Source organism: Dyadobacter psychrophilus (assembly GCF_900167945.1).
GTDB lineage: Bacteria > Bacteroidota > Bacteroidia > Cytophagales > Spirosomataceae > Dyadobacter > Dyadobacter psychrophilus.
This window is the reverse complement of the sequence record NZ_FUZA01000001.1, coordinates 634,388-692,058: the sequence shown is the minus strand read 5'-3', so window position 1 is coordinate 692,058 and position 57,671 is coordinate 634,388. Positions and strand designations below refer to the sequence as shown.

Annotated in this window: 44 protein-coding genes (2 of these 44 running past the window's edge); 22 read left to right on the top strand and 22 right to left on the bottom strand. The window is 48.1% G+C overall.

Annotation, left to right across the window (positions count from 1 at the left end):
* The 13 genes from B5X68_RS03065 to B5X68_RS03005 form a co-directional block, all read right to left on the bottom strand.
* A protein-coding gene (locus tag B5X68_RS03065) for a glycosyltransferase family 4 protein (RefSeq protein ID WP_082213185.1) crosses the window boundary here: on the bottom strand, positions 1–684 show its 5' portion. 528 nt of this gene lie to the left of the window's left edge; only the first 684 of its 1,212 coding nucleotides appear in the window; it begins with the start codon at positions 682–684; its stop codon lies off the left edge, out of view.
* Positions 685–717: 33 nt separating this feature from the next.
* Positions 718–2,112: an O-antigen ligase family protein gene (locus B5X68_RS03060; RefSeq protein ID WP_212567973.1), complete on the bottom strand. Its 1,395-nt coding sequence runs from the start codon at positions 2,110–2,112 to the stop codon at positions 718–720.
* Entirely contained in the window at positions 2,087–3,367 is a 1,281-nt protein-coding gene (locus B5X68_RS03055) for a glycosyltransferase family 4 protein (RefSeq protein ID WP_082213184.1), read from the bottom strand. The genes B5X68_RS03060 and B5X68_RS03055 overlap by 26 nt, the downstream gene beginning before the upstream one ends.
* A complete protein-coding gene (locus tag B5X68_RS03050) occupies positions 3,364–4,359 on the bottom strand; it encodes a glycosyltransferase family 2 protein (RefSeq protein ID WP_170916561.1) in 996 nt (331 codons plus the stop codon). The genes B5X68_RS03055 and B5X68_RS03050 overlap by 4 nt, the downstream gene beginning before the upstream one ends.
* Before the next feature lie 11 nt (positions 4,360–4,370).
* Positions 4,371–5,402 carry a hypothetical protein gene (locus B5X68_RS28570; RefSeq protein ID WP_141110174.1) on the bottom strand — a complete coding sequence of 344 codons (1,032 nt, stop codon included), beginning with the start codon at positions 5,400–5,402 and terminating at the stop codon, positions 4,371–4,373.
* A 5-nt stretch (positions 5,403–5,407) separates the two neighbouring features.
* Positions 5,408–6,550 carry a glycosyltransferase gene (locus B5X68_RS03040; protein WP_082213181.1) on the bottom strand — a complete coding sequence of 381 codons (1,143 nt, stop codon included), beginning with the start codon at positions 6,548–6,550 and terminating at the stop codon, positions 5,408–5,410.
* 9 nt (positions 6,551–6,559) lie between these two features.
* Positions 6,560–7,483: a glycosyltransferase family 2 protein gene (locus B5X68_RS03035; protein WP_170916560.1), complete on the bottom strand. Its 924-nt coding sequence runs from the start codon at positions 7,481–7,483 to the stop codon at positions 6,560–6,562.
* A 23-nt stretch (positions 7,484–7,506) separates the two neighbouring features.
* Positions 7,507–8,046 (bottom strand): acyltransferase, encoded by a 540-nt coding sequence (locus tag B5X68_RS03030; protein ID WP_082213179.1) that lies wholly within the window; start codon positions 8,044–8,046, stop codon positions 7,507–7,509.
* A 10-nt stretch (positions 8,047–8,056) separates the two neighbouring features.
* Complete coding sequence (locus B5X68_RS03025; protein ID WP_141110173.1) at positions 8,057–9,004, bottom strand: hypothetical protein; 948 nt, start codon at positions 9,002–9,004, stop codon at positions 8,057–8,059.
* 10 nt (positions 9,005–9,014) lie between these two features.
* A complete protein-coding gene (locus tag B5X68_RS03020; RefSeq protein ID WP_141110172.1) occupies positions 9,015–9,782 on the bottom strand; it encodes a hypothetical protein in 768 nt (255 codons plus the stop codon).
* A 74-nt stretch (positions 9,783–9,856) separates the two neighbouring features.
* Positions 9,857–11,143, bottom strand: a complete 1,287-nt coding sequence (locus tag B5X68_RS03015) for a lipopolysaccharide biosynthesis protein (RefSeq protein WP_141110171.1) — start codon at positions 11,141–11,143, stop codon at positions 9,857–9,859.
* A 253-nt stretch (positions 11,144–11,396) separates the two neighbouring features.
* The gene (locus B5X68_RS03010; protein ID WP_082213175.1) at positions 11,397–13,766 is read right to left on the bottom strand and encodes a GumC family protein; all 2,370 of its coding nucleotides are present in this window, start codon (positions 13,764–13,766) and stop codon (positions 11,397–11,399) included.
* Positions 13,767–13,807: 41 nt separating this feature from the next.
* Complete coding sequence (locus B5X68_RS03005; RefSeq protein WP_082213174.1) at positions 13,808–14,614, bottom strand: polysaccharide biosynthesis/export family protein; 807 nt, start codon at positions 14,612–14,614, stop codon at positions 13,808–13,810.
* Between the two features lie 710 nt (positions 14,615–15,324).
* Here B5X68_RS03005 and B5X68_RS03000 point away from each other — a divergent pair.
* Positions 15,325–16,278 carry a hypothetical protein gene (locus B5X68_RS03000; protein WP_082213173.1) on the top strand — a complete coding sequence of 318 codons (954 nt, stop codon included), beginning with the start codon at positions 15,325–15,327 and terminating at the stop codon, positions 16,276–16,278.
* Between the two features lie 32 nt (positions 16,279–16,310).
* Here B5X68_RS03000 and B5X68_RS02995 read toward each other — a convergent pair whose 3' ends face one another.
* Positions 16,311–17,801, bottom strand: a complete 1,491-nt coding sequence (locus B5X68_RS02995; protein WP_141110170.1) for an MFS transporter — start codon at positions 17,799–17,801, stop codon at positions 16,311–16,313.
* A 173-nt stretch (positions 17,802–17,974) separates the two neighbouring features.
* Between B5X68_RS02995 and B5X68_RS02990 the strand changes: the two genes are divergently transcribed.
* Positions 17,975–19,072 carry a glycosyltransferase family 4 protein gene (locus B5X68_RS02990; protein ID WP_082213172.1) on the top strand — a complete coding sequence of 366 codons (1,098 nt, stop codon included), beginning with the start codon at positions 17,975–17,977 and terminating at the stop codon, positions 19,070–19,072.
* Positions 19,062–20,132 (top strand): glycosyltransferase, encoded by a 1,071-nt coding sequence (locus tag B5X68_RS02985; protein ID WP_082213171.1) that lies wholly within the window; start codon positions 19,062–19,064, stop codon positions 20,130–20,132. The genes B5X68_RS02990 and B5X68_RS02985 overlap by 11 nt, the downstream gene beginning before the upstream one ends.
* 14 nt (positions 20,133–20,146) lie before the next feature.
* Here the strand turns inward: B5X68_RS02985 and B5X68_RS02980 are convergent, their stop codons facing one another.
* Positions 20,147–20,974: a glycosyltransferase family 2 protein gene (locus B5X68_RS02980; protein WP_082213170.1), complete on the bottom strand. Its 828-nt coding sequence runs from the start codon at positions 20,972–20,974 to the stop codon at positions 20,147–20,149.
* An 85-nt stretch (positions 20,975–21,059) separates the two neighbouring features.
* On the opposite strand from B5X68_RS02980, the gene B5X68_RS02975 reads away from it, so the two are divergent.
* Positions 21,060–22,298, top strand: coding sequence for a sensor histidine kinase (locus tag B5X68_RS02975; RefSeq protein WP_082213169.1), 1,239 nt, complete (start codon positions 21,060–21,062; stop codon positions 22,296–22,298).
* Position 22,299: 1 nt separating this feature from the next.
* Here B5X68_RS02975 and B5X68_RS29415 read toward each other — a convergent pair whose 3' ends face one another.
* A complete protein-coding gene (locus B5X68_RS29415) occupies positions 22,300–22,407 on the bottom strand; it encodes a putative glycolipid-binding domain-containing protein (protein WP_141110216.1) in 108 nt (35 codons plus the stop codon).
* Between the two features lie 134 nt (positions 22,408–22,541).
* Between B5X68_RS29415 and B5X68_RS02970 the strand changes: the two genes are divergently transcribed.
* Positions 22,542–22,805 carry a hypothetical protein gene (locus tag B5X68_RS02970; protein WP_082213168.1) on the top strand — a complete coding sequence of 88 codons (264 nt, stop codon included), beginning with the start codon at positions 22,542–22,544 and terminating at the stop codon, positions 22,803–22,805.
* Between the two features lie 14 nt (positions 22,806–22,819).
* On the opposite strand, the gene B5X68_RS02965 is transcribed toward B5X68_RS02970, so the two are convergent.
* The 5 genes from B5X68_RS02965 to B5X68_RS02945 all read right to left on the bottom strand — a co-directional run bounded on the left by B5X68_RS02965 (position 22,820) and on the right by B5X68_RS02945 (position 29,015).
* Positions 22,820–23,497: a potassium channel family protein gene (locus B5X68_RS02965; protein WP_082213167.1), complete on the bottom strand. Its 678-nt coding sequence runs from the start codon at positions 23,495–23,497 to the stop codon at positions 22,820–22,822.
* An 11-nt stretch (positions 23,498–23,508) separates the two neighbouring features.
* Positions 23,509–25,278 carry a TrkH family potassium uptake protein gene (locus B5X68_RS02960; protein ID WP_082213166.1) on the bottom strand — a complete coding sequence of 590 codons (1,770 nt, stop codon included), beginning with the start codon at positions 25,276–25,278 and terminating at the stop codon, positions 23,509–23,511.
* Positions 25,279–25,398: 120 nt separating this feature from the next.
* A complete protein-coding gene (nhaA, locus tag B5X68_RS02955; protein WP_082213165.1) occupies positions 25,399–26,706 on the bottom strand; it encodes a Na+/H+ antiporter NhaA in 1,308 nt (435 codons plus the stop codon).
* Between the two features lie 112 nt (positions 26,707–26,818).
* Positions 26,819–28,309: a HAMP domain-containing sensor histidine kinase gene (locus tag B5X68_RS02950; protein ID WP_082213164.1), complete on the bottom strand. Its 1,491-nt coding sequence runs from the start codon at positions 28,307–28,309 to the stop codon at positions 26,819–26,821.
* Position 28,310: 1 nt separating this feature from the next.
* A complete protein-coding gene (locus B5X68_RS02945; protein WP_082213163.1) occupies positions 28,311–29,015 on the bottom strand; it encodes a response regulator transcription factor in 705 nt (234 codons plus the stop codon).
* A gap of 138 nt (positions 29,016–29,153) precedes the next feature.
* Here B5X68_RS02945 and B5X68_RS02940 point away from each other — a divergent pair, with 138 nt between their 5' ends.
* The 6 genes from B5X68_RS02940 (at position 29,154) to B5X68_RS02915 (ending at position 34,194) form a co-directional block, all read left to right on the top strand.
* Positions 29,154–30,440, top strand: coding sequence for a spondin domain-containing protein (locus tag B5X68_RS02940; RefSeq protein ID WP_082213162.1), 1,287 nt, complete (start codon positions 29,154–29,156; stop codon positions 30,438–30,440).
* Positions 30,441–30,490: 50 nt separating this feature from the next.
* The gene (locus tag B5X68_RS02935; RefSeq protein WP_082213959.1) at positions 30,491–30,958 is read left to right on the top strand and encodes a YHS domain-containing (seleno)protein; all 468 of its coding nucleotides are present in this window, start codon (positions 30,491–30,493) and stop codon (positions 30,956–30,958) included.
* 15 nt (positions 30,959–30,973) lie between these two features.
* Positions 30,974–31,417: a YHS domain-containing (seleno)protein gene (locus B5X68_RS02930; protein ID WP_082213161.1), complete on the top strand. Its 444-nt coding sequence runs from the start codon at positions 30,974–30,976 to the stop codon at positions 31,415–31,417.
* Positions 31,414–31,812, top strand: a complete 399-nt coding sequence (locus B5X68_RS02925; RefSeq protein WP_082213160.1) for a DoxX family protein — start codon at positions 31,414–31,416, stop codon at positions 31,810–31,812. Before B5X68_RS02930 ends, B5X68_RS02925 begins: the two co-directional genes overlap by 4 nt.
* A 112-nt stretch (positions 31,813–31,924) precedes the next feature.
* Positions 31,925–32,431, top strand: coding sequence for a hypothetical protein (locus B5X68_RS02920; protein ID WP_082213159.1), 507 nt, complete (start codon positions 31,925–31,927; stop codon positions 32,429–32,431).
* Entirely contained in the window at positions 32,419–34,194 is a 1,776-nt protein-coding gene (locus B5X68_RS02915) for an NRDE family protein (protein WP_082213158.1), read from the top strand. Before B5X68_RS02920 ends, B5X68_RS02915 begins: the two co-directional genes overlap by 13 nt.
* 8 nt (positions 34,195–34,202) lie before the next feature.
* Here the strand turns inward: B5X68_RS02915 and B5X68_RS02910 are convergent, their stop codons facing one another.
* Positions 34,203–38,321 carry a hybrid sensor histidine kinase/response regulator transcription factor gene (locus B5X68_RS02910; protein ID WP_082213157.1) on the bottom strand — a complete coding sequence of 1,373 codons (4,119 nt, stop codon included), beginning with the start codon at positions 38,319–38,321 and terminating at the stop codon, positions 34,203–34,205.
* Between the two features lie 317 nt (positions 38,322–38,638).
* On the opposite strand from B5X68_RS02910, the gene B5X68_RS02905 reads away from it, so the two are divergent.
* The 11 genes from B5X68_RS02905 to B5X68_RS02855 all read left to right on the top strand — a co-directional run.
* The gene (locus B5X68_RS02905; RefSeq protein ID WP_082213156.1) at positions 38,639–41,878 is read left to right on the top strand and encodes a SusC/RagA family TonB-linked outer membrane protein; all 3,240 of its coding nucleotides are present in this window, start codon (positions 38,639–38,641) and stop codon (positions 41,876–41,878) included.
* Between the two features lie 7 nt (positions 41,879–41,885).
* Entirely contained in the window at positions 41,886–43,700 is a 1,815-nt protein-coding gene (locus tag B5X68_RS02900) for a RagB/SusD family nutrient uptake outer membrane protein (protein WP_082213155.1), read from the top strand.
* A gap of 17 nt (positions 43,701–43,717) precedes the next feature.
* On the top strand, positions 43,718–44,773 hold the full coding sequence (locus B5X68_RS02895) for a glycoside hydrolase family 43 protein (protein ID WP_082213958.1): 1,056 nt from the start codon (positions 43,718–43,720) through the stop codon (positions 44,771–44,773).
* Positions 44,774–44,932: 159 nt separating this feature from the next.
* Positions 44,933–47,392 (top strand): glycoside hydrolase family 95 protein, encoded by a 2,460-nt coding sequence (locus B5X68_RS02890; RefSeq protein WP_082213154.1) that lies wholly within the window; start codon positions 44,933–44,935, stop codon positions 47,390–47,392.
* Between the two features lie 33 nt (positions 47,393–47,425).
* Positions 47,426–49,105, top strand: coding sequence for a glycoside hydrolase family 43 protein (locus B5X68_RS02885; RefSeq protein WP_082213153.1), 1,680 nt, complete (start codon positions 47,426–47,428; stop codon positions 49,103–49,105).
* A 9-nt stretch (positions 49,106–49,114) separates the two neighbouring features.
* Complete coding sequence (locus B5X68_RS02880) at positions 49,115–49,630, top strand: VOC family protein (RefSeq protein ID WP_082213957.1); 516 nt, start codon at positions 49,115–49,117, stop codon at positions 49,628–49,630.
* Between the two features lie 78 nt (positions 49,631–49,708).
* Positions 49,709–50,623: a ThuA domain-containing protein gene (locus B5X68_RS02875; RefSeq protein ID WP_141110169.1), complete on the top strand. Its 915-nt coding sequence runs from the start codon at positions 49,709–49,711 to the stop codon at positions 50,621–50,623.
* A gap of 49 nt (positions 50,624–50,672) precedes the next feature.
* Positions 50,673–52,607 (top strand): alpha/beta hydrolase-fold protein, encoded by a 1,935-nt coding sequence (locus B5X68_RS02870; protein ID WP_082213151.1) that lies wholly within the window; start codon positions 50,673–50,675, stop codon positions 52,605–52,607.
* Positions 52,608–52,626: 19 nt separating this feature from the next.
* Positions 52,627–53,715: an endo-1,4-beta-xylanase gene (locus B5X68_RS02865; RefSeq protein ID WP_082213150.1), complete on the top strand. Its 1,089-nt coding sequence runs from the start codon at positions 52,627–52,629 to the stop codon at positions 53,713–53,715.
* A 53-nt stretch (positions 53,716–53,768) separates the two neighbouring features.
* Positions 53,769–55,679 (top strand): sialate O-acetylesterase, encoded by a 1,911-nt coding sequence (locus B5X68_RS02860; RefSeq protein ID WP_310588588.1) that lies wholly within the window; start codon positions 53,769–53,771, stop codon positions 55,677–55,679.
* Between the two features lie 48 nt (positions 55,680–55,727).
* Positions 55,728–57,671, top strand: the 5' portion of a protein-coding gene (locus tag B5X68_RS02855) for an alpha-glucuronidase family glycosyl hydrolase (protein WP_082213148.1). 189 nt of this gene lie beyond the right edge of the window; the window shows 1,944 of its 2,133 coding nt (coding positions 1–1,944); it begins with the start codon at positions 55,728–55,730; its stop codon lies beyond the right edge, outside the window.

The window sequence follows — 57,671 nt, the reverse complement described above, 5'->3', positions numbered from 1 at the left end:
CACCCTCCATTTGGAATAAATCTCTATAACACCCTTACGGTTCTTGTTCCACTGATTGCCGCCCACATGAAGCAGGTAACCGTCTTTCAGCCCGATCCCCGTTTCAGTTTCCAGGGACAGCAATGCGCCTGCCGGATCGTCAGAAGGCGTATAAGACTGCACAAGGCCGTTGTAAACCATTTCCGAAACGGCCGGTCGGCCGCCAAGCAGATTATGAAGGTCGTTCCGCGTTTTTTCAGAAATTGAGATAAAATTCTTTGCCTTTAAAAAGCCTTTGCGGATTAATTCCTGATACTTTCTGCCACTCCATCCGATCTTATTTTCGGGAATCAGCCCCATGGCCGAAAACTGGGCCAGGAAATCATGGCAGTGCACAATGTGGTTATGGTTTCGGATCAGTGGTGCCCAAAGACCCAATGAATGGTCTGTAAGGACGTAAAGCGTATCTTTTGGCTGTCTTTTTATCAGCGTCTTTACCTGGTAAGGAAACAGGACGTATTGATCGATATAACCCAGCCACTTTTTGAAATTCGGTGAACCCGGAATGTTAAAGCACCTGGGTTCGGGAACCCATAGCTGCACCTGGTGGCCGCGCTGCCTCATTCCATCCACAAGCCACTTGGCATAGCGCTGCGTACTGATGGAGCCCAAAAAAACCGGGTGCGAAAAAAATACAATGTTCATAACAGCAACTAGGTGAACGATGAGTAGTGGGTTTCAAAAGGGAACTTCTTCGGTTTCTATATGCTCTGTTTCAAAGTCGTCATCGTATTCCGGGCCTTTCAAAGCGGCAAGTATCAGTCCGCCGGAAAGCACCGCAAAGCCCAGCGACGCGGGCTGCGCCCACTGCCCCTGCAGAATGTTGACGAGCGAAAAGCCGATCAGCATCCAGGGTAAAAAATTTTCTGAACGCAATGCGCGAATGGAGTTGATCGTCATGCTGGCAATTAAGTGGACGCGAAGCAGGATTGTTGCCAGACCCAGCACAAGGCCCATTTCACCGATGATGCGGCCCCATTCTCCTTCCGATATCAGAAAACGGTTGGTTCCTGTCATTAGCTTAGCGCCCGCATTTGTGCCCATACCAAGCCCTTTCCCTACGAAAAGCGACTGTTCAGTAGTTTCTGTTACGGCGGTAATCATTCCTCCCAAAAACCGGTCACCCAATGTTCCTTTAAGCCCGCCTTCGACGCGGTCTGCGGACTCGAAGCGCGAGATGAATGCTTCGGTGGCAGTCTGGAAAAAACCAAAGTTGGAAAGCAGAACAAACAGGATAATGCCGGCAACCAGCGTCCCCGCCATGCGCGGAATATAGCTAGGCTGACGGGATGCTGCCAGCAAACCAAACAAGAAAGCCAGAACGACCTCGAAAAGTAGCGTACGACTGATCGACATCGGGATAGCAGCAAGCATACAGCCAGTGGCAACAACCAGCAACCAGCGGTTGACCTGCCTGGATTTATCGAGCCAGAAGAACACCACATAAATGGCAACAAACCCATAAAAGGACGCCAGGCCTGTTATGAACGAAAATGTGCCAGGCGGCCGAAAAAAGCCCATCGCTCCGCTAAAACCTCCTCCCGCGACGTCACCGCCAATCCCCCGGTTAACCCAGGCGGACTGCGGACTATAAAATTGCATGGCCATGAGAATGGTCATAAAAGGGCTGATTATGAGCAGCACACGGCCTATTTTTATTGCATCTTCGTACGTAAAAACGGTCCCGATCACAAACAGGAGCGGAAATTGGATGAGCATGATCCTTGCACCGTAAACAGCCACAGTAACATCGCCATGGCCAACAAAGAGCGTGAGCAGAAACGATACGAAAGTTACCAGCAAGGCGATAATGGTGTACGCATTACTTGTGAAAATGCCTTCCCTGAATGCCAGGAACAGCACCCCGATCGCGACAGGATCGCGAACGATCAGAAGGGGTGTGGCCAGGCTCGGAAACACCCACTTGCGCAATGCTCCTTCCAGGATCAACAGCCAGAAATAGAGCCATATCCCTTTTTTAATGTTGGACAAAACCTTTTGCTGTCGAAGAATTTCCGGGTTCATTTCCTCTTCCATTTCAATATAGCTATCCCAGGTATTGGCTCGTATCATTTGCTACGCAGTTTTTTTTCAGATATTTTTCTATTTCAAGTATGATCTTGTTCGTGTAGCCGGCCCATGAATAACTGGCCGAATGCCGCTGTGCATTGGCACTCATTTGGTCAAGTTGATTAGGATTATCCAGGAACCATCTGAGCTTTTCAGCAATGGCATCCGGGCTTCGGATAGGGACTTCAAATCCGGTTTCACCTTCTATAACAAGATCTTTTCCGCCTGTATTGGATGTAATGATGACGGGTAAACCCTGACTCATGGCCTCCTGGATCACCAGCGCGCGTCCTTCGACAATGGACGGCAAACAAAAAACATCACAGCTGCGCATCAGGCTCAGCACTTCCGCATGAGGACGCGTGGGCTCGTAAGTGAAATTTGGGAGCTGCTTCCGGTAAAAGGGCAATTCGCGCAATAAGCTTCCTAATACGACCAGTTCTATTTCTTTGGTGTTCAGTATTTTAATTGCTTCAAAAAGGTCCGCTAACCCTTTTCGCTGTCCCATGCTCCCCGCGAACAGCACGCGTAGCGGGCGGTTGTTACGTGTTGTTTTTTTTGTTGATAAATTGTTTTCGGGCGAGCCAAAAGGCGATACGATTAGTTTTTTATCACTTATAAGTGACCCAAGCGAATCAGCGACAAAGCTTCCGGGCGTAACTATAATGTCGGCCAGTTCCAGCTCCATGCTTTTGCGGTGTAGCTTTTTTTCCGAATCGCTGATGCCCCCTGCGAGCGTTTCGGACCAGTCAGGAAGTCTCACGGCTTCTTCGAGCAGCAATTTTCGACTGGTTTCCCAGAAGGCGATCGGCAGTTCGTATACGCATGTGATCCCCAGCTTTTTGGCCTGCCTGAATGTTTCCAGCGCACCGTCCTCATAGGCATAAACCACAGTCAGGCCACTTTTTTGAAGGCCGGGCAATTGCGAAGCAACGTATTTATCCAGGCTGTGATATACTTTATCAACACAAAACACACCGGATTCGTGGGCCGTCAGTGATCTGATACCCGCTTTATTGCTGATCATCCGGCCCACTTCAAACCAGGGATAGGTGCGGGTACGGGCATGCAGCACGGCATCGAAATTTCTTCTTTTCAGCTCCGATAATCCCGGCAGACGCGCGAGCTTATCCAATGTCGTATCCGGAAATGTAGCAATGGTCGTGTAAAAGCTATGGAGGTTGCCAGCTTCGGCAAAACCCTTCGCAATTGCACGTACATTTGCATTACCGGTAGGATGTGAGACAAGCACTTTCATCGGGTCTGTGGCCTGGTTAAAATCAGTTTTTTAATGTGTCGTTTGATTGTCGCAGCGGAATTCTGGTACACTTCGAGCACTTTCCCAAAGCCGTTTTTGTGGCTCCAGATAAAAAATTTCGTGGCGGGTGCCGACGATAGTTTCAGAATCGCATTTTCCAGCTCTCGCTTTTCTTCTTTGTTATAAACTTTCCACGAAAGGCACCCCGAATGTGTGATAGCAAAATGCTGCTTTGCGCGCAGAACAGGATTTAAATCCCAGGCGCGCTGCTCGAAAGCGGGCGTAATCGCATTGCTCAAAACAGCATTCAGGCCATTGATCTCTGCCAGCTTACGTCGCTTACGTACATTGCCCTGATCCGTCCAGACCCGGTAGGCGGAAAGGATTTTGGGACTATAAACATTGCCATATCCGGCTTTTGCAATGCATACCGAAAGGAAATAATCCTCGGCAAAATCCTGTGTGCATTGAATGTAATCTACTTTTTCAAGCGCCTCTTTTCTAAACATCAGAATGTTTGCGGCAACCCGATATCCTTTCAATGCCGATCTCAACGCATCTTCGCTGGTGACGAATCCTGCGCCCCGCAGAAGCCTTCTGGGTTCACCGGCGTGGCCATTGTGATCTATCTCGCGAACGGCCGCATGTGCGTAACCTGCCTGCGGATGCTCCGTCAGCAATGCTGAAAGTGTTTTGATGTAGTCGGGCAAAAGTGCGTCGTCCGAATCAAGCTTTACAATGTAATCGCCCGTCGCGGCACGCAGGCAAGCATCGGTGTTGCCCGCGATGCCTTTGTTGCTTTGTTGGCGGATAATGGTCAGGATACTGATTTCAGCGGCTAGTTTTTCCAGTATTTCAAGGGTGTTGTCCGTGCTGCAATCGTCCGATACAATGATCTCATCGGGCAATAAAGTTTGCACCATTACGCTACGTATGGTAAGCCCGATGTAGGCCGCTTGGTTGTAGGTGGGAATGCAAACGGAAATTTTCATTTTCAAATTGGTTAGGAATGGCCAGCGAGCTCGTATACAGATTTCAGAATATTGGACGTGTAGGTGTGCATATGCCAGTTGATACATTCACTGTGACCGGCAGCACAAAGTGGATGCAGGTCTCTGGCCAGGTGCAGACAAGGATGGCAGGTTGCATCCGCGTCAACCACTTTCCCTTTGAATGCGGGCGATACGATCCTGCCTTTCAAAGTTCCGGTAACCAGAATAGTGCATTTGTCCATAGCCGTTTGCAGCAAGTGCGAAGGAAAGCTGTCCGTGCTGATCGTCCATCTTGCTTCCTGGGCTAGCCTGACAATGTCTTCGGATCGGAAAAACCGTATGGTTTTTAAGCCTGCGTTCTTGAATGTTTCAGCATAATTATCATTTGCAAAAAAGGCGTAGTAAGCGTCCGGCATATGTTTCTTGGCCCACCAGAGCGGGACGAACTGTCTGCCTGTTCCATTTGGGAAAATGACAATGTGCTCACTCAAGTCCTCAGGAATGTTGAGATCGTTGGAAGCCGGAACCGGCGTCAGGAATTTCTCTACCAGCCGCGGATGGTTCTTTTCCACCTGATTGGTAAAATCATCATATGAAATATGTCTCAGCTTTTTGATCCCTATAATGTCTAAATAACCCTGATAGCCGGAAATCCACTTTGCGGCCGGAATTTGAACAATCCCCAGCTGGTCGGCTGCATTGAAGATCCAGGTGTTGACATAATCTTTAAATGCTTTCTTTTTCTTATCATGGATAACAGACCGCTGATAAGGTGAAATAAACCGTTTTCCTTTTAGTAAATCTTTGTATAAATGCCTGATTCCCAGGTTGGTGTATTCGAGGTCTGACTTGCAGGAATTGTCCGTTACAATGGTGAGCTTGTCGCCGAAAGCAAATTCGGCCAGTGTTCCAAAATAGGAGGGGATGCATATCCGGAGTTTGAAACCGGGCAGCAGATCGGCGACGGCGTAAAAGCCTACCAGCCGCATCCAAATATCCCCGTTACCGCCCTTCTTTGAGTCAATTGTAAGAAAACGATCCATATCAATTACGTTAATTTTGGCACTGTTGCTTTTGAGTTGCTATTGACTAACATGTTCAGGAATTCATTTGAAACGTACTGTGTGCTCCATTCTTCGGGGTCTCTTTCTTCCAGAAAATCGTTGTAATCGCTGATCTGACTGTCATATTCGGGAATAGAGCTCCATGAAGAGGTCAGCACTTCGAGCCTGTGCAATTTCATGGCTGCATATACTCCGCTTTTGCCATAATGCTGGCGCGGTGTGCCGGATATGGCTTTGTCGAGTAACTGCATCACGGTGGAAACCCGGGCTTCCGGCAACTCGCCCAGGTTGGCAAATGTTACCTGGTTCTCAAATTCAGCTTTCAGCTTTTCGTATGTTTCCTTCGCTCCAATGCGTCCGAATGCAATAAAAGCGAGCTTCTTGCCCACAGCCAATGCGGCTAAATATTGATCCCGGATCGTGCTCTCCAGATCACAGCCCGGATAAAGGCTTCCAAACAGTCCGATGACCACATAATGTTGGCGCTCGTGCGGTAATATGCCAAGCTGCTTATAAACCGAATCCGCGAACTGTGCATCTTTTGGCATGAATGAAATGTTGCTGAAAAGCGGCAGAACGCGCGCGCTGATCTGCTTATTTTCGAGCACAAGCTGGTAAAGCCTGTTGCTGGTTGTGATCATGCGCGGATTGAGCTTCCTTACCATTTCTCTTGCGATCCTGATCTGAAAAAATCCGTAAAGCTTGTGTTTCAATGGTGAAAGCCTGGTGATGCCCACCCACATTTCGTGAAACATAATGTGCGTGGGAATGCCGGCAGTAATTTTTTTAAGTGATCCGCCCAGACCAAATGGTAATCCCTTTTTTTGAAACCCATAAGGCACATATTGTAAACTGATCCAATCGGGCCTGGCCAAACGGATGAAGTTACCTGCCAATGTGATCCGTTCGGACCAGGAAAGGCGGCTGGAAAGCCTCAAAACCCTGATAGCCAGCCCGCGGTCATATTGGATACGCTCTTGCTGCTGCGCGGCCAGGTGCATGTCGTTCAGTGCAATGATGGATGCCTGGTGGCCTGCCCTGATCATCTCGGACGACATGCGACGTGCATAGTCTCCGACGCCGTCAGATCCTTCTTCAAGGGATGGGCAAATGAACAGTATCTTCATTTCAGGCAGTTATAAAATTTTTTGTATGGCCCACGCAGGCAATGTCGAAATCATTGCTTGCGCCAGTCGGATATGCATTTTGTTTTTCGGATAATATGGGCTCTTCATGAATGCCATCGCCAGTGTTTTATCACCCCTGCGCAAGCTCATGTTAATGCCCGGGATCAGTTTGGATGATACGAAATCATATTTTTGCTTTTGATACCGGGACGGAACTTCAATACTGATCACATTGCGGAGCAACTTGTCAATGGTAAGGCCGCCCGATGTGGCCGCGAGCGGGTGAACCCGGTAACAGGCGAGCTTTTCGGAATGATAAATGAAGCTGCCTCCATTGACGGCAATTCTCAGGAAAACTTCAAATTCCGGCGTGTTAAGGCTCGTATCAAAATTGTATTTCAAGAGCAGGTCACGTCTGATCAATGCTGCCGACATCGGCACGCTGTTGTTCAAAACAGTGGCTACCGCATCTGCAACGCGTCCGTGAGGAAGGTCATTGCGGTGGTAAGTAGCATTGGCCTCATCGGTATATGCATGCAGGACTTCTCCTTTTTCATCAATAAAATACTGATTGCTGAATGCCACATCCGCTTGCCCGGCTTCCAGCTCGGTTACAAGCGACTGGATAAAATCGGGCAAAAGAATGTCGTCGTCCCCGATAATGATCATGTATTTACCGGAAGCGATCTGCACGCATTCGTTCCAGTTGCCTGCCAGTCCCAGATTTTCGGTATTCAGGTTGTAAGTGAAAAGCGGGACCTGCAACATTTGCTGCTGGCACCATTCCATGATTTCACGATCGGGTCCGTCCTTTTTGGGGTCCTGGGACACGCATATCTCAATGTTCGGATACGTCTGGTCCAAGCAGCTCTGCACCGATTGTTTCAGGTAGTCCAGTCGTGAATATGTTGGTATACAAATGGAAATCAGCATAGACATTTTAATTTAGAAACTGCTTACTGAAATAGTCTTTTGTAATCGTTTGAATATTTAAAAGCCTTGTCAAAAGCGCGTTCGCGTATTTTTCTGGCAGGAACTCCTGCTACAACATCATATGGCTGCACGGGCCTTGTTACCACTGCGCCAGCCGCTACAACCGCGGCGTCCCCGACATTTACACCCGGTAAAATCATCGCCCGCGTCCCGATCCAGACGTAACTGCCGATGCGTACCGGATAATCCCGCCCGAGGAAATCGTCTGAATCCATATCGTGATCTCCTGTCAGGATGCATACTTCGTTGGAAATCGAAACATTCTCGCCGATTACAATGCTTCCACGGTTATCAATCCTGCAATTGGCATTCACCACGGAATTGCGTCCTATGGTCAGGTTTTTGGCCGAGTCGAAAGTGCAACCCATGAAAATGTGACTTCCGTTCTCGATGCTGAACTGCATTACATTTCGGTAATACCACAGCCTGATCCGGTTGCTCGGAATATGTTTGATCCAGTGGTTGCACAGGTACAATCTGAATTCTGACAGTAATCCTTTCATCACTTTTCCGTTAATACCGTTTGTAAAATCTCCCCAGGAAAGTCGCCACTTTCATTTCCAGCTGTTTTAATCCGACATAATAACCGGGATAAAGCCGGACAGCATCATTGGTGTTATTCCAATATGCCCTGTCTGAAAGCGATGGCGGGTTTCCCTTCAGAAAACTCAGCATATAGTTCTTTTTCCACGGTTTCGGGCTGCCCGTTGCATGCGACATCACCTTTCCGCCGTGAACAAAATCCATAGCTTCCGGGCCGTATTCGCTCAGCGGGACCCTGCTGCACATGGCCGCAATGTTCAACGCGTCCTGGTCCTTGGCGAAAAACGGATTGGTGCGGTCCAGATCAAAGGTGAAATCGTTGAGATCCATGTTGTAATCTGTCACGGATATCTCCACGAACTTTTTATATAAATGCGCAAACTCCACGTGCTCCCGGCGTATTCCCCAGAAACCCGCATTGATATATGAATGAATGTGATTGGTAACTTCCAGATCATTTTTCCGGATCAAATCGCGCCATAGCACCCGCACCGGGTGGGTAGCAGGCATGTCGTTGTTGGTAATCTCGTGCACGAGCGGGACGCCCAGCGTCAGCCATTGTTCGTAAAAGGACCACCTGCATTTGATCACGATATCCGGGTCAAAATAAAAAACGCCCGCAACGTCGTCTTCAACCTGCTCCATTAGTTCAATGACGAAGCCAGGTTTATAATTGGTAAGATGAAAGTCGGTTTTTACGGGAAGGAAATGCACGGTAATGCCTTCCACAGGGGTAATCGTACTGCAATTTTCCCATTGTAACACCTGCTCCTTTTTGCCGTTTGCCCATTCCGGAATGCTTCCTTTATAGCCCGCATAGATGTGTCCGGAAAACCCGTTTTTAGACAGCGAATTGACCAGAGCGGCCACACCATAATGGTAGTGACCTTCAAAAAGGGTGCATACAACTATATTCATTTTTAACGGGTTACGTGAGTAAGGTCCTTTTATTTTGCATCAAAAAATTGGCGTAGCGATACATGCTTTCCTTCGTCAGGTGAATGCCGTCGATGGTCTGGTAGTCATGCAGCTGGCCTGATTCGATCCAATGGTAATTTTTATCGTTAAACAATGCTTTTAATGTGCTTCTTTGATATTCCAGCAATTTGCTGTGGTACAAGTCCTTATGCACCGGCATTTCAAAAAATACGATCTGGCATCCTTGTGCCCGGATGTATTCCAAATGCTTTTCCAGTTCTTCCAGAATATAACCAAAGTGGTGTGTGTCAATCTGTTCGTTGTAAATCCGATAAAATCGGTCGAGCTCTTCCGTATTCAGCCGTCCAAAATCCGGGCTTGTTATTTCAGGTCTCCTTGCATTAGATAGTTGCCTAACCGCCGATTTGATCAGCGAGTCGGGACGGTTTTTTTTCAGAAAAGAAGGTGCAACTTGCCTCAGCTTTCTCCATTGCTTTTCAAAAATGCGGGTAACAAGCTCTTTATCAGAGCCTTTGAAAATATAGTTTGTCTCAATAAAAACTACTTCCGGCACTTTACCTGACAATGCAATGATTTCCAGGCCCGTGCAGCTCCCGAAATAAGGGAAACATAAATTAAATGCCCCTTCTGACAGATAATGGTCCAGCTCGCCAATCAATCCCGAGCCTACAAATACTTTATCATAACTTCCCTGATATACATATTCCTCGCAGCGCTCGATAGGATCGTAAGATTTGTAACGAACCTTTGGAAACATGCGTAAGCCCACATTATAAGTTATAAACAGGCCAATTAGGGTTAATGATAAAATCGTTATCAGGCTGAGGGTTATCATGATGCCGATGCCAAATGCTTCGTTTTAAAAATTTTAAAGCCGCAAAACGCTGTGTTGACCAGGAATTGGGCGAATGCTACAATAATGTTGAATATCAAAACGCCTTTCAGGTTGGATACATCCAGCAGCGTAATGCCTGCCACCACCGTAAGCAGGTTTATTCCAATTGAAAAGAAAGGCTGTATAGTCCATCCTCTGCTGGAATAAATCCCGTAAACTGCCCCACTGATCATTGCCAGCGAACTCCCTGCCATATTCAGCACCAGCGCCGTTTCCAGATCCGCATATTCCCTGCCCAGAACCGACAGGATTACGGGAGAAAACAACCAGGAAATGAGCACAATCAGAACCGAAAACGTTAGAAGGCCGCCCATAATCATCAAAAAGCTTTTCAGAAGCTTATTCCGGTCCGCATTTAACCGCGCAAATCTGGGAATGACCATGATCGCGAACATGACATTGAAAAAATTCAAAATCATCGATATCCTGCCCAAGGCCCCAATCTGTGCCACCGCAAATGCGGTACCGGAAAGCGAAACCAACCAGATCACAATCTGGCCGGAATAAGCATAGTAGACAGTCAACGGAAAAATCCGTTTTACCATTTTGAGCATTTCTGCATTCACAGCTGCATCCACCGGTTTGCTGAAATCAGCGAACCGACCTGCATTTTGTTTCAGCTTAACATTGCCCCAAATCCTGGGTATTCCATTGGCTAGCAACGAAATGAATGTCCAGGGGAAAATGGACAATGAGAGAATGCTCAGCACAAAGCGCCCGATCCCTACCAATAACTGGTTCACCTGTAACGACTTGATGTCCTGGTGCAGTCTGGATGGAATTTCCAGGATCGAATCCGATAGCCCCGCAGTAAATGCCGGGACCAATGCCGCCGCGATCAATAAACTCGTAGGCCATCCTGCTCCCTGATGGATCAGAAAAAACAACAGTATGGGAAGCGAAACACACAAGCTTAGCACCGCAAATCTGCGTCTGAGGTAAAGTCCCGTCGACAAAACCGTACCCAATTGCTGCTTGTCCTTCCATACCGGTCCGCCCTGTGACATGATCGCATTGTTGATCCCACTGTCGGAAAGCACCATCATCGTTCCTAAAACCGTGTTGGCAATGGTATAGTAAGCATATTCTTTCATAGGCAACAGCCGGATTATCAGTATGCCTGTTATCAGCCCCATTGCCTGAACAGCCGCCTGCGTTCCTCCGGTAATCGCAATAAGCTTACCCCATTTCACTGCTTTGTCATAAACAGCGTACGTCTGCATTTGTTCTGAAATTTTTTTCAAGCCGGTTAATGGTTAATACGACAAGACAAATCCCCATTTACTTGTAGATTTACCTCTAAAAGCTGTATTCAAAACGGTTCCAGACGCCGCTCTTTTTCCAAAGCGGACGATTCCTGCATATTCTCGCTTGTAATCTTGGCACAACCCCCCAGTTGTGCTGCACATCGTCATAAACATCCACTTGAATTGATAACGTACATATTTATACGTTTATCAAAGTCTTTATGATTTATCAGAACATGCCGGTCAGCTTCTTCAGTGTTTTGAACCCGAAACCAGTGTCCTGAACATCTTCCGTGTGATATCCGTATGCATTTCCACCCGAGCCATACACATAACCGTAACCGAAGGCGTAGTCAACACCATTATAGATCAGGCTTAGATTAGCAAACCGTTTGGTGCGCTGTAACTCTTTGATGTGTTTCAGGTGATCCAAAAGTGTGTGATTGAACCTTACCACATACAAAGTGGCGTCGACATGTTCCGAGATCAGCGCGGCGTCGGTCACCAATCCGTAAGGCGGAGAATCTATTAAAATGTAATCATATCGCTGGCGGAGCTCAGCAATGAGTTCGGGCAGACGGCCATTGCTAAGCAATTCCGAGGGATTAGGAGGAAGCGGCCCGCACGACAATACATCAAACTGTGGATGCAGGCCGGATGGCTGGATAAGCTCGTCAAGGTTTTTCTGTCCTACCAGATAATTGGATGCGCCCTTCTTATTCGTAATTTCCAGCCGGTTGTGCAGGGAAGGCTTGCGCAGATCCAACCCTATGAGGATCACCCGTTTATCCGATGATGCAAGACTTACAGCAAGATTAATACTGATAAAACTCTTTCCTTCGCTGCTGATCGAAGAGGTGAGCATGATGGTGCGGCAGCTCCCGTCCCCCATATATTGTAGGTTGGTGCGCAGCGCCCTGAATTGCTCAGCTACAGCGCTTCTGCTGGTTACTTTGATGATGGACTCAGCCGGGTTTCTTCCCCTTCCTTTCATCATTCCGATCTCAGCAAGTATGGAAGTATGCGTGATGCGTTCCACTTCTTCCCGGTTTTGCACTGTGCTGTTCAGCATGAATATCAGGTTGATCAGGATCAGCGGGATCACCAGGCCAGCAAGCCCTGCGCCGAGCCAGATAACCGAGCGTTTTGGTTTCACGGGCATGTAGGAAGAGATCGGTGCATCGATTAACCTGCTGTCAGTCACCGTAGAAGCATAAGCCAAAGCGGTTTCTTCCCTTTTCTGGAGCAGATACAGGTAAAGGTTTTCTTTGATGGTCTGTTGTCTTTTGATCCCAACATATTCCCTTTCTTTTTTCGGAATGCTGCTCAGTCCCGATGAAAATTTTGTGTTGATGCCGCTCAGGTTTTGCTTGGTAGCGGCCATCCCGCGTTTAAGGTTCTGAACGTTTTCCTGAATAGCCTGGCGCGTTTGGTCCATTTGGGTGTTAACCGTTTCAAAAAGAGGGTTTTCAACCTGTGTAATCCGCGCATAGCGTTCACGTTGCAGGCTCAGGTCATTGAACTTCGTGAGAAGGGAAACCAGGATCGGGTCGTCGATCATATAAGTTGCCGGGGCGGGAGCGCCATCTCCGGCATTCTGGATATAATGGTCTACGCTTTCCAGCACTTTTATTTTCGTTTCGATCTCGTTGAGCTTGCTGTCATTTTCTTTGATATTTTCCAGAAACAACTGAGATTCAGCACTAATGTCAGTTAAGCCTTTTGATTTTTTGTAAACTTCCACATCTTTCTCCACCTCACTAAGCTCTCCGGTGATCAGTCCCAGGCGACTTTCGATAAATTTCAGCGTGTTGGAAGCCTCACTATTTTTATCATTCAAAGATGACTGCACATAAACGTCCAGCAGCTTGTTAAGAATATCCTTTGACTTTTGGACCGATGTATCCTCAAAACTCAGTTCCAACAATGTGCTCTGCGGATAAAGCACACCCACTGTGAGCCTGCCCAACATGCCCCTGGTCAGTGCCTGAGGGTTATGAAACTGGACTTCCACTTCGGGGTAAGCCGAAGGCAATCCTTTGGCCACAAAGAAAAGCCCCCAGGCAGTGCGTATCTGCGAACCTAAGCGATAGTATTCGGAGCCATTATTGACGCGGAAAAATCCTGCGCTGTCTGTGTTAATGATCAGCGGATGCGCGTAAGCATATTCCGTAACAATTTGTGCGTCAATCTTAATCGGGCTTTGTCCATAGAGGTCGATCGTTTTCAGCCCTTCCTTTGCCCGGAAGGAAATGTCCAGGTTGAGCTGCTTCACGACCATGCCCATGAGTAACTGTGATTTAAGGATACCAATCTCATTTTCAAGGACCTTATTGCCATTGAACTGAGCCATTTCCTTCATAATCGTCTCTTCCGGACCGACCTGAGTTTTATTGTCTTTGATCAGGAGGGTTGTCTGTGAAATATAAGTCGGCTGTGTGATGATCAGGTATAGATATGCCGCGCCGAGGCATAAGGGAATGGTCAGGAAAAACAAATACCAATAGTGAAGATAGCGGCGGAGATAAGCCTTAAGATCAAATTTTTCGTGAAGCCCCTCGTGATTCTGGGCAAGATGTGTAGAGTTTTTGTAATTCATATCATAAAGATTATAAAGTGCGGCTGCCTGAATAGTATTCTTTAAATGAAACGGAACAATACAACGCTAAGCGCGGTGACGACGCCCAACACAATAGGCACGATCTGAAAACCCCGGTTATTGGCACTCATCTTGGCCTTGGTAGGTTCAATGTAAACCAGGTCGTTCTTGTGCATATAGTAAAAAGGGGAGGTGAAAATATCCCTGGACGTAAGGTCTACGCGGACGTATTCCCGTTTCCCGTTTTCCTCCCTTATGATCATAATGTTCTCGCGCCTCCCATAAATGGTAAGGTCACCGGCAAGGCTCAAAACTTCCGGCAGGGTGATTTTTTCGTTGGGAATGTTGTATACGGCGGGGCGGTTTACTTCGCCGAGCACCGACACTTTGAAATTGAGGTTGTGAATGATGACCGACGGCTCTTTAAGATAGCGGTTGAGCTTCTTCCGCACCAGGTCGGCGGCGGCTTCGGTTTCGAGGCCTTCCACGGTGATCTTGCCGATCATCGGCAATTCAACACAACCGTCGTTGCGTACAAGGTAGCCAAATGGCTGTACGGATGGCGCTCCACTGCTCCCATAACTCATACTTGAAGAGCTGCGCTGATTGGCAGCATTGAAGATCTCATTTGCTTCCGAGCTCAGGCTTCCCACAATAATAGAAAGCATATCCCCTTTCTGGATCGTAGGTGTGTATGCCTGTCCTACCTCTCCGGAAGAATACCGCAGCGAGTCTCCTTGGAAATATACAATTTTCTGGGGCGATACGCATGAGTCGAAACTACATACCAATAGCAATCCTGCACAATAAAGACAGATCAGTTTCAGTAACTGAGGGCGTGTGTTCATAAAGGTTAATTCAAATAATAAAGAGGGTTGAGTTTTAATCCAGGACTAAGTTAAAATAAAGTTTTCGAAATTAAAATTAGGTTAAAGAATTATTTGACAAATATACTTTTGAAAACGTGCTCAATTTTGCATTAAAATTTTGTTCGATAAATAAGTTTTTCTGGTTATTAGACAAAATACTTGTAAGTGCAGAAATAGAATTCATTGTCGAATAAAATGCTGCCTTCAATAACTATTTTTAGTTCACATTTCGATCGCCTCACTTTAATATTACTACGACCCTATAAAGGATTAATCCAATGTATCTGTTTTCTACTACAAGAAATTTTGCAAATTGTATTTTTAAGGCCATAAAATGGCTTTAATTGATATGCTTATCTGTAACTAATTGAATACTATATGTCTATCAAATTGCCTTGCCCTCGAAAATGTCTGGCTCGATTTATCATTTGGAGATTCTCAAACAGACTATTCTACGCTGAAAAAAAACTTAGTAAACGGTATGAAAAAGAATAAAATTTTTTTTTCGATATGAATCAACTAGATGGTACCATTTACAGAAAACATTCTCAGAGGTTGTCATGGCGCGGGAGCAATGTAGTGCCGCCCGGAGATAATGTTTGGAAGGTTCCAACCATTTGACTTTGGTTTATTTCTTAGTAACCAGAAGAGTATTTAATGTGATCTATCAACCTAACCATCAATGACCTATGCGTGCTGTTTCCCTGTTAATTTGCCTGTTTATCGTGGCAGTATTTGCCGGATGTAACCATCAAAAGGCCGACTTGGTCAACCCGGTCATTGGCAACATTAGTTTTGTCGAGAAGTTCGGATTTGAGCCCGATGAGGCCACCGACAATGAGCTTCGGATCAAAACACACCTCCTTTATGTGGAGCGTCTTTTACGTAAAAAGGACATTTCTCACCTTTCCGACGAGTACAAAAGCAAGCGTACGCAGGTGCTAAACCTGCTCCGGAGCTATGCCAATGCTGGAAAATATCCAAAAAACTACGACTATAAAGGGGAACGCAAACCGTGTTTTATTGATAAGGACCAGAACATATGCGCTGTTGGTTATCTCGTTGAGCAAACTGCGGGCAGGCGAACAGCGGAAGCGATTAATGCGGATTATAAATATGCTGATATCTTCGATATGGAGGGTCAGACGGTTGATAAATGGATAGCAGCCAGCGGGTTAACAAAGGATGAATGTGCAATGATCCAGCCCACATACGGCTCCTATCCGAACGGAGATCCCGTTTCAAACCGTGTAAAACCAATGTACGCCATCAGCTCAGCGGTGCTGATGGGTGCAAATGCTACTTTCAATGCTGTTAATATCATAGACCTGGCAAAAGGCGGCAATTCTAAAACGGCGCCTGTTTTTGGATTTCTTGCGGGAACGAGCCAGATAGCGATAGGGGCCTTTGGTTTTTCGCGTGATAGACGTTTAACGCAATATGACGACCGGCCGATGTTTACCAGCCAGGGAAAACTATCCTTATTTAACATCGGGATAGGCACCACCACCATTCTCCTTAGCAGCTGGAATCTTCTGAAGCAGAAAAAAATGGAACAAAAGCGGACATCCTGGAACATTTACAGCTTCCCTGCCGGCAATAATCAGACGGGTTTGGGACTAAGTTTCAGCAGGAAAATTTAGCCGGAAATATCACGCAGCAGCACTATGAATAGCTAGTTGTCTTGTTGACCGCTATCGGAGCTGACGCGGCTGCTTTTGAGCATATTGTTCAGCGACGAATGCCAGTTGATCAGTACATCTATCACGAAGTAATCCCGCAGGTTACTGCGCAAGCTTGTTCGCATAATCCTTTTCACCACACTTTTGTGTACTTCCCCGGCCTCGCGCACACGTGGCAGGAATTGCAGTGCAACCACTGTCAGCACGGCGCCGATCAGAAAAAGGAAGTTCCATTCATGCAGCAGTAACAGACGGAAGGTTTTTTGCAGGTTGGGCCCGCTCCACTCGGCGATTACCCGGAGCTGTCTCAATGTATAATAATCCGCCAGATAGCCACCGATCAGCGGCGCAAGGGAAGAGAAGACGGAGGTGATGATATTTTTAACAGAAAGATAAACAATCGCTTCCCGGGAAGGGGCGAGTTTCAGGCCTATGTTGGTCAGGGCAAGGTTGGTGCCAGCGTTGCTCGACCCGCTTACGATATGGATCACTGCAAGAAGCGCCAGATTGGAAATGAGATTGGTATAAATCCCGACAAAACACCAGGCGATCACGCAGGCTACGTAAAGAGGTGCGCAAATAGAAATGATCGTTTTATTACTATAACGATCGGCGAATTTTCCCCAGTAGCCGATGGTAAATATGCTGGATAACTGGCTCAGAATGGTGAGGGGAATAATGTAGGTCAGGGTAAGCCCGAGCGTTTTTAACATATAGACAGTAAAAAACGGTGTGGCAATGTTGACGGCAAACAGCCAAAACGAGTTGAAAACCAGTAGTCGCTGGAAATTTTTGTCCCGGAGTGGCTTCACAAACATCTTCAGGATATTTTCATTTGGCAGATAGGACCTGGGTTCGGGCACTCTTGCCAGTAAGACCACCGCTGCCAGGCCGGCGATCCCGGCCATCATAAACATGGTTGCATAAACATACAGCTCATATTGTGGCGCGTGCCTGCGCAGGTAATCGATAGAAATTGCGAGAATGATGCTGAGTACGACATTAAGTGTTTGTGCGTAGCGGCTTCGCTTCGAAAAAAATGCACCCAGCATGTCACCAGGCACCAGGTCTTTCATCCAGGCATTCCAGCTGGGGCCTGCAACAGAACCGAAGAAGTAATAGAAAAACAGGAAAAAAAGCAGCAAGCTCACCGGGGCATTATCGCCAAAGAAAAATGGCATTGCACCCAGTAAAACCATGGGAATGCGCGCCAATACACAGCAAATTACAGAAACAGCTCTCCGGTTGTTGTATTTGCGGATGAGAAACACAGAAAGCAGCTGGAAAATATTGGTGAATGTTGGCAAAGACGCAAGCAGTCCGATCTGGAAATTGCTTGCCCCTAGTATAATTGCGAATGCAACCATAAAAGTGCCTCCCGCAAGGGTAACCATCGCTTCGGTGGTCATTCCTTCCTTAAGAACGGTGTTCAGGCCGTCCTTCACCTCTTGCTCGGTAAGGGTTTCTTTCGGTGTAAATATCACAACGCTTCATGTTAGATAACACCGGGGCAGTTTAAAATTCATACCAGCCTGAGAAAGCTGGTTTACGGCACCGGCACGATTTTCTATGTGCCCACAACGCAACCGAGGTTGCGTTAGTATCCAAAAAGCACTTTATCAAACCAGTATCATCAACAAATTTTACCAAACGCAACATGAAAATTGGCGTCATTGCTCACCTGAAATATCCAATTTCCAAACCTTTCATGGGAGGGCTGGAAGCCTTTACCTATGATATTTGCCAGCGATTACTCGCACGCGGACATGACGTGCTGTTGTATGCCTGCGCTGGCTCAGACCCGATTCTAAATGTCAGGCCTATACTTTGCGAAGAAGACTATCATCCCATTACATCTTCGCAGTTTACCTCTCGTCAGCTGAGCACCGAATATATATCTACACACCACGCTTACGTCGAAATGATGCAGGAAATAGACAAGGACGAGCTTGATATTATTTTCAATAACAGTCTGAATTATGTGCCCATTATGATGTCGGCGCTGGTAAATGCCCCGATGGTCACAGTACTGCACACGCCGCCAATCTTTGAGCTGAAAAACGCCATTCGCCGTGAACAGGATTATGGGCGTGTTAAATATGTATCTGTTTCAAAAACGAATGCGGATAATTGGAGTGCCTATGCTCCTGATTGTGAGGTGATCCATAACGGTATTGATTTGTCGGCCTGGGAATTTTATCCCGAAAATGACCACGGTTATATCATGTGGTTTGGACGGATACACCCGGATAAAGGCTTGCACCTGGCTATTGAGGCAGCCAGGCTGTCCGGTAAAAAAATGAAAGTAGCAGGCGCAATCAGCGATCAGCATTATTACGAAACAGAAATTTTACCGCGTCTTGATGACTCTATTGAACTGCTGGGATCTTGTGACCATAAAATGCTGAACGAACTGATCGGTAAGGCGGCGGTTTCTTTGATTACGCCGTGCTGGGACGAGCCTTTCGGGCTGGTAGTGGCTGAGTCACTGGCTTGCGGAACGCCTGTGGCAGGCATTGCAAAAGGTGCATTGCCGCATTTACTGGACGAGCGCACGGGAATGTTATGCAGTAGAGATGATGTGCAGGAATTGGCAGAATGCATCCTGGTAACCGGAAAGCTCAACCGCGCCGAATGCCGGCAGCGCGCAGAACAGTTGTTTGATGTAGAAAAGATGGTTGATTCGTATGAAGCGCTGTTTGAAAAAATAGCCTTAGAGAAAATGGAAATGAAGATTAAGGCGGATGTCAGCTAACTTCGCTTTCTATATCCACCACCACGGCTCGGGACATTTGATGCGCGCGCTATCGATTGCTTCACAGCTGAAAGACGCGCGGGTAACGTTTCTGGGAAGCGGCCTGTCGCGGTTTGAGCATATTATCCCAAAAACAATACATTGTATTCACCTGCCAGGCGATGTAGCTGGGCAGGAAGATACCTATGCTTCCTTAATGCAGCTGAGTTTCCTGCATTATGCGCCAATCAATGTTGAAAAAGTTGCCAGACGGGCCACGGAAATTTCGGCAGCATTGCACGCATTGTTTCCGGTGATACTTATTGTCGATGTTTCTGTTGAAGTCACGATGCTGGCCACTTTGTGCGGAATTCCTACGGTAGTGATCCGCCAGAATGGGAACCGCGACGATGCCGCTCATTTGCATGCCTATGAATGTGCACAGCTGCTGGTTGCGCCATCCCCGGAGCGGCTTATGAACCCTTCGCCATACGATTGGGTAAATGCCAAAACTTTTTTTTCAGGAGGTTTCTCCAAATATTCAGGGAAAGAAAATTATACCGCAGAGGTCGATCATAGGGCAGTTGGTGTCATTGTCGGTTCGGGTGGCACTTCATTGGATGGCGCCGTTGTGAATGCTTTGGCAGCACAATGCCCGGACAAGTTGATCCATGTGATCGGAGATATTTTAGAAACAAAACAAGCAGCGGTAAAGAATGTAATTTTTCATGGGCAACTTACCGATCCGGCTACTGTGCTATCCCAATGCGATGTGGTGATAGGCAATGCAGGGCACAACACGGTGATGGAAATGGCCGATCTGGGGAAAAAATTCGTCTGCATACCAGAAGATCGCCCGTTTCAGGAGCAATTGCTTAAAGCAGAGCTGTTGGAAAAAAACGGGATGGCTGTGGTAATCCAGCCATCGCAATTAAAGCACATTAACTGGGAGATGGTCATTCGCAAGGTAGAAAATTTGCCGGCGGACGGCTGGCAAGGTGTAATCAATACCGAAGCATTGGCGGATATTGCGCTAAGGCTCCACGAGTTATGGGACAGGAATTTCCCTCAAAGGTCATAAATTCTCAAAAGGCACTAGGCCTTTAGCGCTGCCCTGATTTCTGTTTCATTGGGTTTGCGCAAAATTTTAAGCTTGGTATCGGTCCATTCTATCAATCCCGCATTCGCAAATTTTTTCAACCAGCCTTCCATCGGCCATGTTTGCCATTTGTCGGAGAATGTTTTGGCATTCAAAAGGATATCTTCGAAATGGTTGAGCGGCGGGTCATAACTTGCGTGATATTGATGGTAAGCAAGCGCGTCAACAACACTGAGCGGAACATTCTTTTCCCTGGCTGTGAACCCGAAATCGGTATCTTCGGCTCCATACCCCGTAAATCGGGTGTCGAAACCACCAATGCGCTCGTATGTTTTTTTGCTGCATGCAAAGTTAAGCGACCAGAAAAGCGCATAATTGATCTCACGCAAATCAGCTCTAACCGGGTCGGGCGTGCTCAATTCCCACATTTTTTGCAAAAAATCAGGTTCCGAGGTTGCTCCCTCCCGTAAGTATCTGACGGGTCCTATCCACAAATGATCGGCTTTTTTACAGGCATCGAAATATCTGCTTACCAATTGTGACGAAGGAATGCAATCCACGTCAAGAAAAATCATGAAAGGGTAGGCTGCCTGTTCTGCAGCGAAGTTGCGGGTGGCAGCAAGTGGTAATCTTTCGTCAGCATTGAACCGGAAAGAACGGATAGGGAAATTTTTAGAGGCAAGCTCGCTGGCGGGCTCATTCATATTGATAATCACAAGCTCAGCCGGATAATGATCCGATTGTTCCAGACCTGCAACCAGGTTTTGAAGCGCCTCCTGCCGGGACTTGACGATTGTTAGTACGGAAATTTGTTTAGTACTCATTGATTTTAAATTCGAAATATTCTATTACAAAAAATCTGCCATGGCTGAAACATTAATCACTATATTTAGGATTTGAGCAAATGCTATGGATTTTTTAGACGATAGATTGATTGACGATATTGCACGCATTCAGGCGATCGCAATAGTCCCGACGCTTCTAAATGTGATATGCGAGACGACCGGAATGGGTTTTGCTGCTGTTGCCCGGGTCACCGATACCAAATGGATCACATGCAGTGTTCGGGATGACATTCAATTTGGCCTCGCCCCTGGCAGTGAATTAAAATTGGAAACAACGATCTGTCATGAAATCAGTCAGTCGCATCAGCCCGTTGTAATCAATCACGTCGAAAAAAGTGAAGAGTTCTGTGGCCACCATACGCCTTTAATGTATGGTTTTCAAAGTTATATTTCATTTCCGATTATATTAAAGTCAGGTGCATTTTTCGGGACGCTATGCGCAATCGATCCCAGACCGGCCGACCTGGAAAACGCAAAAATCAAGGGTATGTTCTCGGCCTTTGCTGACCTGATTTCGTTTCACCTCCAACAGATCACGCTGCTGGAAGAAAGTGATAAGGCGGTAAGGAACCTTAGCCGCCAGCTTTCCAACACCATTGATGAGAACAGGCAATACCAGCACATTTCCCAACACAGTTTGCAGGAACCGCTTCGCAAACTCAGGGTGTTCAGCAACATGGTGGTGCAAGCCATTAAAGAGAGAGATCACGAAAAGGCCGAGTATCTGGCTTCACGGATTGAAAGCAATGCCGAGAGGTTTTCCGGCATGATCAGAGATCTCTCTGAATTTTCTTCGCTGAAAGTGGGTGAGGAAACATTGGAAGATACGAATTTGGATGCTGCATTGGCAGTTGCTATGTCTCAACTGAGTGTTCAGATACAAGATAAGGAAGTCCGCATCGATGCGGAAAAGCTTCCCGTGATCCACGCCTTTCCTACCCAGATTGAACAGCTCTTCTATCACCTGCTGCACAATGCGATAAAATTCTCTACGCGAAATGAAAAGCCGGTTATCTCTATTTCCTGCCGTGTGCTTGATTCATCAGAATATTCAGATCAACAAATACCAGGGAGGAATTACATTGAGATACTGATAAAGGATAATGGTATTGGCATTGATGATACACAGCTAGAAAGAATATTTGATATGTTTTCACAACTTCCAACAATGCCAGCACGTCATGGCGAGGGATTTGGCCTGACCTTCTGCCGGAAGATCATTCGCAATCATCAGGGCTATATCAAAGCCCAGTCCAAGGTGAATCAGGGCACAACAATCTCAGTGGTATTGCCTGTCAGCTGACCTAAACCACCCGTAAAAACAACCCCGGATAATCAACAACTAATCCGTCATCGTCTACCCGAATGTCAGCCTCGAAATCGTTGCCATTTAATTGAGGTTGACATTTTATGAAATATGTTTTCGGTTCAAGTTGTTGTTAGCGAAATCCATTTCAAAAGCTCAACAAATTTATCAATTCGTTGGGCGCCAATGTTTGCTATATTGATTTAAACAATCGGGTTAATGTTTAGATAAAAATTGCATATGGATATCGATCTGGACGATAAAGACAGGGAATGGCTGGTGGCCGAAATCATCAAGTTGCGCGGAGCAATCCGCGAGCATCGGGATGCTTCGGGTCATGAATTGTGCTGGCATCACCCGAAAATGTGGGCATTGTTGCCGGAGGACGTTGATGGGAACATAGCAGTTCCGCCGTGGCCCCAATTTATGCGCGGTTGCATTAAATACCGGCAATCACTCGACGAGCAGCTTCCTAACGCTGCCGTGGACGACCGCGAAGCTTAGACGCCAGGCGGTTATCAATGCATCAGCTTCTCAATATCCTTCAACTCACCAAACAAGACAAGCACTTCATTTTCCTGCAGCACGGTATGTGGCGTGGCGATTCCGGAGGCGCGTTTGAACAATCTTACTAAACCGTTTTCCGACTCCTTGGACAATGTAAGGACCGTCAGTACGATGACATTATAGCGGTTTGTCAGGTCTGCTTGGGCGAGTGTCATGCCGATGTAGCGTTCCGGGACCTTCGTTTCGATAATGCTGTACTTTTCTGACACTTTGAAGGAATCGACAATGCCTGAATTATCGAGCCGCATGGCGAGCCTTTCGGCTGATTCTTCTTCGGGCAGAATGTACTCTTCGATCTGCATGGCTTCCAGGACCGTCTTTTGCAGGTCCGAAACCACCCTTCCGATGATTTTTTTCACTTTAAGCTGTTTAAGCAACGCCGTTGCCAGCAGCGAGGACCGTTCGTCTTCGCCAATGGCAACAATCACTGCATCGGCATCGCGCAGGGGCAGCGAGCTGACCGCATTGACGTCTGTGCAGTCCATGCAGACAGTATGCGTGATCCGGTCTTTCAACTGCTCCACTTTTTGCATATTGTTGTCCACGCCTATGGTCTCGTGGCCAAGTTCCGTCAGGCGCACGGCGAGCGATTTTCCGAAACTGCCGAGTCCGAATATGATATATTTCATGGTCGTTGGTTTTAAAAGTTCATTTGCTCGGTAGGGAGCCGGTAATCTTTGGGCTTTGCGTTGCGGACAAGCGCGATCAGAAGCGTGAGCGATCCCACCCGGCCCACAAACATGGTAACGATAATTACCAGCCGCCCCGCCTGGCTGAGGTTCGGCGTCACACCCAGACTAAGCCCTGTAGTGCTGTAAGCTGAAAACGTTTCGAATGCGAGCGACAACAAGGTTTTTTCCGGATCTGTGACTGCCAGCGTAAAAACGGCTGCGCCCAGGAAAATCAGCGAAAGGGAGATAATCGCAAAGGCGCGCGATATGGAATCGTCCGATACATTTCTTCCAAAAACTTCAATCCGGTCCTTGCCTTTAGTAATGCTAAAAATGTTGAGCGTTGCCAATGCAAAAGTAGTCACCTTAATCCCGCCGCCGGTAGAGCCGGGAGCCGCGCCGATCCACATGAGTAATAAAATGAGCATAACCGTCGGGAAGGCCAGTTCGCTCATAATCACCGTGTTGAAACCAGCCGAACGGGGACTGGTGCCGATGAACAAAGCTGTGACAATTTTACCGAAATAGCTTTCATGCTCGCGAAGCGTGTGGTGGCGTTCCAGAATCAGCACCGCCAGAAATCCAAAAATGATCAGGAAGAAAGTGGTATAAGCGATGATTTTCGAATTGAAGGAAATCATGCCGGCGCGGTACATATACTGTTTTCCGAACCTGAGCTTGTGGTAAACATTAAAAATCCAGCGCCTGGTCCATTCGTAGGTATTGAAAACTATCCCAAACCCAAGCCCGCCCATGACGTAAAGCAGGATCACGGACAGCTGCAATGGATAATTGAACCGCAGCGCTGCATCGTTCAGTCCGTTGGATAAGTTGGAGAAACCGGCATTGCAGAAAGCTGTAACTGCATGAAAAACAGTAAAATATAGCCGGTCGCCTGAACTTGAAAAATCGTCGGCGTCGAGGCTGAGGTAGATCAGGATGCCGCCCGCGATCTCAAAAGAGAAGGTGACCAGAATGATTTTGTACAAAGTGGAAATAACCGAGCTGACCTTATTTTCGCCGATTAATTCTGTAAACATCAGCTGATTTTTGTATGAAAACCCTCCCGAAAAAAAATAGCCGAAAAATCCGGTAAATGTCATAATCCCCAACCCACCGATCTGCACCAGCACAAGCAGCACAGTTTGCCCGAAACCCGTAAACTCAGCGGCAATGTCGACAACAGACAACCCTGTGATACAGACTGCACTGGTTGCCAGAAACAGTGCGTCGATAAAGTTGAGCTGACCGTCATAAGTCGATTTTGGCAATAGTAAGAGCGCCGTGCCGATCAGGATCAGCAGCAGGAAACTGAGTACAAAAAGAAGCGTCGGGTTAAAGTAAAACTGGTCGAAAAACAGCGTTTGTTTTGATATTTCAATAATAAAAATGGCGAAAATGCCGATGTACATCCATTCCGGTTTGACGAGTTCGGTTCCGTCTTTGGCAGAAAAATGATAACTATCCGCTACGATGACAGCCACAAAATAGAAAAGCAATACAGCCTCGCCGATCCGGGCGATCACGGAGGAGTTGCTTTGAAATGCAGTAAAAGTTTTCGCCGCTAGCGCCACCGCAAAGAACAGGAAGCACCATTCCAGGATGCGGTTGGTAAGCTTTTCAATGCCGGGATCACTATTGTACCCCAAATGAAAAAGGATCACGACAGAACACAGCAGGCTCATTCCCAGAAGGATGCGATCAAGCCATTTTCTCAGGTATCTTACTTTTTCATTCATTCACAATCAATTTACACGTCTGATATCCCCTCCGGAAGTTCGCTTTCTCTATAAATACCTTTACAGAATCGGTCTTTAATTACTTCAACCAGCTGTCAATTGGCTGCGGAAGTGGCCTGTTCACGTTCTCGAAATAGAGCGGAGATAAACAATTCCTGCCGCACCGGAAACCAGGGAAGCCAGCAAAATGCCATATTTCGCTGCATCAATGTGCTGCGCGTCCACAAATGCCAGGTTGGTAACAAACAAAGACATGGTAAACCCAACACCAGCTAATAACGCCACGCCAAAAATATGCTTCCAGCTAACCAGTCGCGGCAAATCGGCAATCCCGATCTTGACCATTACCCAGGTAAAGCCAAAAACGCCAACCAGCTTGCCCACTACCAGCCCGACCATTACGCCTGCACTGACCGGATTAATAAGCGCCGAGAAAAAATCGCTGCCAATGTGCATGCCCGAATTCGCAATGGCGAACAAAGGCATGATCAGGAAAGCGACCCAGGGATGCAAGCCATATTCAATTTTTTGCAGAGGCGTCTGCGCGTCGATACTCACACGTTTGATTTCTTCTATAATGTGGTGCTGATCCGAGGTCATGAGCGGGCCGTGCAAAGGGATCGCGACTTCAAACTCCTTTGCATTTGCGTGGATTTCTTGCAAATATTCCTTTTCATTGATCTTCGTCCTGGCAGGGATTGTGAATGCGACCAAAACGCCCGCTATGGTTGCGTGGACACCCGAAAAAAGGAAACAGGCCCAAACAGCAATCCCGATCAGAAGGTAGAATAATGTGTGCCTGATCCCAAGCAAGTTGCCGCCTACAAGCAAAATCAAAAATCCCGCGCCAAACAGTAAATAGCTGTATTCGATATGTGCGGTATAAAAAAATGCGATTACCAGCACAGCTCCAAGGTCATCCGCAACCGCAAGTGCTGAAAGGAAAACTTTGACGGAGGTAGGGATATTTTTTCCTGAAAGCGAAAGCAGCCCCAATGCAAATGCAATGTCCGTCGCCATCGGGATCCCCCAACCAGAGGCAGAGTCCAGGCCTTTGTTGAAAAGGAAATAAATAAACGCGGGAACAAGCATTCCGCCGAGCGCCGCAACCATTGGTAGTGACGCTTTCTTGACACTGGACAGTTCGCCAGCCATAAACTCACGCTTCAGTTCGAGCCCGATCACGAAAAAAAAGACCGCCATAAGTCCGTCGTTGATCCAGATATGCAGCGGATGATCGAATGTACTTCCCGCGAAACCGACGGACAAACTGGTTTCCCAAACGTGGTGATAAGATTCCGCAAAAGGGGAGTTGACCCAAATAAGGGCTGCTATTACGCAGAGAAAAAGGACAATGCCGCTGGTATATTCCTGATGAATGAATTTGCTTACCGGCTTGATGACTCTATCGATCGGGGTTTTGGCCATTGTTTTGACAAGTAAAGGTTTTGCTCAACGGCAAATATAGGCCTCAAAAGTTTACCGGAAAGCGAACGGGCAGATTGTTACTGGCGGCTTGCCCTGGTGCAGGAGCTTGGGATCAAGAATACGGAGGAGCTGCATCACTGCGGGATAGTACAAATTCAAATGCCGCGCCTTTTCCCTGCTCGCTGAAAACACGGATCGAGCTTTGGTGCAATTCCAGTATTTTCCGGACGATCGCCAGACCCAGCCCGACGCCTTTCGCGGAAGCCGCTTGCAGGTCGGCTTGTTTGTAGCGTTCAAATATCTGCTCCTGATACTCTTTGGCAATGCCCACCCCGGTATCTTCCACCCTGATCCTGACGCCGTCGCCCGCTTCCGACAAGGCAATTGAAATCTGTCCGCCGTCGGGTGTGAATTTGAATGCATTATCCAGCAGGTTCTGAAAGATCCGTTCCGTTAAGCCAATATCTGCGAAAACAGCAGGCAGCGTGCCAGGAGCATCGAGTTTCAAACGAATATTCCGCTCCTCAGCTTTTAATTGGTATGCACTGAGAATGTCAGAAGCCAGCTCACCGATCGGAAAAAGCTCTTTTTGCGGCTCGACAACATTGGATTCCAGTTTTGAATATTGAAACAACTGGTCGACCAGCACCGAAAGTTTTTTGGTCCCTTCCAGAACAATGGAAAGATACCGCTCGGTTTCCGGGCCGGATAGCGTTTCGCGTTTGATTGCCAGCGTTTCGGCATATCCCTGCATGATGGAAAGCGGTGTTCGGAGGTCGTGCGACACATTGGCGATCAGTTCCTGCCGAAAGCGGTCAGTAGCGGTGATTTTCTCGAAATTCTCGACAATTGCATCAGCCATTTCATTGAATGTGGAGGTCAAAACACCCAGGTTTCCTTTCGCATACCCACGTATCCGCGCCGTATGATCGCCTTCCTGAAATCGTTTTACCACGCCCGCGATGCTGCAAATGCTGTCGGTGATCAGAAAAAAAGTCACCACACCGACAACAAACGCACCCAGCAATGCAGCGAAAAAGATGTATACAGCCAGGCGGAAATTGAGATCGCTATTGAGCGAGCCCAGGATCTCTTGTTGCTTTTCACTGGCAAGCACGGCATAGACATAACCGGCCAGCTTTCCATTTTCGAGAACCGGCGCAGCCGAAAAGATACTCGTCTCGCCGGGATATTTGGGATTGTCCCCCAACGGCCGATGGTTATCGTCGGCAGCCAGCCACTCGTGCACTTTGTCCATATCCACTTTTTTCATGTGAACAGTCGCTTCGGGCACCACATAATCGGTGATATTTCCAAGTGTATCAAGCAGATACACCTCCACGCTCGGATTAGCCACCATCGTGGAATGGATAATGTCGTGTGTGACGGTCGTATCGGGACGTCCGTTTTTGATCGGCTGGGTAAAAGTGGCCAGGTGACCCGCAATGTCACCATAAAGCTGCTGGTGCGCCGCCATATAATATGTTTTGGAAAACCGTGAGCCAATTAGCACGAACACAAGCGCGAGTACCAGCAAAAGACTGGCAAAAACGGCGCTGATCTTCCAGAATAGCAGGTTACCGCTGATGGTTTTTACAGACATATCACAATTCTTCGTTAAACCGGTAGCCAATGCCCCAGGTAGTAAGTATAAATGTCGGGTTCGAAACGTCGGTTTCTATTTTCCCCCTCAGCCGGTTGATGTGCGTGTTCACCGTGTGTTCATATCCTTCAAAATCGTAACCCCAAACCAGACTGAGCAGTTGTTTGCGGCTGTAACTCCGTCCCGGATTGGAAGCCAGCAGTACGATCAGTTCAAATTCCCTGGGCGAGAGTTCAATGCGCTCGCCCCGCAGCATCACCTTGCGTTTATCGACATCGATTTCCAGGCCAGCAATGATAATCTGTGCCGATTGCGGCGAGCTGTATCTTGCCTTTTCTTCGTTGCGGCGGAAGATCACCCGCACCCGGGCGATGAATTCCCGGACGCTGAAAGGTTTGGTAAGGTAATCGTCCGCACCGGTTTCCAGCCCCATTACTTTGTCGATTTCCTCGGATCGCGCGGTCAGCATGAGGATCGGCGTCTGCCGGTCACTCTGCCTGATCTTCCTGCACACTTCCATTCCATTAAGGCCCGGAAGCATTACGTCGAGAATGATCAGCTCAAAACTTTCGGACAGTGCCCTGGTAAGCCCGTTCTGGCCGTTTTTTTCGGCAGTGATCCTGCACCCCAGGTCGGCCAGATGGATCGTCAGCAGCTCGGTAATAGCGCCGTCATCCTCGATGATCAATACATTTTTTGAATCCATTCCCTGCCTTTTTTTGCAAAGTATATAAATAAAACAGCGCGATAGTTCGCTGTGATACTTTTGTTATATTTCCGTGACTGCGGTGGGATATCGTCTTTTTTGCTTTGCATCATTCAAACACGCAAAACGGACATCGACATGATCAAATCACTGCTCGGGCTTTCTATTACAGCCCTTATTTTTACTTCCTGCATCAAAGACCACGAGCCCCAGCCGACGGCTAAAACAATCACCATTGAAAATGTGCTCGACAGCCGGCCACTCGTTCAGTCGGGTACATTCCAGGGAACGGGAACTCCGCCGGTTATCCTGCCGGGGCAGTCGGTGTCATTCTCATTTTCAGCCGCTAAGAACCAGAGACTTACTTTCGCCACCATGTACGGATGGAGCAACGACCTCTTTTTTGCTCCCGAAAATCCCGGCATCAGGCTTTATGGGGACGACGGTACGCCTGTTACCGGCGACGTGTCGGCGCAGATCAAATTGTGGGACAATGGCAGCCGGATGAACGCCGCTCCGGGCGCCACGCTTGTCCATCCCGGAACTGCCGAGTCCGCCCCGAAAAATATCAAGGAAGTAATGGGAATTGACGACTACGGGCACGCATTCCTTCCTGCTGCGCAGCTGATGAATGTTTCGCTGAAATATGACGGAAGTTCAAGGTTCACTGTGACGATCAAAAACGAGTCGGGCGGCACCACTAATGAAACGCCGTTCAGTCCGGGCGTTTGGGCGATCTCTTACACCGCCGGCACCGATTTTCTTTTGCCCGAACCGATCTATTCCAGCGGCAAAGCCACCACAGAAGGGCTGACGCGCATTGCAGAAGTAGGCGACAATGCGCCGATGAGCACGGTATTGACCTCGCAGACAGGCATTTTTACACCGCTCTCGCCGATATTGGTGGTGGTTTACAGCGGCAGTGAAAATCCATTTTTCCAAGTGGGTGAAAATGACCGGGGCGAAGGATTGAAGGAACTGGCCCAGAAAGGCAATGCCGACGTTTTAGCAGCAGCATTAAAAACCAAAAGTGGGATCAAAAATGTGTATGTATTGAAGGAACCCACCAGCACAGTGCTCCTTCCAATGATCGGCGGCAATGCAGGAGGCAAGGTTTCGCAGCAGCTGACGCTGGCACCCGGTGACCGCATTGCAGTAGCAACCATGTACGGATTTTCGAATGACTGGTTCTTCTCGACCCACGGCAATGATATCGATGCCAATGCAACCGGCGACTTCTCAACCTCAATGGCCCTTTATGACAACGGAACGGCCATCGACCAGTTCCCGGGAGCGGGCATTACCCAGTTCAACCTCGCAGGAACTCCCCTGACCGAGAGTAAAGTAATTGCGCCTGTTCCAAATCCTAACCCATTCACCACGCTTCCTGCGATCAGCAATATTATCAAGGTAACAATTCAATAATCCGATCAGCTCCGGCAATGGGCCGGGGCACTTTTTATCCTTATTATCTTATGAAAAAACAAATTGGCATACTGCTGTTGCTCTTTCTCCTTACGGGTCAAGCTTTTGCCCAAAGCACAGAAGTACGCAAAAAGCAATTCAATCTCGAAAAAGAGAACCTTGCCATCCAGGGCTACGACCCGGTTGCCTACTTCACCAGCCAAAAGGCGATCGAGGGAAAAAAGGAGATTACTACCACTTACAACGGAACGACTTATCGGTTTACCTCCCGGCAAAACCGCGACGAGTTTGTAAAGAACCCTGCCCGCTATGAGCCGCAGTATGGAGGCTGGTGCGCTTATGCGATGGGCAAGCAGGGCGAAAAAGTAGAAGTAGATCCGGAAACTTTCAAAATCCTGGACGGCAAGCTTTATCTTTTTTATAACAAATACTTCAATAATACGCTCAAAAGCTGGAATCAGGACGAGACCCGCCTGAAAGGCCGGGCTGATCAGAATTGGGCGCGTTTCATACCTTAAATTTTCCAGATCACAATGAAAAGATTCATTCTAATAGCGGCATTCATATTATCCGCATTGGGCAGCTACGCCCAGCATTCAGAAATTTTCGCACCCGGCGGAAAGGCCATTAAAGGATACGATGTGGTAGCGTTTTTCAAAGAAGGCAAACCGGTTGAAGGAGTTGACAGCCTTGTTTATAAATACAAGGAAACGGACTGGCTTTTCGCCAGCCGCTCAAACCTGGAAGCATTCAAAGCCGAGCCTGAAAAGTTTGTTCCCCAATATGGCGGCTACTGCGCCTATGGCACTTCCGAAGGCCACAAAGCGCCCACCCAGGCCGAAACGTGGACCATTGTTGACGACAAGTTGTATTTCAATTACAATATGAAGGTCAAAAATAGCTGGTCTAAAAATCAGAAAGAGCGCATTGATAAGGCAGATGTACAATGGCCATTGATTAAAAATTCACAGCCATGACCTCCCGGAACCGCAACAGATGGTCGTGGGTGCTGAGGCTGGTTGCCGCAGGGATCATGTTTCAAACGCTGTACTTCAAGTTTACAGCTTCGCCCGAATCAGTCTATATTTTCTCAAAAGTCGGCATGGAGCCCTGGGGGCGCATCTTGGTAGGAGTTTTTGAATTGATCGCATCGATATTGATTGTAATTCCGCGGACTACTCCTTACGGCGCATTGGTCGGGACCGGCGTCATGACCGGCGCGCTGTTCATGCACATTACGCGGCTGGGAATCGAAGTGCAGGGCGACTCGGGGCAGCTTTTTATCTATGCTTTGCTGGTGCTAGGCAGTTGTCTGACATTGGCCTATTGGTATCGAGGCAGCCTTTCGGGAATCAGCGTACAGGAAAAATAGTGAAATATGCCGGGCGCGGCGCGGCCAGCGTGGCGCGGCCAGCGTTGCCCGGCCAGCGTGGCCCGGCCAACGTGGCGCGGCATGGTTTTTACCGAACGATCCAAAAAGGGATATGAACAGAAAAATAGCAGAATCAGTTACCGCAGTGCTGGACCAGATCAGCGCTATGCTCGACGAGCTGAATGAAGAGCAATTTTCATTCAAACTGGATGTGCTGTCGGGTGCTTCGCTGGGCGAACATGTGCGGCATGTGATCGAATTTTTCCAGGAGCTTAGCCGGGGTTATCAGACAGGCTGTATTGATTATGACGCCAGGCGCCGTGATAAAGCCATTGAAACGCAGCGAACCTATGCGATCATAAAATTAAGGGAAGTGGCGGCTAGTTTGAAAACCGACAATAAGCCGCTTCGGCTCGCCTATGCAGACAAATCTTCGGGTGTTGAATGCGAAATCGTGACCAATTATGAACGCGAGCTGATTTACAATCTCGAACACACCGTGCACCACATGGCGTTAATGAGAATCGGTGTGCAGCTCGTTGCCGGCATTCCGCTTGCCGACCATTTTGGTGTTGCCAAGTCGACCATTGAATACCGCCAGGCGCAATGTGCACAGTAACGTTTATTCCAACAGCCAGCGGCGTTCTCCTTACTTCGAACCGGGATGAACATAAAGACCGACCCGTGGCAATCTTTCCACAGACGTATCTATCAGGGGGACAGTCTGTTATTTACCCCAAAGATGTGCAGGCAGGCGGCACATGGATAGCGTTGCGGAACGGACATTCTGCTGCCGTTTTGCTCAATGGTGGTTTTGAAAAACACATACGCCAAAGCCATTATCAGCAAAGTCGCGGGATGGTAATGCTGGAAATTATTGGCTCGCAAGAACCTGTCGAAAAATTTTATTCCATTGAACTGTATGGTATTGAGCCTTTTACGCTGATTCTTTTTGTTGAAGAAGAATTGCGTCGCTGCACTTGGGATGGCCAGGAAAAACATGTGAAACACCTCGACCCGAACAAGTCGCATATCTGGTCATCGGCGACATTGTACGACCGCCATGTGCATGGTCAACGGGAGAAGAACCTGCAAGAATGGCTGACAAAAATCCAGTTGCCAACATCCGAAGAAGTGCTTTCCTATCATATGAGCGACGACCTGAGATACGAAACCTGCGGGTCTGGTGACGCGCAGAATGTGCGGACGGTGAGCGTCACCTCGCTGGAAATTCCGGTTGCCGGTGAGAGCAGGATTCGCTATCATGATCTTTCTTCTGGAAAAACCTTTGATACATCGGTCCGACCTTATGCAAAACCCGCAAAACATCGGTTTGATAGTTTGTACTGGAAAGCAAGAAGGTTCCTGATCCGCCTGCGCCATTGGGAATACTGGCCGTTCGAATGCGTTTACTTGCCGCTGGTTCCATTGTGGCTATGGCTTAGTATACGCGCCCGATCATTTTTGTTTTTTAGCGCCGCTAATCCGGGTATCGAGAATTCGGGCTTTATTCATGAACGCAAAAGTGACATTTATCCGCTGTTACCGGTTGGTTTTTATCCCAAAACTGTCCTCTGCCACGCTGGAATGCGCGCTGATGCGATCAAATCTTTACTGTGTGAATCGGCACTTACATTTCCTCTGATCGCCAAACCCGACATCGGCGAGCGTGGATTACAGGTGAAGCTTTTGCGGACCTCCGATGACCTGGAAGACTACCGGCTAGCGAGTAAGTTCAATTTTCTGGTGCAGGAATATATTGATTATCCTCATGAGATAGGCGTCTTTTATTTCCGGTTTCCCGGAGAGGATCACGGGCACATTTCCGGAATTGTAGGAAAGGAATTTTTGAGTGTAAAGGGAGATGGGAAAAGCAGTTTATTATCGCTGCTCACACAAAGCGACCGGGCCATCCTGCAACTCCCTGCTTTGTCCGAGATTTATGGTAATCAGTTCGATCAAATTCTGGCTGGCGGAGAAACGTTGAACCTTGTTCCTTACGGCAACCACAGCCGGGGCTGCAAGTTTATTGACCTACAAAACCATATTACCCCTGAACTGACCAGCGTGATCGACCATGCATGCACACAAGTTCGGGGTTTCTATTTCGGCCGTCTCGATATCCGTTTCAAAAGCTGGGAAGATTTAACCGCAGGGCGGCACTTTTCAATCATTGAATTAAACGGGACCGGCAGCGAGCCCACGCACATTTACGATCCCCGACATTCACTTTTCCGCGCATGGAAAGAGATTTACCGGCACTGGGAAATCGTTTACCGCATCAGTATGATGAATATGCGCAGCGGCGAGCAGCGGTTGATGACTTTTAAGGAAGGCATTGCAATGTATAAGTCGCACAAGTCGTATATGGACGCGATTTGAAAAATCAATCACTGCTTATGGGAATGCATTTGGCGATGGCTGCTCCGCTTCCCGGACTTGTATTCCGTCGGTAACATGTTGAATTTAGCTTTGAATGACTTCGCAAAATAGTTCGGCGCCGTAAATCCGGTCATATAAGAGATTTGCGAAACGCTCAAATCACTGTTTTCAAGTAGTAACGCAGCCTTTTCCAGTTTGATGGAACGAATGAATTCAATGGGCGTCTGGCCGCTCATTTCCAGCACTTTGCTGTACAATGTTCCCCGGCTCATGCCCACGTGTTTGCTCAGATTTTCGACGCTGAGTTGGGAAGTGTGCAGGTTTTCTTCGATGTAAGACAAAATATCTTTCAGCAACTTTTCCTGGCTCGATTCCATTTGCGGCGCATTTCCCGAAACCTGGATTTGTCGGGAATAAACGCCTTTTAGCAGCCGGTTAAGCAAAATTAGATTGTTGATTTTTGCATTCAGAATATCGAAATTGAATGGTTTGGTCAGATAATCGTTAGCGCCTGAGCTGAGGCCTTCAAGTTGCTGCTGCTCGCCGGTGCTGGCGGTCAGGAGAATGATCGGAATGTGCTTCGTGCGCTTGTCCGACTTGATTTTCTGGCTCAACGCAATGCCGTCCATTTCGGGCATTGCCACGTCGCTGACGATCAGTTCAGGGTGATGGCTCAGTGTTTTTTGCCAGCCTTCCTTGCCGTTGCTCGCTTCTATTACGTGATAAAATGGCATCAGGCTTTCTTTCAGATAATGTCTGAACTCATCATTATCCTCAATGATCAGCACATTCGACGGATCTTCCGTATTGGCTTTATCCGGCTTATTAAATCCATTTTCTGTTTCGCCGGAGCGCATTTTTGCCGCTGCAGCCGGCTGTTCAGCCATTGCAAGAAGTTCATCCGCAACAGGCAGCTCCACCGTAAATGTGCTCCCAGCGCCGGGCTGGCTGGCCACATTGATCCTTCCCTGATGCAGCTGCACAAATTCCCGCACGATCGACAAGCCAATGCCGCTTCCCTGGTTCAGCACTGTCAGGTCTGTATCGGTTTGGAAAAACCGGTCGAAGATCCTGTCGTGCTGATCTTCCGCAATGCCTATTCCATTATCCGCAATTTCGATTTGCAGCCAATGCTTTCCCTCAGAATCCATCTGCGGTTGCACATGCAAAGCTACTTCGCCGCCTTTTGGTGTGAATTTGAATGCATTGGAAAGCAGGTTGAACAAAACACGTTCGAGCTTTTCCGCGTCAAAATCCATGTTCAGCTGATCCAAGGCACTCTCAATTTTAAACTGAATCCCTTTTCGAATCGAAAGGTCGCTGAACTGGTCGCAGGTGTCTTTGATAAACAAGATGATGTCGCGGCGTCTAAGGTCCAGCTTTACTTCCTGCTCTTGCATATTTTTAAAATCCAGTAGCTGATCCACGAGGTTAAGCAGTCGTTTCGCATTCCGTTTGATGGCGGTCACGGGCGGATGGAGTTCAGTAGATTTGGTCTTAACGAGCAGGTTATCAACCGGAGCCAGAATGAGCGAGATCGGCGTCCTGAACTCGTGGCTCAAATTGGTCAGGAACTTGATCTTCATACGGTCCAGTTCCAAAGCCCGTTCCACTTCGGCCCGTTGCTGCTGCTCTCTGAACTGCCTTTGCAGCTTCTGAATCCCACGCCGCCTCATCCAATACACAATCGCAAATGGTGCGATGATATAAAAAATGTATGCATAAATCGTCAGGTAAAATGGCGGCTTGACAATCACGGCTACCGACTTTGTTCGCGGACTCCAGTTGATGCCGTCGCCACTGGCCTGTACTTCAAAAACATACTCACCCGGACTCAGATTGGTATAACTCGCGACGTTGTTAAGGCCAGTCTCATTCCATTCCGATTGCATGCCTACCAGTCTGTGCCGGTAATGCATTTGCTTGGGATTGGTGTAATCCAGCGCCGCATAACCAATTGAAAAATTCTGCTTGTAATCCAGGCTGATGGTTTTCGCAACGGTAATGTCCGCGTCAATAAAATTGGAATCGGCGGGTGTAATGCTGCGGTTACCGATTTTTAGATCTTTTAATATGATCGGCGGAATGCGTTTGCTGTTGGGCAGGCTGCGCGTGTCGATGTAATTAAATCCTGCAATGCCACCAAAAAAGAGGGTGTTATCGCTGGCACGGATGCCGGAACCGAGGACAAATGTCCTGTCCTGAATGCCATTATAAGAGGTGTAGTTGATGAATTTTTTGTTTTTCAGATCAAAATAGCTGATTCCCTGGTTCGTACTCACCCAAATCCGGCCCTGCGCATCCTCCAGTACTTTATTGACAATGTTGCTGGCCAGTCCTTCCTTTGCTCCGTAAGTCGTAAATTTCTTGGAGCTTGGATCATATAGCGCTAATCCTTCACCCGACGTGCCCGCCCAGATATTCCCTTTGCTATCTTCCAGAAGCGAAAAAACAATGTTGCTGGCCAGTTCACTGCTTTGTTTGTCTAGCAGCATTGATTTTTGTGTTATCGGGTCAAAAACGGCGATCCCCGTGCCGTGTGAAGCGATCCAGAGTTTCCCGCTCCGATCCAGGAGCAAGTCCCTGATATAACCATTCAACGGAATGCTCCGCTGGGTAACCGGAATGCCCGGATCGTACATTCTTTTGAAACTTTTGGTGGCAGGATCGTACAAATGCACACCGCCGCCATTGGTGCCCACCCACAATTTGCCCGAGGTATCTTTTTCCAGACAAAATATCTCGTTGTTACTCAGGCTAATGGGGTCTTTTTCTTTTAAAAACTGCGTATAACCTCCTGTTTTTGGGTTAAATTGAAATAACCCATCCCCAAATGTCCCGATCCAGAGTTCATTGCTCGCCGTCAGCTCCAATGTTAAAATGGCCAGGCCAGAAGCGGCGTTTTTGTTTTTGGGGTTAATGGGGAATTTCTTGAAAAGGTTGGTCTGGCGGTTGTACAAGTTCAGTCCGCCGCCGTCTGTGCCCACAAACAGCTCACCCGATCCTGTTTCAGCAAATGCCGTGACAAACGGGCCGCTCAAACCATACGGGTCATTTACATCCGAACGCTTTAATCCAAAAATAGCGAGGTTCTTATCATACTTATTCACGCCGCCCTTGTAAGTGCCCAGCCAGCAAATGCCCTCATTATCAAATAATATATTCCGGACCGATTTGTTGCTAAGGCTGAACTCCGTCCGTGCATCCGGGCCATAACGCGTGATAATGCCCGTGCGCGTGTCGAGCATATTCAGCCCTGCATCCGTGCAGATCCAAAGCCGCTGCGTATTTTCCCAGGTCACGGCAAAGACCATATTTGTACTCAGCGAATTTTTGTTATCAGGTTCAAATTTGAAGTGCTCGATGATCTGCCCGTTTGAATTAAGCTTGAAAACACCGCTGAATGTCCCCGCCCAAATGTTCCCTTCAAGGTCTTCAACGATGGACTTAACCGGACGAGCGCCGACCTCATCCGGCAATGATTGCAGGTAATTAATGTATTCCCCAGTTTTATCAGAAGGGTCAATTTTGTACAAACCAGTCCGCGTTCCGACCCAAACCCGTTTTTTACTGTCGACCGCGATGCTGAGGACCATTCCTTTTGAAATCTGATCAGGCATGTTAGCAACTGAGGTGAATGTGCGGATCTGATAATTCTCCGGATCCACCTGGATTAAGCCAGCCGTTGTTCCTACCCAAAGCTTGCCAGATGCATCACTGGCCATGCTAATAACGCTGTGGGGGGATGGAATGCTCACAAATGCGTCTTTTCGTCGATCATACAAATGCAGCCCGCCTTCGATCGTCCCAACCCAGATCCGCCCTTTGCGATCCTGGTGCAAACACGAAATGTCACTGGATTTGAGCGATGTCGAATCCTTTTTATCGTGCCGGTATACCATCACATTCGTGCCGTCAAACCGGTTCAAGCCGTCGTCGGTCCCGAACCACATAAAGCCGTAGCGATCTTTCAGGATGGCGGTAACCGTGTTGGACGACAATCCGTCGGTCGAAGTCAGCGATGTGAATTTCGGTTCGGCAGGCTGAGCCCATGCATTGATCATCGCTGCATAGCAGGCAACGATCAGGCCGGTCAAACGGAGTGTGAGCAAAATCTTCAAGCGCATTGAAAAGCGTGGGTTAAATATTGAGCCTAAGATGAAAGTTATCCTAAAAATGCAAGTTTGTCTCAGAATCGGGCATTTTTTAGGCGCATTTGAACAATTGTATCCTTAATATGAACAAATGTGCTCACAGCAGGCTGCCTCGGTAAGCTACTTTTGTCGACAATAAATTAAATAATATCTGGAAAAAGTGATGCAGTTGCGAGGCTGATCAAAAGCTAAGTTACACTCAAATTTAGTATTGTCAAATTGACACTTCCGAACCAACAACAATTAAGCCACATGATTCAATCTAATTTAAACATCAAATCATACACAAAATGCATGAACGTTTATTAACCAGTAAAACGCTGGCCAGAATGCTCGGACTTTCTGGTCTTCCGATCCTGCTGCTCGGAGGCGCTTCGATGGATGCGGTTGCCAGCAGCGCAGCATGGGCCGATTATGGAACCAGGCACAGGTCAGCACCCGCTGCTGACATTGAGGTTTCCGGAAAAGTTACGGGCCCGGACGGCGAACCGCTCCCCGGCGCCAGTGTGCTCGTCAAATCAACTACAAGGGGAACCAGCGCGGACCAGGATGGTAATTTCCGGCTTGCGGTTCAGGATGCAAATGCAGTTTTGGTTTTCTCACTGGTCGGTTACGCACCAAAGGAAGTGGTCGTAGGCACGCAGCAGATCATCAATGTAACGCTAACCGTTGACAACAAAACACTGGAAGAAGTCGTCGTTGTTGGCTATGGCGTTCAGCGGAAGCGGGACGTGACGGGTTCGGTCGTTTCGGTCAGTGAAAGTACATTGAAAGAAGTGCCCGCGCCAAACCTGGTGAACCAGCTGAAAGGTCGCGCGGCTGGCGTTTCAATAATCAGTAACGGAAGCACGCCGGGCTCGCAAGGACAGATCAGGATCCGCGGAAACCGCACATTAACAACCAGTTCAGGATCGAGCGACGGTCTGGATGGTCCGCTCGTGGTGGTGGACGGGATTCCTTTTGGCGGTTTGAATGACATTAACCCGGATGATATTTTAAGTCTGGAAGTTTTGAAAGATGCTTCTGCAACAGCCATTTACGGTTCTCGCGGCGCGGGCGGTGTGATCCTGGTAACCACCAAGAGAGGAAAGATCGGCAAACCCGTTTTCAGTTACGACGGCTATCATGGACAAACACAGGTGATGGGCAAATTCAATGTCATGAATGGCCAGGAATATGCGCAGTTCAAAGCCGATGCAGCCAAATACAACCGCACAGCGCCGGGCACATCGGGTTATTTGTTAACTCAAAAAGAGCAGGAAGCACTCGACAATGGCGTTTCCACAGATTGGCAGGATCTGATTTACAAACCGGGTTTTATGACCAATCACCAATTGGGCTTGCAAGGCGGCGTTGAAAACACCCAATACTCGCTGGGCCTGGGTTATTTCAATGAAACCGGGATTATTCCAAACCAGAGTTTTCAGCGTTTCAACCTGCGAGCAACCATTGATCAGAAGATTGGTAAAAACATCAAAATCGGTCTGAATACATTAAATACGCTGACTTACACGAATACGCCGGGTGGCGGAGGCGTGCCGGGCGGTCTTGTGCGATTGACACCATTGGCATCGCCTTATAATGCAGACGGAACGGTGAATACATTCCCAGCCGAGGGTTCCATTGATGCAGCCATCGTGAGTCCGCTGACGATTATGTCCAAAAAGGAATCGGCATTGGGCCGCACGCGGGCGATACGGACATTCAACAGCCTTTATGCGGAAGTGAATATTTTGCCGGGACTGAAATACCGTTTCAATGCAGGTTTGAATTTCAGTCAGTCCAATCTGAATAACTACAACGGCCCGCTGACCTATTTCAACACGGCCACAACACAAGCCGGATCCACAGCCGAAATCAGCAACACCGAATATTGGGACGTGAACTTGCAGCATTTGCTTTATTTCGATAAAACATTTGCAGACAAGCACAAACTGGGTTTTACGGCACTTTACGAATACACCAAAAACCACTCGCTGGGAAGCCGCTTTACTGTAACAGGTGTGCCGGCGGATTACATCAAAACTTCGAATTTCTCACTCGCAGCAGGCCAGCCCGTTGCTCCGTCGGACTTTGGTAACTCGTTCTCGGAAACCGGCTTGCTATCCTACATGGGAAGGCTTAATTATAGCTTTGCCGACAAATATTTGCTGACGTTAACATTGCGCCGCGATGGTTCTTCAACATTGTCTCCGGCCAATCAATATTTCAATTATCCGGCGATCGGTGTAGGCTGGAATGTGGTGGAAGAAGGTTTTATGAAATCGGCCACTTTCATTTCTAACCTGAAACTGCGCGGTGGATGGGGGATTTCGGGGAACAGGAATGTAGGCGCTTATTCAACATTGGGTGCATTATCCGCGGGTTATTACAACTTTGGATTGGGTACAGCCGGGCAACAACTGGCTTACACCGTAACTAGCTTGCCTTCCAGCGATTTGAGCTGGCAATCGACCGCGCAGGTGGACATTGGAATTGATTTTGGTTTGTTCAATAACCGCATTACAGGTTCGGTGGACTGGTATCACCAAAAAACCAAGGACATTCTGCTATCCGTGCCGCTGCCGCCAAGCAATGGTGCTGGTTCAACTTTGAAAAATTTGGGTAGAACAGAAGGTAAGGGATTAGAAGTGGCCGCTACTTTTGAAATCGTCAGAAAACCAAAAGGCTTCAATTGGAGCATTGACGCGACTTATTTCTTTAACCGGGAAAAAATCACGCAGCTGACCACGCCGGAAGAGAAATCGAACCTGGGCGCAGGATGGTTTGTAGGACAGCCACTTTCCGTAATTTTTGATTACAAAAAGTTGGGCATCTGGCAGACGGCAGATGCCGAAAACGGAACATTGGCGCAGCAAACTTCACCGGTCCAGTTCGCAGGACAAATCCGCGTGGAAGATTTGAATGGGGACAATAAGATCGACGCAAACGACCGCCAGATCCTGGGCAATTTCCAGCCGAAATGGGAGGGAGGACTTACAAGCCGTTTTAGTTTCAGGAATTTCGATGCGTCTGTTGTTACTTATGCAAGAATGGGCATGAAAGTGCTGGTGCCGTATTTAACAGGTAACTCCACGGGTTCAGGAGGCTTTGCATTCTTTAATCAAAGCCGTGTAAATCAGGTTAAAACGGATTACTGGACCGACACCAACCCAACCAACGCATTCCCGGCTCCCGATGCCAGCGGCGCTGTGGCTAACTTTGGTTCCACATTGGGTTACTATGATGGATCATTCATCAAATGCCGCAGCATTAACCTGGGTTACACATTTGAAAGCGATTTAATCAAAAAAATCGGCGCGACTTCGGCGAGAATTTACGTCAACCTCACCAATCCATTTATTATTTACTCGCCATTGGTGAAAGACGATCTGGCGATCGATCCCGAAGGAAACAGCTACGCCACGGGCCAGTCTACACTAAACCCGCAAGGCGCCAGCGACCGTGGCGCGCCGGAGCGTCAGATCTCGGTTAACCTGAACTCTCCGCCGGTAAGACAATTCACTGTGGGCGTAAACCTTAAATTCTAATCCGACTATGAAATCCATAAAACATCTGATCACAGCAGCCTTAATCGCTTCACTCAGTACGGGTTGCGAGAAAGTGCTCGAAGAACATCCGCAATCCCAGATCGTTCCAACTTACTTCAACAGTCCCGCAGGTGTGCTGGGGGGAATCGCCGGCGTTTACAACGACATCCGCGGCCAGTGGGGAACGGAAGGTTTTACAGTTGAAATGCAGGCCGGAACCGACGAATTCATTCAGGGTGTAAATGGCGGCGGAGGTCCGGCTTACACGTACAATGGTCTCAATAGCAGCAACTTCGGAGCCGCCTGGGGCGTTGCTTTTCAGGACATTAACACATTGAATGGGGTGCTGCAATACGGTGCAACCATTGATTTGCCGGAAGCTACGCGGAAGCAATATCTGGCGCAGGCCAAGTTTCTGAGGGCATTCTGGTATTTCTATCTCGTGCAGACCTGGGGCGATGTGCCGCTGCACACGGAATTCATTACCGTGCCTTCGCAAGCCGCATCACGCCAGCCAGCAGCGGACGTGTATGAGCTCATTATTAAAGACTTAACCGAAGCCGCAGCTGATTTGCCTAACCAACCCACTGCGCCATTTTTGGGCAAAGCGGCAACCAAACCTGTCGCGCAACTGCTGCTCGCCAAAGCATATCTGACACGCGGCTGGCTGAATAACACAGCCTCCGATTTCACTCAGGCAGCAACCATTTGCGACGATATTATTGCAAAAAAAGCAGATTATAACCTGGATTTATGGCAGGATTACGGAGATGCATTTGTGCCCGCAAACGATTATGGCAAGGAAACCATGTTTGTAAGCGACCACGTGCTCGACCCGAAATATGGTTACTATCAGGTGGGCGGACAGGCTGGGGGAGGAGCGGCGCAAAACCTGAGCCCGTGGTTTACCAACTGGAATTATCCCAACAACAGCGGCATTAACTCGATCAAAAATGCAGCCGGTGCATTTGTAAATAACGGAACTTCCGGCATGTTGCGCGACTCGTATTACGGCCGTCCGTATGTGCGGATGCGTCCCAATTCCGATAAAATCGCAACCGGGCCGCGGGCTGGCAAAAATTATTTCCTGGATCAGGCATTTACCAACCGCAAGGTGGATTCGCGTTACGCCAATTCATTTTACACAGTTTATATTTCAAATACTGCTGTAAGAAATGAGGCGAATGCAGCCAATAACCTGCGTGGGATTTCCTATACCACAGTTCCGGGCGTGGATACGGCCGTTTGGTTGCCGGATTACGAAGTGCCGGGCGCACCGCAGTTTGTAGGCAACCGGCCATTCAAAGGAATTGTGGTGCCGCCAAGTCTTTGGAACAATGGCATTTTCCCGGCTTTGAAAAAATTCATGGACCCAAGTCGTGGCGCCAATTTTAATGATCCTTCGACGCGCCCAGCTGTTCTATATCGCTTCTCGGATGTGTATATGACGGGAGCTGAGGCCTATTTCAAAGCTGGAAACAATGCAAAGGCAGCCGCGCTGATCAATGTCGTAAGGCAACGCGCTGCCTTTAAAAAAACCAATTCAACCGCCGAAAACGCCGCCGCAGCAACAGCTCTGACAATCACCCCGGCACAAGTAACGCTTGATTTTATCCTTGACGAACGCAGCCGCGAATTCTTTGGAGAGTGGCAGCGCTGGCACGACCTTGTCCGGACTCGCTCGCTTGTGCGTCGGGTGCAGGAGTGGAATCAGGAGGCTGCGCCTTACGTAAAAGATTTCAACATGCTCCGCCCCATCCCACAATCGCAGATCGATCGGGTGGTAGACGGACCCAAGTTTCCGCAAAATTCCGGATATTGATAAAAAAAATTTAAATGATGATAAATCGCAGCTTATTACTAGGCGTATCGGCGTCCTTGCTCGCGTTGGGCGGCCTGGGTGTTCAAACCGGCTTTTGCCAGGGAACCAGCATTAAACCATTGGTGACAGACTTGTACACCGCTGATCCCTCGGCCCATGTATTCAACGGGAAAATTTACATCTATCCGTCGCACGACATTGAAGCGGACGTGCCCCAGGACGATGAAGGCGGGCATTTTCAGATGCGTGATTACCATGTTTATTCAATGGATAAAATCGGGGGAAAGGTTACTGATCACGGCGTGGCGCTGGATGTGAAAGATGTGCCGTGGGCCGATAAGCAAATGTGGGCGCCCGACGCAGCATTCAAAAACGGCACTTACTATCTTTATTTTCCGGTCAAAGACAAAGAAGGCGTCTTCCGCATGGGAGTGGCAACAAGCAAATCACCAACCGGACCATTCAAAGCCGAGCCCAAGCCAATGGAGGGCAGTTACAGCATCGACCCCGCAGTTTTTACGGATACAGACGGCAAAAGCTATATGTATCTGGGAGGCATCTGGGGTGGTCAGCTGCAACGCTGGCACACAGGAAAATACGAAAAGTCGCTGATGACCGACCTGGGCAAGGGACATGAGAATGAACCGGCACTAAGCGCAAAAGTGGCCGCCATGAGTGGTGATATGCTGTCGTTTTCCGAGCCTTTAAAAGATGTGCAGATCCTGGATGAAAATGGCAAGCCACTTCTGGCATCCGATAACAAACGCCGGTTTTTTGAAGGCGCCTGGATGCACAAGTTTAATGGTAAATATTATTTCTCGTATTCGACCGGTGATACGCACTTGCTATGCTATGCCGAAGGGACGACCCCTTACGGTCCATTTACTTACAAAGGTGTGATTATGAACCCGGTCGAAGGCTGGACGACCCATCATTCCATCGTGGAGGTGCAGGGCAAATGGTATATTTTCTATCACGATGCAGCCCTTTCCGGGAAGACGCACTTACGCAATGTGAAGGTCAGGGAGTTGCTCCGGGATAACAATGGCGATATTAAAACCATTAATCCTTAAAAAAACTGGCGTTATAGCATTTACACTCGCTTGCTGCAACGCCGGTTTTTCTGTTTTAATCAAGAAATAATTTTGTTTTTTCTAAAATACCTCATACCATTGTCTTTAATTAAAGTGTCATATTGACATATTAAAAAATTTTCAAATTTGACATTTTATATGAGGAAATGTTTTTACCTGTTATTTCTGACAGTAACATTTGCGGGTCATGCTCAGACTTCGCGGGTGCAAAAACTTTGGTATAACACGCCCTCGGGTAAAACCTGGGAAAATGCACTGCCCGTTGGCAACGGCAGGCTGGGCGGGATGGTGTATGGCAATGTGGTGAATGAAACGATCCAGCTGAATGAGCATACATTATGGTCGGGTGGGCCGAACCGCAACGACAATCCGGATGCGCTGGCGGCATTGCCAGAGATCCGGAAATTGATCTTTGACGGAAAACAAAAGGAAGCCGAAAAGCTGGCTAACAAAGCCATTATTACCAAAAAATCGCACGGGCAAATGTTCCAGCCGCTTGGCGATTTGCGGCTGACTTTTCCAGGTCACGAAACCTTCACGAATTATTACCGCGAACTCGACATTGAACGCGCTGTTGCCAAAACCACTTACCAAGTCGGCGGCATCAACTACACCCGCGAAGTCCTCGCTTCATTTCCTGATCGGGTGATCGTGATCCGGCTGACTGCCGACAAGCCGGGTAAGCTGACATTCGATGCTTCCTATGCCTCTTTGCACAAAACCAAATCAATCAAAACAACAACCACGAAAGACCTTACCATTGCCGGAACAACGCAGGATCATGAGGGCGTGAAGGGCGAAGTTCGTTTCAAAGGCATTACAAGAATAAAAACAGAAGGCGGCACGGTGACGTCCAATGACACTTTGTTAATGGTGAAAGGCGCTGATGCGGCCACGATTTTTGTTTCCATTGCTACGAATTTCAAAAACTATAATGATGTAAGCGGGGATGAGAATACATTAGCCGCTTCCTACCTCGACAAAGCAGCGTCCAAATCTTACTCAGCCATCCTGAATCCGCACATTGCGGCTTACCAGAAATATTTCAAACGCGTAAAATTTGATCTTGGCACAACGGACCTTGGCAATTTGCCAACGGATGAAAGGCTCAAAAACTTTCGCAATGTCAATGATCCCGAGCTGGTTACGCTTTACTATCAATATGGCCGCTATCTGCTGATTTCCAGTTCGCAACCGGGCGGGCAACCCGCTAATTTGCAGGGGATTTGGAACAACAAAATGATGCCGCCCTGGGATAGCAAATACACCATTAACATCAATGCACAGATGAATTACTGGCCGGCAGAACGCACCAATTTGAGCGAGCTGCATGAGCCTTTTCTGAAAATGGTCGAGGAACTTTCGCAAACCGGAAAGGAAACGGCCAAAACCATGTATGGCGCAAGAGGTTGGATGGCGCATCATAACACCGACATCTGGCGCGCAACTGGCGCGATCGATGGCGCATTCTGGGGCATGTGGATTGCAGGCGGCGGCTGGACGAGCCAGCATTTGTGGCAGCATTATCTTTATCATGGCGACAAAGCCTATCTGGCCAAAATTTATCCAATCCTGAAAGGCGCAGCCACATTCTATGCGGATTTTTTGATTGAGCATCCCAAATACAAATGGCTCGTCGTCAATCCGGGAAGCTCTCCCGAAAATGCTCCCGCCGCACACGAAGGCTCCTCGCTTGACGCCGGGACAACGATGGATAACCAGATTGCATTTGATGTTTTCAGCAGCACAATACGTGCGGCAGAAATCCTGAAGAAGGACGCCGCATTCACGGATTCACTTAAACAAATGCGCAAACGCCTGCCGCCCATGCACGTGGGACAACACGGACAATTGCAGGAATGGCTCGACGATGTGGATGATTCAAACGATCACCACCGCCATGTTTCGCATTTATACGGCCTGTTCCCGTCCGACCAAGTTTCTGCTTACCGCACACCCGAACTATTCTCCGCTGCCCGCACTACATTGCTGCACCGCGGCGACGTTTCCACGGGATGGAGTATGGGCTGGAAAGTGAACTGGTGGGCCAGATTGCAGGACGGAAACCACGCATTTGCATTGATCAAAAGCCAGCTTTCACCCTTAGGAACTTCCAAAGAAGGAGGCGGAACTTACAACAACCTCTTCGATGCACACCCGCCATTCCAGATCGACGGCAACTTCGGCTGCACGTCGGGCATTACCGAAATGCTGATGCAAAGCGCGGACGGAGCGGTTCATTTACTTCCCGCATTGCCAGATGTTTGGCAAGCTGGAAATATTAGCGGATTGCTCGCGCAAGGCGGTTTTGAACTTGTCAATATGGAATGGAAAGAAGGAAAGCTCACGAAGGTTGAGGTAAAATCGAGGCTGGGCGGAAACCTGCGGCTGCGTGTGCCAAATGCATTGATAATGGCGAATGGCAAGGCATTAAGCGAAGCCTCGGGACAGAATAGTAATGCGTTTTATCAGGTTGAACCGGTGGCAAATGCTGTTTTGTCGCCCAAGGCCAACTTGTCTGCGCCGACGATTCAGCCTACATTCCTTTACGACATTCCGACAGAGGTTGGTAAATCCTATGTGTTTGTCAATCAATAAGTTATTCATCTCAATGATTAAGATCACATTGTAATGATCAAAAGATTTATTTCCGCTGCCTGTGTTGCTTGGCTCCTTATCGGGCAGCTCGTAACCGCGCAAACGACCTTGGTTAACCCGATTCTGACCGGTTTTTATCCCGATCCGAGCGTGGTGCAGGTAGGGGCGGATTATTATCTGGTGAACTCTACGTTCTCCTATTTTCCCGGCATTCCAGTTTTTCATAGTAAAGATCTGAAAAACTGGAAGCAGATCGGCAATGTGATCGACCGGTCTTCGCAAATGGATTTTATGGGCGAGAAGCTGACCAGAGGGCTTTTCGCGCCTGCGATCAGCTTCCATAACGGCACATTTTACGTGACCTGTACGGACATTGACCATGATGGAAATTTCGTGGTGACTGCCAAAAATCCGGCTGGCCCGTGGAGCGACCCTATCCGCATTCCACAAGCCCGCGGCATCGATCCGTCGCTGTTTTTTGATAATGATAATAAGGCCTACATCATTTACAACAGCGATGCGCCCGACAGAAAACCGCTTTATTCCGGGCACAGAACGATCCGCATTTATGAACTGGATCCGGCAACGTTGAAGGTTGTGGGTGAGGGAAAACAGCTCGTTAATGGCGGTGTGGATCTGAGCAAAAAGCCCGTTTGGATCGAAGCGCCGCATATTATGAAGCGGAATGACTGGTATTATTTGTACGCGGCCGAGGGCGGCACTTCGGTAAATCATACGGAAGTCGTTTTTCGCAGTAAGTCGGTTTGGGGGCCATTTGTCCCGTATGAGAATAACCCGATCTTAACACAGAAAGGACTTCCCGAAGACCGAAAAGATCCCATCACCTCAGCCGGTCACGCGCAGTTTGTGGATGGGCCGGATGGAAAGACCTACGCCATTTTCCTGGCAGTACGCCCTTATGAAGGCAATTATTACAACACCGGTCGGGAAACATTCATCGCGCCTGTGGAATGGAAAAACGACTGGCCAATCATTAACCCGCCTACTAAGAATGTAGATTACGCATATACTGTCAATTACAAGGAAGTGAAGCAAAAAGATGCGATTCCGCAGGCTGGCAATTTTGCATATACATTAAAATTCGAAAACAAGCTCGATCCTGCGTTGCTTTTCATGCGGACGATCGATAGCAGCTCATTTGCATTATCCAAACAGAACGGACTTACAATGAAGCTGAAACCCGAAACCATTATGGAGTTGGGCAACCCTTCATTTATCGGAAAACGCCAGCAGCATTTATTCTGCACAACTGAAACAGAAGTCGATTTTTCACCCAGATCAGAAAAAGAAAAAGCAGGCCTGACCATTTTTCAGGATGAGTCGCACTTTTACTTTTTGAGCAAATCCAGCAAAGTTGGTAAGCCCATGATTCAGCTTTTCAAAAGTGGTGCAAAAGGAAAGGAAATGGAGCTGCTATCAGAAATGCCTGTTTCGGATGCTTCGAAGCCTGTCAAGTTGCGCATTGTGGCGCAAGGCGATACTTACAGTTTTTACTTCTCAAAGGGCAATTCCTGGGAATTGCTGAAAGACAAAGTTGACGCCAAATTCCTGAGTACAGAGGTTGCAGGCGGCTTTATTGGCTGTCTGTTCGGCATGTACGCCACTTCATCCGGCGAGTCTTCAACCAATTCGGCTTCTTTCAAATTTCTGAAATACAGCGGCAATGACCCAGTTTTTAAAACAATCAAATAACCTATGAAAATGTCCACATTTAAGAATCTGTTGATGATTAGTGCACTGCTGTTTGGCAGCCTTGTTCACGCGCAATCCAATTTTAAAAGTAAGTCTATCGGCGTCGGCGTCGTGGTAGCGGATATGCAACGTTCTCTCGATTTCTATGTCAAAGGAATCGGCATGGTCAAGACCGGCAACTTCACCATTAATGCAGAGTTTGGGAAAAGAGGCGGATTAACAGGCGGAGAAGCCGTCGAAGTCAATATTTTGAAACTCGAAAACGGCCCGGAAGGTACCGATTGGAAACTGATGAGTTTTGGCAAAAAAGCAAATCACCCTAAGTCGAAGTTCATCCAGGATGATACAGGTCCACAGTATATCACCATTCAGGTTAAATCCTTGAAGCCCATCATTGAAAGGCTGAAAGAGCAAAATGTGGCCTTCCTGGGCAGTACGCCTACACCGCTGACGAAAGATTCACATTTCGTGCTCGTTCAGGATCCGGACGGAACATTTGTGGAGCTGATCGGAGCTCTTGAATAGGGAAGGCGGTTCCTCGCTTTGAGCCAGACGGTCAATACGGGTCTCAGGTGCTTTGTGGATGAATTTAATGATACGATTATGCTTAGAAATTGTCTTGTCTTGATGCTGTCTGCTTGTATCTCCCTGAGTGTCCTGGCTCAAAAATCAAAACCGATACGCGTTTTGATCGTGGATGGGTTCAGTAACCATGACTGGAAACAAACCACGGCCGTAACCAAATGGATACTGGAAGAAAGTGGGCGTTTTCTGGTGGAGGTTAGTACTGTTCCTGCGGATAGTCTGGAACGAAGTGCGTGGAACCCCGATTTCACCAAGTACGCATTGATTATTCAGAACACGAACAACATTCAAAATCCCAATCTACGCTGGCCGAGACAAGCCGAACAACAATTGGAGAAATACGTTAAGAATGGCGGTGGTTTGTATATTCTTCATTCAGCCAACAATGCATTTCCTCATTGGAAAGAATATGACAAAATGATAGGACTGGGTTGGAGGCGTGCCTCGGAAGGATATGCTTTGGAAATTGACTCGCTAAAAAAAATTACGCGGATCGCACCCAACGAGGGAAAGGGAACAGGTCATGGAGACAGGTTCAATGCGTTGATCCAGGTGCTGACACCCCATCCTATCAATAAAGGATACCCCAATCAGTGGCAGACGGCTAATACAGAAGTTTACTATTTTCCACGAGGACCAGCCGAAAAAATCAGTGTGCTTTCCTGCGCTTTTGATAGTACGAGCACAAACAGGACCTGGCCGGTAGAATGGGTTGTACAATATGGCAACGGGCGGGTTTACAATTCAAGTCTGGGACACCTTTGGAAAGGAGAAATTTACCCGCCTGCTTATCGCTGCATTGGTTATCAGACCACTGTGATCAGAGCAGCAGAGTGGCTCGCGACAGGTAAAGTGACGATCCCCGTGCCTGCTAATTTTCCGACAGCCCATACCCGGAGTCTGCGGCCGGAAGATTCGTTCAAAATGCCGTAGTGTAAGAGATATGATCAATCATCACTAAACCAATATCCTTCTATAACCGATGAAACGATTTTTACCTGTTGTAATGTGCCTCGCGCTGCTTACTCCTTTCAGCCGGGCGCAGGAGATTTTGAAAGAAATGCCCAAAGGTTACGACACCGAGCAGCCTGGTGTTGCTGCGGGGAAAATTGATACGGTCCAGTATAATTCCAAAACCGTGGGGAACAAGCGTAAGATGCTGGTTTACACGCCTCCTGGTTTCAATAAAAAGAAAAAATACCCCGTGTTGTATCTGCTGCACGGCATTGGCGGGGATGAAAAGGAATGGCTAAGGGGCGGGAACCCGCAGCTGATCCTGGATAATTTGTATGCAGAAAAGAAAATTGAGCCGATGATCGTGGTGATGCCGAACGGCCGCGCCATGAAAGATGACCGCGCAACGGGCAACATTATGGCAGCTGATAAAGTGGCCGCCTTCGCAGCATTCGAGCAGGACTTACTCAAAGATCTGATCCCGTTTGTGGAAAGCAAATATCCGGTTTTGAAAGACAGGGAGCACCGCGCTATTGCCGGACTTTCAATGGGCGGTGGCCAGTCGCTGAATTTTGGTTTAGGAAATCTGGATCAGTTTGCGTGGGTAGGAGGGTTTTCATCAGCACCCAATACGAAGGCTCCGGCCGAGCTGATGCCCAATCCGGAGGATGCGAAAAATAAGTTGAAGTTGCTATTTATTTCCTGTGGCGACGAGGACAGGCTCATTACATTCAGCAAGCGAACGCATGATTATCTGTTTGAACATAATATTCCGCACGTTTTTTACATCGAGCCGGGCGTGCATGATTTTAAGGTTTGGAAAAATGGTTTGTACATGTTTTCTCAATTCTTATTTAAGCCCGTTGATGTTCCTTCTTTAAACAAATATACCATTCTCGGAACACCTGCAGCAACGAACATTCGCAACGCAAAATATCCACAAATTCTGCCGGACAACCGGGTCGTGTTCCGAACCAAAGCGCCTAATGCTCAAAAAGTGCAGGTGGATCTGGGTAAAAAGTATGATATGGTCAAAGACACCGCGGGCGTCTGGTCGGTGACGACGGATTCCATTGGTGAAGGCTTTCACTATTACTCTCTGCTGATCGACGGCGTTGCACTGGCTGACCCTGCAAGCGAATCGTTTTATGGAATGGGGCGGATGGCGAGCGGCATTGAAATTCCATTCCGGAATGGGGGTTACTATGCCATGCGCGACGTGCCGCACGGTGATATTCGTATCAAAAAATACTTGTCCAAAGCCAGCAACTCGTGGCGGGAAATGTATGTGTATACGCCTCCCGGCTACGACCAATCCACCGAAAAATATCCCGCGCTTTATCTGTTACATGGCGGCGGCGAGGATCAGCGCGGCTGGGCAACGCAAGGAAAAACAAACCTGATCCTTGATAACCTCATTGCAGAAGGAAAGGCAAAACCAATGATCGTGGTGATGATGGATGGAAACCTCGGCAGCCCAATGGGCCCGGGCAGTATGGCCACTGCCGGTGACGGTTTTCTCAAATTATTTGAAAATGAGTTGAAACAAGGCGCAGTTCCATTCGTCGAAAGCACTTTTCGCGTACAGGCCGATGCTGCGCACCGCGCACTTGCAGGCCTTTCCATGGGTGGAATCCAGACATTGTATGCGGGGGTTAAAAACACGGATATGTTCTCGTCCCTGGGCGTTTTCAGTTCCGGCTGGTTTGCCAATAACGACGCATTGTCCGGCCCGCATTATGCATTTGCCAAAGACAATGCAAAGACGATCAACAGCAATCTGAAGAACTTCTGGATCTCAATGGGTGGTGAGCAGGATATCGCTTATAAAAACTGCAAGATCATGCTCTCAAAATACGACGAACTCGGCATCAAATATCAATACAGCGAATATCCGGGTGGACACACGTGGCCGGTCTGGCGGCATGACCTGCATGGGTTTACGCAGCTTTTATTTAAGTAATCATTCATCAGCATTGGTCATGGCAAAACGATCATCATTAAGCAGTTGGTTAAAAATTGGGGCTGTTTTGGCGGCACTGTTTCCCTCAGAAAGTCTTTTGGCTCAAAAGTCGCTTAAGGAAGCATATACGACCTATTTTCCAATCGGCGTAGCAGTTTCTCCTAGAAGTGTGGCCGGCCCGGAAGCGGAACTCATTAAGCAGCAATTCAACAGCATTACGCCCGAAAATGCGATGAAAATGGGGCCGATCCATCCGGAGAAAGATCGCTACAACTGGAAGGATGCGGATGCAATCGTTGAATTTGGACAAACAAACGCCATTAAAGTCCGCGGCCATACACTTTGCTGGCATAACCAGACGCCCAAATGGTTTTTCACGGATTCACTCGGCGCGCAGGTTTCACGCGAAGAATTGTTGTCGCGCTTAAAGCAGCATATTACTGATGTGATGACGCGTTACAAAGGCAAAATTTACGCATGGGATGTGGTGAACGAGGCAGTTCCTGACACAGGGAAGGGCATTTACCGGGAATCCAAATTTTACCAGATCATAGGCGAAGATTACATTCAAAAAGCATTTGAATATGCGCATGCTGTCGACCCGGATGCCAAGCTTTTTTACAATGATTACAACACCGAAAATGCTGTTAAAAGAGAGAAAATCTATCAGCTGGTGAAGAAATTGAAAGAGAAAAACGTCCCGATCCACGGGGTAGGGTTGCAGGCACATTGGTCTGTTTATGAACCTACCCAGGCCGAGCTGGAAAAGTCGATCACGCAGTTTGCGAGCCTGGGGCTAGCGGTTCAGATCACCGAGCTCGACGTGTCCGTACATCCCAAAGAGCATGAACGCAGGCAACGAAAAGCTGGCGATGAAAAAAGCGTTTTTACGCCGGAAATAGAGCAGAAGCAGGCAGCACATTACAAAATGATCTTTGACACATTCAGAAAACACAAAGGCACCATTACCGGCGTCACATTCTGGAATGTATCAGATAAAACGACTTGGCTGGACAACTTCCCGGTGCCTGGCCGCAAGGACTATCCGCTGCTTTTTGATGAAAATTTCAAACCTAAGAAGGCATTTGAAGGTGTAGTGAATTTTTAAAAAAAGCGTTGATCATTTTTTTGTAAGGAATGCACCTCATCCTGTTTTTATTTTTGTTAATATCCCTTTCGAGCCCTGTATTTGCCCAGGTTCGCCTGCCTAAGCTGGTTTCGGATAACATGGTTTTGCAGCGCGACCAGCCGATTACAATTTGGGGGTGGGCGGCGCCAAAAGAAAAGGTAACTGTAACATTCAAAAACAAGAGTAAAGGCGCGGTTACCGGAGCGGACGGAAAATGGGCGATTACGCTGCCCGCGCAGCCTGTGGGTACGGGTTTTGAAATGTTGGTGAAGGGGAAAAATGAGATCCGGATCCACAATATTGCCTTCGGAGATGTGTGGCTTTGCAACGGACAAAGCAATATGGTGATTAACATGGAACGTGTGAAAGAACGCTATCCTGATGATATCGCTTCTGCCAATTATCCCGACATCCGCAATTTCTTTATCCCAACACTAACAAATCTGAACGGTCCACAGGAGGACTTCCCGAATGCGGAATGGAAAGCAGCGAATCCCAAAGAAGTGCTCGGCTTTGGCGCGGTTTCTTATTTTTTTGCCAGAGATATTTATGATCGGTATAAAGTGCCGATCGGCATCATTAACAGCTCGGTAGGCGGGACGCCGATTGAAGCCTGGATCAGTGCAGAAGGTTATAAGGATTTCGCTGAAATTCAAAATATTATCAGTAAAAATAAGGACACTGCCTATGTGCATATAAGGAAGCAAAGCGCCGTAAACAGTGCTCCTAAACAGCCTGAGTCAACCGATCAGGGTCGCAAAGAACATTGGGAAAGCGAAGCATATCAACCCAAAGGCTGGCGGAATTTCAACATTCCGGGTTACTGGGAAGATCAGGGACTGAAAGATCTGGATGGTGTGGTGTGGTTTCGCAGGGAATTCGAAGTGCCCGAAAGCTGGATCGGTAAGTCGGTGAAGCTTTATATGGGGCGCATTGTGGATGCGGATGAAATGTTCGTCAACGGCAAAAAAATTGGCAATGTGACTTATCAATATCCGCCACGGCGTTACGAGGTTCCGGCTGGTTTGTTGAAACCGGGCAAAAATACATTTGTGATCCGGGTTACGAATTCGGCTGGAAAAGGCGGTTTTGTGCCGGACAAGCCGTATTTCATGACATATAGTGATCAGCAAGTCGATCTGAAAGGAACGTGGGAATACAAGGTTGGACAGGTTTTTGGACCAATGCAAGTGTCTGAGAATAAACAAACTGCTTTTGTCGCTCAAAACCAGCCTGCCGCACTTTTCAATGCCATGATCGCACCGGTGCTGCCTATGAAACTGAAAGGGTGCCTTTGGTATCAGGGCGAGACGAATGTGGGTGATCCCAAACCTTATAATGCACTTTTGCCAGCACTGATCAACGACCGGCGCAGGCTTTGGAATAATCAGAATTTACCCTTTCTGGTGGTGCAACTTCCGAATTTTCAAGACATTGATTTCGCGCCGGCTGAAAGCAATATGGCACTGCTCCGCGAAGCGCAGAATCAGGCATTAACATTAAAAAATACGGCTGTAACGGTGACGCTGGACCTGGGCGAGTGGAACGATATTCATCCTCTGAACAAAAAAGACATTGGAAAAAGGCTGGCGCTCTCTGCCAGAAACCTGGCTTATGGCGAAAAGAATGTCGTTTACAGCGGCCCGACATTGAAAACACAAAGCATTACCGGCAACAAGATCATCCTCACTTTTGATAATGTGGCTGATGGCATCAAATCGATCGATAGTGAAGCATTGCGCTGGTTTTCGATTGCGGGCAATGATAAGAAATTCGTATGGGCGGATGCAAAAATAGTGGGAAAAGATCAGATTGAACTGAGCAGTGAATTGGTGGAGACGCCCAAATACATCCGATATGCCTGGCAGGACAATCCTGCGGGAATTAACTTTTATAATTCAGCCGGACTTCCCGCTTCGCCATTTCGGACGGACATTGATTAGAGGGCAAATTTTTGTGTGGGAAGAAATAATTTTTGTAAAAAAAAGATCATGACCAGAAGTTTTATAATCCTCATTTTCAGCTGCCTTTTGTATGGCTCAAAAATATCTGCAGCTGGCACGGCAGCGTCGGATGGTGATGACGGATATCGGTTGTGGCTTAAATATGAGCTGGTCAAGAATGCTTCTTTAAAAGCCGAGTATCTCAAATACGCAACATTCATTGCCCAGACGGCGGAAGGAGACATTGTTCAAAGCGCGTCCCGCGAGTTGCATATGGGATTAAGTAAACTTCTGGGTAAATCTGTTCATGTAACAAATTCATTTGAAGGCAAATCAGGCGGAATTGTTTTGAAACTTGAATCCGGCCCAGATCCGACGCAACAGGCGGAAGGTTACCGTATCCAGCTTGCGGGCGGCAACATTGTGGTTAGTTCGAAATCAGAAAATGGTATTCTTTACGGAACATTCGTCCTGCTGCGGCACATGCAAATGCGGCTGCCTGTCAAGGGGTTAAGCCTTGCAAGCAGCCCGAAAGTGCGTTTTCGGATGCTAAACCACTGGGATAATCCGGATGGGACGATCGAGCGTGGTTATGCAGGACAATCACTTTGGAAATGGTATGAACTGCCAGAGCGTGTGGATCCGCGATATACAGACTATGCCCGCGCAAATGCGTCAGTTGGAATTAATGGAACTGTGCTCAACAATGTCAATGCCAGCGCGCGGTTTATGTCGCAGGAATACATCGTGAAAGTGGCGGCGGTGGCGAACGTGATGCGAAAGTATGGGATCAAAACTTACCTATCGGTGTATTTTGCAGCGCCGAAAACACTGGGCGGGCTGACAACTTCTGATCCGCTTGACCCGCAGGTGCGTGCCTGGTGGAAAGAAAAGGTCGCCGAGATTTATAAAGAAATCCCCGATTTCGGTGGTTTTCTGGTAAAGGCCAATTCAGAGGGAGAGCCGGGACCGCAGGATTACGGCCGCACGCATGCCGATGGTGCGAACATGTTGGCCGAAGCATTCAAGCCTTATGACGGCATTGTGGTTTGGCGGGCTTTCGTTTACAAGGCCGATCCCAATGCGGATCGTTTCAAAGCCGCTTACGAGGAATTTGTGCCGCTGGATGGAAAATTTGATCCAAAAGTCATTGTTCAGGTGAAAAATGGTCCCATTGATTTTCAGCCGCGCGAACCTTTTTCGCCTCTTTTCGGAAATATGCCAAAGACGCCGCTGGGAATGGAATTTCAGATCACGCAGGAATATCTGGGCTTTGCCACGCACGCCGTTTATGAAGCACCGATTTTCAAAGAATGTCTGGACTCGGACACTTATGTAAATGGTGAAGGATCGACGGTGGCGAAAGTTGTCGATGGAAGCTTGCATGGTTATGCACGTACACTTATGGCAGGTGTAGCCAACACAGGCAACAGCCGCAATTGGACGGGCCATCCGCTGGCGCAGGCCAACTGGTATGCATTCGGAAGATTAAGCTGGGACCATCAGCTCAGTTCGGAACATATCGCACACGAATGGGTTGCACTAACCTTGACCGAAAATCAAAAAGCAAGCGGGCATATTGTAAAATTAATGCTTCGGTCAAGGGAAATTTACGTCGATTACAACACCCCGCTTGGGCTTTCCCGCCCCTGGATGGGTGTACACTTTGCTCCCGAACCCTGGGAAAATAAAGGCTCCCGCCCCGATTGGACTGCTATATATTACCACCGCGCTGATTCGGTAGGGCTCGGCTTTGACAGAACAGCATCCGGAAGCAATGCGCTGGCCCAATACCGGCCGCAGGTCCAGCAGCAATGGAATCATTCGGACCAAACACCTCTGCCTTACTTGCTATGGTTTCACCATGTGCGCTGGGATAAAAAGCTGAGCACCGGACGGTCGCTTTGGGCAGAACTTTGCACGCGCTTTTACACCGGCGCAGATTCTGTGGTGTGGATGCAGCAACAGTGGGATCTGGCGAAAGGAAGTCTG

Coding starts and splice junctions, on each gene's coding strand:
- B5X68_RS03060 (WP_212567973.1), bottom strand. CDS start 2,112: ATGATACGAGCCAATACCTGGGATAGCTATATTGAAATGGAAGAGGAA.
- B5X68_RS03055 (WP_082213184.1), bottom strand. CDS start 3,367: ATGAAAGTGCTTGTCTCACATCCTACCGGTAATGCAAATGTACGTGCA.
- B5X68_RS03050 (WP_170916561.1), bottom strand. CDS start 4,359: ATGAAAATTTCCGTTTGCATTCCCACCTACAACCAAGCGGCCTACATC.
- B5X68_RS28570 (WP_141110174.1), bottom strand. CDS start 5,402: ATGGATCGTTTTCTTACAATTGACTCAAAGAAGGGCGGTAACGGGGAT.
- B5X68_RS03040 (WP_082213181.1), bottom strand. CDS start 6,550: ATGAAGATACTGTTCATTTGCCCATCCCTTGAAGAAGGATCTGACGGC.
- B5X68_RS03035 (WP_170916560.1), bottom strand. CDS start 7,483: ATGCTGATTTCCATTTGTATACCAACATATTCACGACTGGACTACCTG.
- B5X68_RS03030 (WP_082213179.1), bottom strand. CDS start 8,046: ATGAAAGGATTACTGTCAGAATTCAGATTGTACCTGTGCAACCACTGG.
- B5X68_RS03025 (WP_141110173.1), bottom strand. CDS start 9,004: ATGAATATAGTTGTATGCACCCTTTTTGAAGGTCACTACCATTATGGT.
- B5X68_RS03020 (WP_141110172.1), bottom strand. CDS start 9,782: ATGTTTCCAAAGGTTCGTTACAAATCTTACGATCCTATCGAGCGCTGC.
- B5X68_RS03015 (WP_141110171.1), bottom strand. CDS start 11,143: ATGCAGACGTACGCTGTTTATGACAAAGCAGTGAAATGGGGTAAGCTT.
- B5X68_RS03010 (WP_082213175.1), bottom strand. CDS start 13,766: ATGAATTACAAAAACTCTACACATCTTGCCCAGAATCACGAGGGGCTT.
- B5X68_RS03005 (WP_082213174.1), bottom strand. CDS start 14,614: ATGAACACACGCCCTCAGTTACTGAAACTGATCTGTCTTTATTGTGCA.
- B5X68_RS03000 (WP_082213173.1), top strand. CDS start 15,325: ATGCGTGCTGTTTCCCTGTTAATTTGCCTGTTTATCGTGGCAGTATTT.
- B5X68_RS02990 (WP_082213172.1), top strand. CDS start 17,975: ATGAAAATTGGCGTCATTGCTCACCTGAAATATCCAATTTCCAAACCT.
- B5X68_RS02985 (WP_082213171.1), top strand. CDS start 19,062: ATGTCAGCTAACTTCGCTTTCTATATCCACCACCACGGCTCGGGACAT.
- B5X68_RS02980 (WP_082213170.1), bottom strand. CDS start 20,974: ATGAGTACTAAACAAATTTCCGTACTAACAATCGTCAAGTCCCGGCAG.
- B5X68_RS02975 (WP_082213169.1), top strand. CDS start 21,060: ATGGATTTTTTAGACGATAGATTGATTGACGATATTGCACGCATTCAG.
- B5X68_RS02970 (WP_082213168.1), top strand. CDS start 22,542: ATGGATATCGATCTGGACGATAAAGACAGGGAATGGCTGGTGGCCGAA.
- B5X68_RS02965 (WP_082213167.1), bottom strand. CDS start 23,497: ATGAAATATATCATATTCGGACTCGGCAGTTTCGGAAAATCGCTCGCC.
- B5X68_RS02960 (WP_082213166.1), bottom strand. CDS start 25,278: ATGAATGAAAAAGTAAGATACCTGAGAAAATGGCTTGATCGCATCCTT.
- nhaA (WP_082213165.1), bottom strand. CDS start 26,706: ATGGCCAAAACCCCGATCGATAGAGTCATCAAGCCGGTAAGCAAATTC.
- B5X68_RS02950 (WP_082213164.1), bottom strand. CDS start 28,309: ATGTCTGTAAAAACCATCAGCGGTAACCTGCTATTCTGGAAGATCAGC.
- B5X68_RS02945 (WP_082213163.1), bottom strand. CDS start 29,015: ATGGATTCAAAAAATGTATTGATCATCGAGGATGACGGCGCTATTACC.
- B5X68_RS02940 (WP_082213162.1), top strand. CDS start 29,154: ATGATCAAATCACTGCTCGGGCTTTCTATTACAGCCCTTATTTTTACT.
- B5X68_RS02935 (WP_082213959.1), top strand. CDS start 30,491: ATGAAAAAACAAATTGGCATACTGCTGTTGCTCTTTCTCCTTACGGGT.
- B5X68_RS02930 (WP_082213161.1), top strand. CDS start 30,974: ATGAAAAGATTCATTCTAATAGCGGCATTCATATTATCCGCATTGGGC.
- B5X68_RS02925 (WP_082213160.1), top strand. CDS start 31,414: ATGACCTCCCGGAACCGCAACAGATGGTCGTGGGTGCTGAGGCTGGTT.
- B5X68_RS02920 (WP_082213159.1), top strand. CDS start 31,925: ATGAACAGAAAAATAGCAGAATCAGTTACCGCAGTGCTGGACCAGATC.
- B5X68_RS02915 (WP_082213158.1), top strand. CDS start 32,419: ATGTGCACAGTAACGTTTATTCCAACAGCCAGCGGCGTTCTCCTTACT.
- B5X68_RS02910 (WP_082213157.1), bottom strand. CDS start 38,321: ATGCGCTTGAAGATTTTGCTCACACTCCGTTTGACCGGCCTGATCGTT.
- B5X68_RS02905 (WP_082213156.1), top strand. CDS start 38,639: ATGCATGAACGTTTATTAACCAGTAAAACGCTGGCCAGAATGCTCGGA.
- B5X68_RS02900 (WP_082213155.1), top strand. CDS start 41,886: ATGAAATCCATAAAACATCTGATCACAGCAGCCTTAATCGCTTCACTC.
- B5X68_RS02895 (WP_082213958.1), top strand. CDS start 43,718: ATGATAAATCGCAGCTTATTACTAGGCGTATCGGCGTCCTTGCTCGCG.
- B5X68_RS02890 (WP_082213154.1), top strand. CDS start 44,933: ATGAGGAAATGTTTTTACCTGTTATTTCTGACAGTAACATTTGCGGGT.
- B5X68_RS02885 (WP_082213153.1), top strand. CDS start 47,426: ATGATCAAAAGATTTATTTCCGCTGCCTGTGTTGCTTGGCTCCTTATC.
- B5X68_RS02880 (WP_082213957.1), top strand. CDS start 49,115: ATGTCCACATTTAAGAATCTGTTGATGATTAGTGCACTGCTGTTTGGC.
- B5X68_RS02875 (WP_141110169.1), top strand. CDS start 49,709: ATGCTTAGAAATTGTCTTGTCTTGATGCTGTCTGCTTGTATCTCCCTG.
- B5X68_RS02870 (WP_082213151.1), top strand. CDS start 50,673: ATGAAACGATTTTTACCTGTTGTAATGTGCCTCGCGCTGCTTACTCCT.
- B5X68_RS02865 (WP_082213150.1), top strand. CDS start 52,627: ATGGCAAAACGATCATCATTAAGCAGTTGGTTAAAAATTGGGGCTGTT.